The following is a 57,671-nucleotide window of genomic DNA, read 5'->3' on the forward strand; positions in this document are numbered from 1 at the left end:
AATTTTCCATTAGGTGATTTCAACTGTTGGGAATTCGCAGACTGCAAAACCAAAAAGCAGAACAGAGCTGTATAAAGTAAATGTTTCATTTTAAAAAAATAATTAGAGGTTGATTTTTCGAATGGCTTTTACGAAAACGATTTATCAAGGTGCTAAAGGGAGATATCGTTTTCGTGAAAGTAAAAGTAGATGCTTTGTAGTTTAAAAAAATTTGTCACTTTAAAAAAGTAGATTGTGATTTTTAAAAATAACTTAAAAACACTAAAAATCAATACTTTAAAATTATTTTGATTTAAAAAAAAGTGGTAATGAAGTAAAAATATATTTTAAATTAGGATAAATTTAAATCTAATAAATTCTTACATGAAGCGTTTTATTTATTGCTTGTTCCAATTCGCATTACTTTTTCTTCAAATTCTTCTCTTGGCCCAGCCGATTTGTTTTTGAGTTGTGATCGGTAATTGTAAATGGTAGAAATGGAATAACGGAGAAAAACAGCAATTTTGGCGCTATCTTTTATCCCCAAACGAATGAGTGCAAAAATTCTCAACTCGGTATTGAGTTGTTCACCTTCCTTTAGTTGAATGGTTTCTTCTGAAATTAATAAAGTATTAAAATCACGAATAAAATTAGGGAAGAGTTGCAAAAAGGTTCGGTCAAAGTTGGTATAAAAGTCTTTCAGTTCATTTTCAATGTATTCTTTTGATTTTACTGCACTTACCAAATCTTTAATTTTTCCGGTAGTTGCCAATACATTTAGTTTTCGTTGGTATTCATCCAGTTTTCCTAAATAATCGGAACATTGATCCATATAGCGACCAATGTATATTTCCTTCAAAAAATTAGCTTCCGTCAAGGTGTTGTTCGAAAGATTTAATTTTTCATTAAATGTGTTCAGTTCATCGTTCAATTCTGAAAGTTTAGCATTAGCGAAGCTTAAATCTTTTTTTGCTGTTGACAATTTTTTCATTTGTTTGGATAATAAAAGCAAAAGTGCAAGCAAAATAAGCACCAAAATACCAGCACTAATTAGAAATAGAACCAATTGAAATCTGTTGGTTTCGTTTTGTTTCTGATAGGATTCACTGATAATAGGCAACATCTTAGATATTTCGTAAGTTCTCAAGCGGGCATTACAAAGAACAGCATCGTCGAGAGAACGTTTTATATAGGTATAAGCTCGTTCAATGTCACCCTCTTCATAAAGCAGGAACGCTAATGAACGTAATGAAATGTATTCTTTTTTGGCCAATTGCAAATCCGATAATGCCGAAATGCTAAGCCATTTTTTTTCTAGTTTTCTATCTTTTTTCTGCTTGTAGGCTTGTGAAATGATATAAGATATAATAGCCCGATTGGGGTCGTTTTGATGAATTTTTGAAAAAAAAGGAAGTAATAAATCTAGCGTTTCGTTCTGTTTGGCATGGTCTAAATACCAATCAGCCTTGGCGATAATGTATTCTACAGAATTTGTAGGGTAAAAAGTCACACAGGAATCTCGGTATTGTTTGGAAAGTAAAAGATATTTTTCTTTTTCTTGTTGCGAAGACGCATTATCAGCCATTTGTCCATAAAGGACTCTAGTCATACCATAAAAAGAACCTTTTAAATTGGGAGTTGATGTAATGTTTATAGCATTTAATACATCAAGACCTTCTTTGTACATGCCTAAGGTGCCCATTATGGCTACGAGATTCAATTTGGCCTGATTCAATTTTTCAGGCTCATTAAGATTTTTTGCTAATTGAAAATTATTTCTGGCATAAACCAAAGCAGAATCAGATTGATACGACTGGTAATCATTGTATAATTTTCTCGTTATATCATATTTTTGCTCTAGACTAGTAGTATGTTTTAAAAATGCTTTGAGCTGAGTAATCTCGTGTTCTTTCTTTTGGGTATAATACGTGTTGTTTTCTATGGTTTTGTCTATTTCAATCAATAATACATTTGAATTGTTTTGAGCAATTAAATGGAATGACATTAATAAAAAAATACAAAAGAATATAAAACGATTCATTGAGGGAAGATTTATTTCTTGTAAAAATAATTAAAAATTTAAATGCAAAAACCGTCTTGAATTTTTAAAATCAAGACGGTTTTACAATTTTTATGTACCAAAAGTTATTCTATTTCTGAAACTCTTAAGGTGTTTACCATTCCTTTGTCAGTAATCGGCATAGCGGCCAAGTTGATCAAGAAATCGCCTTTTTTTACATATCCTTTATCTTTAACAATATTGTTAACATCGGTTACAGTATCGTCAGTGCTTACAGATTTTTCATAATAGAATGATTTTACTCCCCATAATAGGTTAAGTTGAGTTAAAATTCTTTTATTAGATGTAAATACAAGAATATGTGCTGATGGTCTCCAAGCTGAAATTTGAAATGCAGTATATCCACTATTTGTTAATGTACAGATTGCCTTAGCTTTAATTACATTAGCCATAATCGCTGCATGCTGACAAACAGTTTTTGTTATAAAACGATTTGTTCTTACTTGTGGAGAATTTTGAGGTACTTGAATAAGCGGAGAATCTTCAACTGCTTCAATGATTTGAGTCATTTTTTGAATTACTTGAACTGGATAATTACCTGCTGCTGTTTCTCCAGAAAGCATTACTGCATCAGCTCCATCCATTACAGAGTTAGCTACGTCATTTACTTCAGCACGAGTAGGAGTCAAACTAGTGATCATTGTTTCCATCATTTGTGTGGCAACAATAACTGGAATTCTTGCAGTTTTTGCTCTTCGAATTAATTCTTTTTGAACTAATGGTACTTCATGTGCAGGAAGTTCAACTCCTAGATCCCCTCTAGCTACCATCAAAGCATCACAATAGGCAACAATTCTATCAATGTTTTCTAATGCTTCTGGCATTTCGATTTTTGCAATAATAGGAATTTTATGTTCAGAGTGTACAGCAATTAGGTCTTGTAAATCTTGTAAATCTCTTGGAGTTTTTACAAAAGAAAGAGCAATCCAATCTAATTTTTGTTCAATAGCAAATTTTGCATCAGCTACATCTTTCTCTGTCATTGCAGGCAAAGAAATTTTTGTATTTGGTAAATTAACTCCTTTCTTAGATTTTAATTCTCCTCCTTGGATAACACGTGCTATTACCTCTGTTTTTTTATCTGTCTCAACGATTTCGAAAATTAATTTTCCATCATCAAGTAATATTCTTTCGCCAGGATTTACGTCATTAGGAAAGTTTTTATATTTCATAAAAACTTTCTTAGATGTACCAAGAATGTCTTCTGCAGTGGTGAAAGTGATAAGATCTCCATCATTTACAACTACTCCGTCTTCCATTACTCCAACTCGAAGTTTTGGCCCTTGTAAATCTCCAAGAATTCCTGTAGTGTATCCAAATTCTTCGTTTATTCCACGAATAATGTTTATTTTATTTTTTACATCTTCATAATCAGCATGTGAAAAATTTACTCTAAATACATTTACACCTGCCTCAATCATGTCTTTTATGATTTCTCGTGTACTACATGCAGGCCCAAGTGTGGCTACAATTTTGGTTTTTTTGTTTGTAAGCATTTGTATTAAAAAATTAAATTGTTTTTAGATTTTATTTTATTAGTATCGACTATATATATTGTCGATATGTTTTCTATTGAATTCAATGTATTTTGTATTTTCAAAAGATTCAAACTCTCATCGGTGTTTTCTATTTTTAAAAAGTAATCTACTTTTTTAAATTCTGGAAGCATAAATACTTTTGTAGCAACTTCTATATTAACATTCGAAAATAAACTTTGGTTTTCTTCATTTTGTTGTTGAATGACTTCGTTTTTATTTTGTATCAAATCCCATGTGATTTCTTTCTTTTTTTCATAATAATGAAATCTAGAAAAATGAGCTTCTCCTTCTTTAACAGCAATCTGAATATCTTTTATAGATTTATTCAGATTTACATGAAGTCCTTGATTAATAAAATAAGCCAATCTGTAATCCTCTAATGTGGTGTGAATAGCAATTAAACTATAATCTATTTCGTCAAATTCGCCAAAATCTAGTTTATGAATTGCCATTTCATTAAAAAATAAGATGTAAAGATACTATTTCTAATTTAGCAAAAGGATGCTTGATGGCTAGGATTTTGATATTTTATTAACGAAAACGATGTAGTATTGATAATAGAATAGTTATTTTCTGTCAATTTTCTCTTGAAATGCAAAGTAAGCTCGTTGGGATGCTTTTTCTTCTGCTTTCTTTTTTGAAGTAGCTCTAGCTTTAGCAATGACTTTATCATCAATACTTAGTTTTACTCCAAATAACCGTTGCCCATCTATAGCATTGTCTTCAAAAATATCATAGTGAAACAGTTTTTTTTCTTTTTGACACCATTCTATTACGAGGCTTTTATAGCTGATTACTTTTCCTTCAAGACGAGCAATATCTACATATGGAATGATAACTCTCTTCTGAATGAATTTTTCGCAATATTCATATCCCCTATCTAAATAGATAGCACCAATTAAAGATTCAAATATGTTACCATGGATGTTTTCGCCAAAATGTTGTACAGGGACTTTACTTTCAACAAATTTTATCAAGTTCAAATCTTTTCCCAATTCATTTAAATGTTCTCTGCTGACAATTTTAGAACGCATCTTAGTCAAATATCCTTCATCTCCTAAAGGTGCTTCATTGAATAAATAAGCCGCAATTACTGCACTTAACATGGCATCACCTAAAAACTCAAGTCTTTCATAATTAATTGGATTTCCTTTTAAATCAAGGCGATTTGAGGAACGATGAGTGAATGCTTTTTTATAACATTCTAAGTTAACGGGATTGAAACCTAGAATGGGTTGAATAGCATCAAAAAAAATCCCGTCTTCAAGAGAACGGGATTTTGAGAATATTTTTCTAATTATACGCATTTATGATTTGTAATCTAATTTTTTAACTAATACGCATGCATTATGTCCGCCAAAACCAAAGGTATTACTCATTACCACATTCATCTCTCTTTTTTGAGCTACATTAAATGTAAAGTTTAATTTAGTGTCAATGTTTTCATCATCTGTAAAATGATTAATAGTTGGAGGGACGATACCATGTTTTAATGATAATATGGATGAAATGGTTTCTATAGCTCCAGCAGCACCTAGTAAATGCCCTGTCATTGATTTTGTGGAATTCAAATTCATGGTATAAGCATGTTCTCCAAATACATGTTGAATCGCTTTTGATTCTGCTAAATCTCCTAATGGAGTTGAAGTTCCGTGCATGTTTACACCATCAACATCGGTTGGTTGCAAACCAGAATCTCTTAAGCAGTTTAGCATTACATTTTTGGCGCCCAATCCTTCTGGATGTGGAGCAGTTATATGGTATGCATCTGCAGACATACCGCCACCACCAATTTCGCAATAAATTTTTGCGCCACGGGCTACAGCGTGTTCGTATTCTTCCAAAATTAATGCTCCAGCACCTTCTCCAAGTACAAAACCATCTCTGTCTTTGTCCATTGGTCTAGAAGCAGTTTTTGGATCATCATTTCTTGTAGATAAGGCATGCATTGCATTAAAACCTCCCATACCAGCAATTGTTACTGCGGCTTCTGAACCTCCAGTTACCATAATATCGGCATGACCCAAACGAATATAGTTGAAGGCGTCAATAATAGCATTTGTTGATGAAGCGCAAGCTGAAACGGTTGCAAAGTTAGGGCCTCTAAATCCATATTTTATAGAAATATGCCCACAAGCAATATCCGAAATCATTTTAGGTATAAAGAAAGGATTGAATTTTGGAGTTCCATCACCTGCAGCAAAATTTAGGACTTCAATTTGAAAAGTTTCTAATCCGCCAATTCCAGATCCCCAAATTACTCCAGCACGATCTTTGTCTATAGTGTCTAGATTAAAATTTGCATCTTTCATAGCTTCTTCAGATGAAACCATCGCATATTGCGCATATCGGTCCATTTTACGAGCTTCTTTGCGTTCTATAAAATCTTCAACATTGAAGTTTTTTAATTCGCAAGCAAAGTGAGTTCTGAATTTTGAAGCATCAAAGTAAGTTATCGGTGCAGCTCCACTGATACCGTTAATAAGTCCATTCCAATATTCTTCTATAGTATTTCCAATGGGAGTAAGAGCACCAAGGCCTGTTACAACAACTCTTCTTAAAACCATAACGTTTTTATTTTTGTTATCTTTTAACAAATAAAGCCCATGCTTTCTATACTAAAAAGAGTAACTAAAAGAGTCATGGGTATTATTATGTATGTAATTTGATTGAAATTCAATCGAAAAATTTTTTATTAAAATAAGAACACCCGATTCTTAAAATTTTAAATTTTTAGAAATCGGGTGTGTCATTATTATTTTTTAGCTTCCTCGATGTAAGAGATAGCTTGACCTACAGTAGCGATGTTTTCTGCTTGATCATCTGGAATTTGAATATCAAATTCTTTTTCGAATTCCATAATAAGCTCAACAGTGTCTAATGAGTCAGCTCCCAAATCATTAGTGAAGCTTGCTTCTGTTACAACTTCGTTTTCGTCAACACCTAATTTGTCTACGATAATCGCTTTTACTCTTGATGCAATGTCTGACATAATCTTTTAATTTTAGAATTTAATTTGTTGGCAAAAATAAAACAACTTTATTTTAAAACAACTATTTAGTTAATAAATATGACTACTAATTTATAAAATTTATTTCAACAAAGATTTCGCAAACCTATTTATTTTCGTTTTTTATTCCTTTTTTTGCATAAATTTATAAAAAATAATTATGAAAAAAATACTGATATTTGCTTCTGGATCGGGTACTAACGCTGAAAATATTATTAATTTTTTTGCAAAAAAATCTACAGGAACTGTAGTGGCAGTTTTTACAAATAATTCTACTGCGTCCGTTATTCAGAAAGCAAATAAGCTACAAGTTTCAACAGTAATTTTTTCAAAAGACGAGTTAAATTCAGGAATAGTATTACAAAAAGTTAATAACTTTGAGCCTGATTTAATTGTTTTAGCTGGTTTTTTATTAAAATTTCCTCAAAATTTGATCTTTGCTTACCCAAATAAGATTATAAATATACATCCTGCATTATTACCAAAGTTTGGTGGTAAAGGAATGTACGGTATGAATATTCACAAATCTGTAGTTGAAAATAATGAAAAAGAAACTGGAATAACCATTCATTATGTAAATGAAAATTATGATGAAGGAAATATTATATTTCAACAAAGTGTTTTGCTTGCTGATAATGAGACACCAGAATCAGTAGCTATAAAAATTCATACCCTGGAGCAAGAATATTTTCCTGAGGTTATTGAAAAACTTCTTACCGCTACTTCAAACCTCTAACTTGAAATCTCTGACTTTGAATTACGATGTACATATATATACGGATGGAGCTGCAAAAGGGAATCCTGGAAATGGCGGTTATGGTGTAGTCATGGAATGGGTTGGTAAACCTTATAAAAAAGAATTCTATGAGGGTTTTCGCTATACTACTAACAATAGAATGGAACTGTTAGGTGTTATTGTGGGTTTAGAAAAACTAAAAAATGATAATACGAGCGTTTTAGTAATCTCTGATTCTAAATATGTGGTAGATTCTGTGCAAAAAAAATGGGTTTTGGGATGGGAGAAAAAAGGTTTTGCAGATAGAAAAAATGCGGATTTATGGAAAAGATTTCTCATTGTTTATAGAAAACATAAAGTCGATTTTAAATGGATTAAAGGACATAATAATCACCCCCAAAATGAAAGGTGTGATGAATTGGCTGTTATGGCTTCTATGCAAAAAAGCCTTTCTGTTGATGCTTTTTATGAAAATGTAGAGGGAAAATTGTTGTGATTTGTTTGTGTTTTAATATATGATTGGGAACCAATTTTTTTTCAACAAAATTGCATTTCTAAATGCAAATTACTTATTGTTGTATATTTCAATTCTAATATAATTGTTACTATGAAAGTATCTAATTTAAGTTCAATGTACATTTTAGAATAAAATAATATTTGACTTGTTCTCTTTCTTTAAATGTACTAAATATTGATTTTTGTAGTAATTTCAAAAAGTACTTTTTTGTAGTCTTAATGTTTGCTTAAAGGATTATCTAGCAAGTGTTTGTAATTTGTATTCTACTAAGTTCTAATCTAACTTTGAATAATAAAATTTATTAAAATGAAAAAGTTAGTTTTTATTATCCTAGGGTTAGTTTTTTTTGGTTGCAAAAAAGAAACTAAAGAAGATTTCTCAATAAAGCCAATAATTGAGAAATCAGAACTCGCAAAAAAAGCAAATAATTTTTTTAAATCCATTTCAACTATAGAGCCTGTGACGATTGCTCAAAATAAAATTGATTTAGGGAAAAAGTTGTATTTTGATAAAGCTTTGTCAAAAAACGGAACTGTTAGCTGTAATTCATGTCATAATTTGGTAACTTATGGGGTTGATAACAAATCGTTTTCTCTTGGAGACACCAAACAATTAGGAGGAAGAAACTCTCCCTCGGTAATTTATGCTTCATTACATGCAATGCAATTTTGGGATGGTCGTGCCAAAGATGTTGAGGAACAAGCTGGAGGGCCGTTATTAAACCCAGTTGAACATGGAATTCCAAACGAAGCTTTTTTAGAAAAAAAGGTAAGAGATCTGCCTGAATATCAAGCCGCTTTTAAGATCGTTTTTCCAAATGATAAAGAACCCATAACTTTTGCAAATTTAACTAACGCTATTGGGGCATTTGAGCGCCAATTAAATCCAAAAAGTAAATTTGACGATTACTTAGATGGCAATGAAAAAGCCTTAAATGATCAAGAGAAAAAAGGATTAACTGCCTTTATCGACAATGGCTGTATTACTTGTCATAGTGGAGTTGCGGTAGGAGGTCAATTGATGCAAAAATTTGGAGTGTATGGCGATTATGCTAAATTGACACACAGCAAAAAAATAGATATGGGACTTTATGATAGAACTAAAAAAGAAGGGGACCAATTTATGTTTAAAACTCCAAGTTTAAGAAATAGCGAAAAGACGTATCCTTACTTTCATGACGGTTCTGTTGCTTCACTCAAGGAAGCTATAAAAGTAATGGGAAAAATTCAGCTCAATAAAGATCTTTCAGTTGCCGATATCAACGATATTGAGAAATTTTTGAAAGCTTTAACGGCTGATGTAGATGCCAAATACAAAGAATAATAAGGGTTTAAAGTTTTGATTTAATAAACATTATATACTAAAAAGTCTGAGATTTATTTTTCAGACTTTTTTTTTTATTTTTTTATTTTTAGAACTATTATTAGATCTTTACAGTAGTTGTGATTTAGTTTTAAAGAGCATCTTTTTTTTGTGAAAACTTTGAGAGCTTCATCCTTTGCAACTCTAAAACTTATAAACTATCTTTGCGCCTTAATTCGAATCACCTATATTGAAACTATTTATGAATAAATTATTGATTGTTGGAACAGTAGCTTTCGACGCCATTGAAACTCCTTTTGGGAAAACAGATAAAATTCTTGGTGGAGCAGCCACTTATATTGGTATCTCCGCTTCTTTTTTTAATGTAAAATCTGCTATAGTTTCTGTAGTTGGCGATGATTTTCCTCAAGAATATTTGGATTTATTAGTAGATAGAAATATTGATATTTCAGGGATAGAAGTTGTAAAAGGAGGTAAAACATTCTTTTGGAGTGGGTTGTATCATAATGATTTAAATTCTAGAGATACTTTGGTTACAGAACTTAATGTTTTGGCTGATTTTCAACCAAAAGTTCCTCAAGATTATAAAAACGCCGAAATTGTGATGTTAGGTAACTTGCATCCCTTAGTTCAAAGCAGTGTTTTAGATCAAATGGAAACCAAACCAAAATTAGTGGTTTTAGATACTATGAATTTCTGGATGGATTGCGCTTTGCCTGAATTATTGGAAATTATCAAGAGAGTAGATGTTATAACGATAAATGACGAAGAAGCACGTCAGCTTTCTGGAGAATATTCATTGGTTAAAGCAGCTGCCAAAATCCATAAAATGGGACCTAAATATGTGGTAATCAAAAAAGGAGAACATGGTGCGCTATTGTTTCATGGTGAAGAGATTTTCTTTGCTCCTGCATTGCCTTTAGAAGAAGTATTCGATCCAACAGGAGCTGGAGATACTTTTGCTGGTGGTTTCTCTGGATTTATTACACAAAGTGAAAATGTTTCTTTCGATAATTTGAAAAAAGCAATAATTTATGGTTCAAATTTAGCTTCTTTTAGTGTAGAAAAATTTGGAACGGAACGAATGATCGGCTTAACTGAAAATGAAGTGTTAACAAGGTTGAAGCAATTCAAAGCTCTGACCCATTTTGATATAGAATTATAATATCAAAAAGCCTCTAAAATGAGGCTTTTTTTAATTAGTACAGTCAATATTTATAAAATAACGTGCGAATTTGCATCGTTATATTAAGAGTATAAATAGACACACCATTAAATACCAATAACTACAAACAAAAAAACAATGAGCGACGCTTTAAAACACGAATGTGGGATAGCTTTAGTTAGACTTTTAAAACCTCTTGAATTCTATAAAGAAAAGTACGGCACTGCATTTTATGGTATCCAAAAAATGTATTTAATGATGGAGAAACAGCACAACCGTGGTCAAGATGGTGCTGGTTTTGCAAGTATAAAAATGGATGTAGAACCTGGTGAAAGATACATTAGTCGTGTACGATCCAATCATGCTCAGCCCATTCAAGATGTTTTTAAACAAATCAATGATCGTATAAATGAAGAAATGCTGGCTCATCCTGAATATGCAGATGATGTGCCAAAATTGAAGGCAAATATTCCATATATTGGAGAACTGTTCTTAGGCCACGTCCGTTATGGTACTTTTGGTAAAAACAGTATCGAAAGTGTTCATCCTTTTTTGCGTCAAAGCAATTGGATGCATCGAAATCTAATTTTGGCTGGAAATTTTAACATGACTAATGTTAAAGAGCTTTTTCAAAACCTTGTAGAATTAGGACAGCATCCCAAGGAAATGGCGGATACCGTTACAGTTATGGAAAAAATTGGTCATTTTTTGGACAAAGAAGTGATGCAATTGTACCAGGATTGTAAAACGGAGGGGCTGTCAAAAAGAGAAGCTTCGCCTGTTATTGCTGAACGATTGGATGTTGCCAAAATTTTAACCCGTTCTTCAAAAAATTTAGACGGAGGATATGCTATGGCTGGTCTTTTAGGGCATGGCGATGCGTTTGTGTTTAGAGATCCTGCAGGTATTCGACCAGCATATTATTATCAAGATGATGAAATTGTAGTAGTAGCATCCGAACGCCCTGTGATTCAAACTGTTTTCAATGTTCCTTTTGATAAAGTTAAGGAAGTAGAACCAGGTAGCGCTTTGATTATCAAAAAAAACGGAGACGTTTCTATGAAAGAAATCCTTACTCCTACTGTAAAAAAAGCGTGTTCTTTTGAACGCATCTATTTTTCTAGAGGAAGTGATGCCGAAATTTATCAAGAAAGAAAAAAATTAGGAAAACTTATTTTGCCAGCCGTTTTAGAATCGATAGATAATGATACTGATAATACCGTTTTCTCTTATATTCCAAATACAGCTGAAACTTCTTTTTACGGTTTAGTTGAAGCTGCTCAAGATTTTTTGAACCAAAGAAAGAAAAATTATATTCTTGAAAACAAGGAGGTACTGAATGCGGATTCTTTAGAAAAATTATTGTCTGTAAAAATCAGAACGGAAAAAGTAGCCATAAAAGATGCGAAATTAAGAACTTTTATCACCGAGGATAGTAGTAGAGATGATTTAGTGGCGCACGTCTATGATGTGACTTATGGAGTTATAAAGCCATCAGATAACCTTGTTATAATTGATGATAGTATTGTAAGAGGAACTACTCTTAAAATGAGTATTATCAAAATGATGGATCGTTTGAATCCTAAACGAATTGTTATTGTTTCTTCTGCTCCTCAAATCCGTTTTCCAGATTGTTACGGAATTGATATGGCAAAACTAGAAGGACTGGTAGCTTTTAAAGCAGCTTTAGAATTATTAAGAGAGCGAAATTTGTATCACATTGTAGACGAAGTATATGCAAAATGCAAAGCACAAGAGAACTACAATGATTCTGATGTTGTAAATTATGTTACCGCTATATACGAACCTTTTTCAGCTCAAGAAGTTTCGGATAAAATAGCTGAAATGCTTAGTTCTCCAGAAATTAAAGCAGAAGTGAAAATTATATTCCAAACGGTAGAGGATTTACATATTGCATGTCCAAAAAATCTTGGCGATTGGTATTTTACTGGAAATTATCCAACACCAGGAGGGAATCGTGTAGTAAATAGAGCTTTCATGAATTTCTATGAAGGCAAAGACGCAAGAGCATATTAATTAATTTTCCCGATAATCGATTATATGGGTACTTAGTCGGATTTATTTTTTAAATTTTATTTATAAAAGTACATTTGTTCTACCATGATTTAGTAGGTTAAGTTTATGGTAGATTTGGGGCAAAAAGGGTGAAAGTAAAATTTCACCTTTTTTATTGGAATAAAGTCAGGGTTTAGTTTTTTTGTTTCAATTTTCAGAAACTAAATTTTTTTAATTGTGCTGAAAATCAATATTTTAGTAGGTTATCGACTATTTGAGGAATTTATCGACTATATTTTTATTCATAAACTTATCATAGTATATTTGACTACCATGATTTTAGTAGGTTAAGTTTATGGTAGATTTGGGGCAAAAAGGGTGAAAGTAACATTTCACCTTTTTTATTGGACAATAGTCAAGATTTTAATGTTCAATAAAATTTTTAACCATAAAATAATTGCTAAATACACTATTAAAAGTATTGAAAATCAATTAGATAGCAAATAAACGAGTATTTAGGATGTTCATCGAATATATTTCTATTAGCAGTAATACTATCGTATATTTGACCACCATGATTTTAGTAGGTTAAGTTTATGGTAGATTTGGGGCAAAAAGGGTGAAAGTAACATTTCACCTTTTTTATTGGAATATAGTCACCTTTTAAATTCTATATGTTTGGCATCAATACCTATTAATTACAATAATAAGTGCTATAATGAATCTGTAAATCAGTTAATTATCAATTAAACGAGTATTTAGGATGTTCATCGAAAATAATTTTATAACAGTATATTTCAAATTATATTTGACTATCATAATTTTTAGTAGGTTAAGTTTATGGTAGATTTGGGGCAAAAAGGGTGAAAGTAACATTTCACCTTTTTTATTGGAATATAATCAAGATTTTAGTTCTATAAAATATTTTTTGAATTCTATAATTAAGAATATAATAACAAGTCAAATACTCTGAAAATCAATTATTTAGCATATAAACGAGTATTTAGGATGTTCATCGAAAATATTTTAAAATAAAGAATTACCATCGTACATTTGAGTACCATAATTTTTAGTAGGTTAAGTTTATGGTAGATTTGGGGCAAAAAGGGTGAAAGTAACATTTCACCTTTTTTATTGGAATAAAGTCAAAGCCCCATAACCCTTAAAGGAGGAATAAAAAGCAATTATAAGAACAAATTTTCGAGGATATTAAAAAAAAAGAGGTAAGTAAAAGATTTTTAAAATCCTTTTCTTACCTCTTTTTTTTATTCTATAATTCCCCCTTGAGGGCTAAGAGTCTTATTTTTCTAAAGCAAAACGTCTAGCCACTTCAGTCCAGTTAATTACATTAAAAAATGCTTCAATATAATCCGGTCTTCTGTTTTGGTAATGCAAGTAATAAGCATGTTCCCAAACGTCCATAGCAAGAATTGGAGTCCCTCCACATCCATTTTCTGGCATCAAGGGATTGTCTTGATTTGGAGTTCCGCAAACTTCAAGTTTACCTCCTTTTTGTACACACAACCATGCCCATCCAGAACCAAATTGTGTTGCACCAGCCTTCGAAAATTTCGCTTTAAATTCTTCAAAAGTACCAAAAGAACTTTCAATAGCGTCTAACAATTCACCAGTAGGCAAACCTCCACCATTTGGCGACATTACTGTCCAAAACAAATTGTGATTGTAAAATCCACCACCATTGTTACGAACCGCTGCATTCGTTTTATCTAGGTTAATTAAAATGTTTTCAATCGTTTTTCCTTCCAAATCAGTTCCAGCAATAGCTGCATTCAAATTGGTGGTATACGCATTGTGATGTTTTGTATAGTGAATTTCCATTGTACGAGCATCAATATGAGGTTCTAATGCGTCATACGCATAAGGTAATTGTGGTAATTCAAAAGCCATAATATAGTTGTTTAATGATTTATAAATATTTTATTCAAAATTAAACATTTAACTTTGGAATATATAATTCTATTTTGTTATAATTTCATCAAATAAAATGATAGTGTAATTCTTACTATAAAATCTCTAGTAATTAGGAGCTATTTCCTGCTGTACACTATATCTTTTTATCTCGTCCAAAAAAAAGACGAGATAAAAAGGATGCCGTTCCCATCAGGGCTAGGGCATTAGGCATTTTAGGAATCATTAGTAAAATTCAAAAATATAAATCGTTAATCCTCATTCAAAAATAAAAATGGAAAGACCTTCTTTCGCCATATACGATGCTTCCGCAGGTTCGGGAAAAACATACGCTCTTGTCAAAGAATACCTCAAAATTATTCTTACGGCAAACAAGAACGACGCTTACCGAAATATCCTTGCCATTACGTTTACCAACAAAGCGGTGCACGAAATGAAAAGCCGAATTGTAGGTAGTTTGTCCGAATTTGCCAAAGACGAACCCAATGCCAAAGCGTTGGAATTAATGCAGGATTTGGCAATAGATACGGCACTTTCAATCCTTCAAATTAAAACCAAATCCCAGCAAATCATCAAGCATATTATTCATAATTATGCTGCTTTTGATATATCCACGATTGATAAATTTACGCACAAAGTTATCCGCGCATTCGCACACGATTTAGGATTGCCCATGACTTTTGAGGTGACTTTGGATACCGAAAACCTTTTAATTGAAGCCGTAGATGCGATCATTGCACAAGCAGGTGAAGACGAAACTCTAACCAAATTGCTCATCGATTTCACGATGGAAAAAACCGATGATGATAAATCTTGGGACATCTCTCGCGAAATTCTGGAAACGGGAAAATTAGTGCTGAATGAAAATAGCCGAAACGAGATTGTCCATTTTCACGACAAATCGATCAGTGATTTTATAGCTGTAAAAGAAAAATTAGTTAAGGTCTGTGCAACTTTAGAAAAAGAAAATGCAACCCTTGCCGTAACTTCGTTGTCATTAATTGATAAAAATGGAATTGATTTAAAATCTTTTTCCAGAGGAACTTTTCCCAATCATCTTCAAAGTATTGCTGATGAAAAGTTCAATCCGAAAAATAAAATGTTTAGGGAGTTCGAAGACATTGCTATCAATAAAACAGCCAAAGACCGCGCTTTAATAGAAAATATCATCCCTGAATTACTACAAACTCTTGCTGAAATTTACAAGAACTTCGAAAAGCGAAATTTCTATAAGGCGTTTTTAAAAAACATAACCCCCTTATCTTTATTAAATACGGTAAGTAATGAATTGGCAAAAATTCAAAATGAACAAAATGTGCTTTCGATAACGGAGTTCAATGCGATTATTCATCGCGAAATACAAAATCAGCCAGCTCCTTTTATATATGAACGATTGGGCGAGCGCTACCGTCACTTTTTTATTGACGAATTTCAAGACACTTCCGAAATGCAATGGCAAAATCTGATTCCGCTTATTGATAATGCACTTTCGGGTCAAGATGATTCGGGTCAAAAAGGAACTTTAATGATTGTGGGCGACCCAAAACAGTCCATTTACCGCTGGCGTGGCGGAAAAGCAGAACAGTTTATTGAGTTGAGCAAAGACCAAAATCCTTTTAACAATCCCGATAAAAAACTCGAACATTTAGACAAAAATTATAGAAGTTTTTCGCAGGTAATCGAATTCAACAATGATTTCTTTCAATTGTTGTCGAATGAGTTTAACAATGCAGATTATAAAGATTTATACGAAAATCACAGCCATCAAAAGATAAATAATAAGGTAGGTGGTTATGTGAATATTTCTTTTTTGCCAGAAATTGAAACTTCAGATGAAGATGAAGAATCTCTAGATAAAGCCGATTTGTATGTTTTGGCTACTTTAGAGACCATTAAAAAAGTAACTAATGAAGGATTTGAATATAAAGATATTGTAATTCTAACTCGCAAAAGAAGTCAGGGAATTGCGGTTGCCAATTATTTAACGGAGCAAAGCATTCCGCTTTTGTCCTCCGAAACATTAATGATTCAAAACGCCACCGAAGTCCGATTGATTATTCATATTTTAAAATATTTAAAAAACAGTTCCGATTTAGAATCAAAGGCTAACTTTTTGCAATATTTGGCACAACACAAACAAAAGGAATTGCCTATTCATGACTTTATAGCCAAAGGAATGGAATTGAAAGAGGAACTGGCTTTTGAACAATGGTTGGAGAACTGCAATATTGAGCTTTCTTTTCAAAATATTAGAAAAAAATCATTGTATGAAGCGGTTGAGATTATTGTTTCAAAATTCCTAGCCTCCCCCGCACCCGAAGGGGGAGCTACTAAGATTGAGGAAATGCTTACGTCTAGTTTGTCAGCTCCCCCTTCGGGGGCGGGGGGGGCTTGTGGTGGGGCTTATGTTCAGTATTTTCTAGACATTGTTCTAGAACGCGATGTTCGTAATCAAGCAGGAATTTCAGATTTTCTCAATTATTGGGATAAAAACTCGGAGAAATTTAGTATTCCTTCTCCCGAAGGAACAAATGCGGTTCGAATAATGACCATTCATAAATCAAAAGGATTAGAATTTCCGGTGGTTATCATGCCTTTTGCCGAAGAAGATTACAACAGAAAACCAAAAGATAAATTATGGTTGAACTCGGAAGAGCAAGATTTTGATATGCCGAAAGTGCTAGTGGATAACAGTAGCGCTATTGAGGAATTTGGTTCAGAAGCTTCAGCGGTTTATAATTTAAAGAAACAAGAGGAATTGTTGGATAATATTAATGTGTTGTATGTGGCTTTGACCCGAGCTGAAGAGCAATTGTATATAATCTCTCAAAATCTAAAGCCAAGAAAAGATGGTGAATATCCAAGCAATATGGCTTCTTTTTTTATAAAATATTTGATTCAACAAGGACCTTACGATGAAAATCAATTGGAATATCCTTTTGGAAATCCTGCAAAGTTGTCTGCTAAAGAAAAACATATTGATACGACCAAGAATATCCCAGTTGTTTTGGAGGTATTGAATCCTAAAAATATAAAAATAGCACAAAAGGAAGCATTAATGTGGGGAACGCATCAGCAGGAAGCAATCGAATTTGGTAATGTAATTCACGAAATTCTTTCTTTTGTAGCGACAAAAAAGGATGTAGAACAAGCTATAAATAGAGCGCTAGAAAGTGGATTAATTTCGGCACTTCAAAAAGAAATTGTTTACAATGCTATAATTGAAATAGTAAATCATCAAGATTTAGGAATGCATTTTGCTGAAGGGAACGAGGTTTTGAATGAAAAAACGATTATTCAAAAAGAAGGAGGAACAATAAAACCGGACCGAATAGTGTTTAATAAAGCCAAAGAGGTTTTTTTATTGGATTATAAAACTGGGCTTTCTAGTCCAAAGTATAAATTTCAATTGGATAATTATCAAATGGCTATTGAGAAGATGGGCTACAAAGTGGTAAAAAAAGCTTTGGTATATATAGGAACCGAAATCGATGTAGTACATTTGTAAAAAATAAATTAATTGTCAAATAATAGAAGTTTGCAGTACTTTTGGGCTCTAAACTTTTAGCTTTTAAATCAAAATAAAATGTACGGTAAAATTCAACAACATTTACAATCTGAACTTCGAACTATTGAAGAAAACGGAATTTTCAAAAAAGAAAGAATAATTACTTCACCACAAGGAGCTGAAATCACTATTTCAACGGGAGAAACAGTTTTAAATTTTTGTGCCAATAATTATTTGGGACTTTCTTCACATCCAGAAGTAGTTCAGGCGGCCAAAGACGCTATGGATACTCATGGTTTCGGAATGTCATCGGTACGTTTCATTTGCGGAACTCAGGATATTCATAAAACCTTAGAAAAAAAGATAGCCGATTTTTACGGAACAGAAGATACTATATTATATGCTGCAGCTTTTGACGCCAATGGAGGCGTTTTTGAGCCTTTATTTGGAGAAAATGACGCCATTATATCGGATAGTTTAAATCATGCTTCTATTATAGACGGTGTTCGTTTGTGTAAAGCAGCTCGTTATCGCTATGAAAATAGCAATATGCAAGATTTAGAGCAGCAACTAATTAAAGCAAATGAGGCAGGAGCTCGTTTTAAAATAATAGTAACTGACGGTGTTTTCTCTATGGATGGAGTTGTAGCGCCATTAGATAAAATATGTGATCTTGCAGATAAGTATGATGCTTTAGTTATGGTGGATGAATGCCATGCTGCGGGATTTATAGGTGCTACAGGCAAAGGAACACTTGAAGCCAAAGGAGTTATGGGGCGTGTCGATATCATTACGGGGACACTAGGAAAAGCATTAGGAGGAGCAATGGGAGGTTATACTACCGCTAAAAAAGAAATAATTGAATTGTTACGTCAGCGTTCTAGACCTTATTTATTTTCGAATTCGTTGGCTCCGGCTATTGTAGGTGCATCTATTAAGGTTTTTGAATTGCTAGAAAAGGATACATCACTTAGAGATCAATTGGAATGGAATACTAATTATTTTAAAGCAGGGATGAAAGAGGCTGGTTTTGATATCGTAGAAGGAGATTCCGCAATCGTACCAGTTATGTTATATGATGCGAAATTAGCTCAAAATATGGCTAATGAGTTGTTGAAAGAAGGAGTTTATGTTATTGGTTTCTTTTTCCCAGTGGTGCCAAAGGATAAGGCTAGAATAAGAGTACAGTTATCAGCAGCTCACACAAAACAACATTTAGATAAGGCAATTAGTGCATTTGTAACTGTAGGCAAGAGACTTGCTGTAATATAATTGTTAAATTTTACAATTCCAAGGTGTATTATTTAACATTTTATTTTGATGTTACAGAAAATCATCCTACTTTTGTTTGAAATTAACTAATTGTAATTAAAATATCAAAGTATGAAACATCTTAACAAACTTTTAGTTGCTGGTATGATGGTGATGGGATTAAGCTCTCAGGCACAAGACAGTAACAATAAATGGGCTATCGGTTTCGGAGTAAACGCGATTGACTACAGATCTAGTGCTGGAGGTGACTTTATGAGTCATTTTGATCAGCCATTTAAAGTAAGCGACAACTGGAATATTCTTCCTTCAGTTTCTTACATCAACGTTTCAAGATACGTAGGAAGTGGTTTTATCGTGGGAGTTACAGGTTCTATCAACCAAGTAGATAAATTTGTTGTTCCAGTTCCTGGGCGTACACCAAATGGACCTAGTGATTTTATAGCTGTAAATCCTGGAGACTTAATGTACTACGGAGTAGATGCTACACTTACTTATAGTTTCATGGAATTATTAAAATCTAAAGTAATTGAGCCTACATTAAGTGTTGGTGGAGGTTATACTTTCTTAGGTGACGAAAGTTACGGAACTGTAAACCCAGGAGTTGGATTAAACTTTTGGTTTACTGAAAATGTAGGTCTTTCTTTATTAGGAGTTTACAAAAAATCTTTTGGAGACAGACAATATGCTGGTACAAATACTCCTGATGCTCCATCTTACACTCAATATTCTGCAGGACTTGTTTTCAAGTTTGGTGCTAAAGATACTGATGGTGATGGAATCTATGATAGAGATGACGCTTGTCCAGAAGTGGCAGGTTTAAAACAATTCAATGGTTGTCCTGACACAGATTCTGATGGTATTACAGATGCTTCAGATAAATGTCCTACAATTGCTGGTCCAGCTGAATTTCAAGGATGTCCTGATACAGACGGTGACGGTGTAGCAGATCCTGATGATGCTTGTCCTACTGTTGCAGGTTTGAAACAATTCCAAGGTTGTCCTGATACTGACGGAGATGGTATTACTGACGCTTCTGACAAATGTCCTACAGTAGCTGGTCCTGCTAGCAATAATGGATGTCCTCTTCCATTAGATGCTGATAAAGATGGTGTACCTGATACAGAGGATGATTGTCCTATCCTAGCTGGTCCTGCAAGCAACAAAGGTTGTCCTGAAGTAACTGAAGAAGTAGTTAAAGAATTAAGAGTTCAAGCTAGATCAATTTTCTTTGTAACTGGTAAAGCTACTTTAGATGCTGCTAAACCTGCAACTGCAACTAGTTTGGATGCTATCAAAGAAATTTTGAAAAACTATCCTAATGCTAGATTTGAAGTTAATGGACATACTGACAATGTTGGTAAACCAGCAATGAACAAAAAACTTTCTGAAGCTAGAGCAAAAGCAGTTGTTGATGCTTTAGTATCAAGAGGAATTAATCCAGCTAACTTGACTGCACAAGGTTTCGGAGATACTAAACCAGTAGCTTCAAACAAAACAGCAAAAGGAAAAGCTGCAAATAGAAGAACTGAAATTGTATATGTTGGTGGACCTTCTGGAATGAAAGTAAACCCATAATACTATTTAAATATTATTTTTCTAAAAAGCCGTTCTTAATTGAACGGCTTTTTTTATATTTATAAAATGAATACTATTTCTTTTTTAGATAAAATTGCAACTGTACTACTTACAGATTATAGAAATATACTAGCCGAGACGGTTATAGTTTTACCCAATAAGCGAGCCAAAATATTTCTTATTGAAGCTTTAAAAAACCAAACTGAGACAAATATATTTTCGCCTGAAATTATAAGTATAGAAGATTTTGTTCAAAACATTTCAGGAATAAGAACTATTGATCCTATAGAATTGTTATTTGAATTCTATGAAGTTTATTTGTCTATTACGGAAAAAAAGAATCAACAATCTTTTGAACTTTTTGCCAATTGGGGCAAAACCTTACTTCAGGATTTTAATGAAATCGATCGTTATTTATTAGACTCCAAACATGTCTTATCCTACTTGAAAGATATTGAAGATATTAAAAAGTGGGGAATTGAAGTTGAAAATAAAACTCAGTTACTCGAAAACTATATTGATTTTTGGAAATTATTGCCCAATTATTACCAATCTCTTTACGAACATTTGTTGAAAAAAGGAATCGGATATCAAGGATTGATATATAGAGAGGCCGTAAATAATATGTTGAATTTTTCAAAATTAATTCAAGGGAAACAATTTGTTTTTGCTGGTTTTAATGCATTGAATGCCGCAGAAGAAAAAATAATTCAACATCTTATTGCTAATGAGCAAGCTAAGATTTATTGGGATTCGGATCAAACTTTTCTTAACGATCCATATCATGATGCGGGCTTGTTTGTACGTCGTTTCAAAGAAAGTTGGAAACATTATAAATCACACCCCTTTGAATGGATAGTAGATGATTTTTCGGCAACCAAAAACATTCACGTTATTGGTACACCAAAAACGATTGGTCAAGCCAAAATTGCTGGGAGTATTATTGAAAAAATCAATATTGAAAATCCCAATACTCCATTAGATAAAGTGGCTATTGTATTAGGAGAAGAGAATTTATTGATTCCACTCTTGTATTCTCTTCCAAATTCTGTTGGTGCTTTGAATATTACGATGGGATATTCTAGTAAAAACAATCCAGCGCAAATATTGATCGCTAAATTGTTTAAAATGCACACCAATGCATTGTCTAGAAGCAATAGTAGTTACGTTTTTTATTACAAAGACGTTTTGGATATTCTTACCCATCCATTAATTGAGCCATATGCCAACACTAGTGCTTTGGTTAGCATTATCAATAAGAACAATTACACATTTATCAGTCATCATAAATTATTGGAATTAAATGATAATGCCAGTGATTTATTCTCGCTTGTTTTTCAAAAATGGGAAAGTGGTTCTATTGCTGTTTTAAAAATAATTTCGAGTTTGTTACTAAAGGTGAAGAGCAATTTGAGTGATGAAAATGAAGAGGAAAAAATAACTAAATCTTTTGTTTACGCCATTTTTAAAGTAATTAATAAGTTGATTAATTATTATTCTCAACACAAAGAAATTGATACAATTGATACTTTACATACCATTTACAAACAACTAATTGATCTGGCTGAAGTTTCTTTTGAAGGAGAACCTTTGAATGGACTTCAAATTATGGGTGTTCTCGAAAGTAGAGTATTGGATTTTGAAACGGTTATAATCACTTCTATGAACGAAGGGAAATTCCCTGCTGGGAAATCACAGAATTCTTTTATTCCTTATGATGTGAAACGCGAATTGGGATTGCCGACTTTTAAAGAGAAAGATGCCATTTACACCTATCACTTTTACCATTTGTTGCAACGCGCCAAAAACATTTATTTATTGTATAATACCGAAAGTGAAGGTCTTGATGCAGGAGAGAAAAGTCGTTTCATAACTCAACTAGAAGTAGAGAAACAACCCAAACACAATTTAACCCACGAAATTTACAATGCTGTTTTGCCTGAAACTGCTTATCAGCCAATGGTTATTCCGAAATCAGAGAAGGTGGTGATGAGGCTGAGAGAAATTGCTGAAAAAGGTTTTTCACCTTCGGCATTAACAAGTTATATTAGGAATCCGATTCAGTTTTATTTTCAAAAGATTTTGCGGATTAGTGAAGTCGAAGAGGTTGAAGAGAATATTGCTTTGAATACGTTAGGTACAATTATACACGAGACTTTACGGGTTTTATACGAACCTTTTATTGGTAAGTTTATTTCAGATACTGATATTCAAAATTGTATTAAGAAAATTGATTCCGAAGTTTTGATTCAATTTAAATTGGTTTACAAAGAAGGGGAAATCAAAAAAGGAAGGAACTTATTGGCTTTTGAAGTAGCAAAACGAAATGTTTTCAATTTCTTGAAAGTAGAATTAGAAAGTATTAAAAACGGAGATGCTATAAAGATTCTGGAACTTGAAAAAACGTTTGAAAGAATGGTGCAACATCCGAGTTTGCCTTTTCCTGTTTTGATTAGAGGAAATGTGGATCGAATTGAAGAACGCAACGGCATCATCAGAATCATTGATTACAAAACGGGTAAAGTGGAGAAATCCAGTGTCACTCTTAAATCTTGGAAAGGATTAACGGATGATATAAAAAATGATAAAATCATTCAGGTTTTGGCATACGCCTATATGTATGAGGAAAATGCAAAAGGCAAACCTATTGAGGCAGGAATCATTTCGTTCAAAAATCTAAAATCAGGTTTTTTGCCCTTTAATTTTAAAGAAGAAAAAGAGAGTGTTTCCATTATTAACAATGATATCCAATCCAATTATTTGGAGCAAATTGTTTTGTTACTGAATGAAATTTTGGATGTCACAATTCCTTTTGAGGAGAAAATTTTATAAAGGAATGAGTAGAAAATGGAACAACCTGTTTGCGTTTTTCAAAAGCACGCTTGTGATTAATTTTGCAGCTAGTTTTTTTGTCTTTCTTTTTGGTGGACTTATAGCTTTTAATTATTCGGTTCTGACTTTTGGTTTTGGTTTAAGTTTACTCTTTAAAGAAGTTAACTCCAAAAATGAATACGTGTTTTATTTCAATAATAAAATTTCTAAAATGCAGCTTTGGATGTATTCTTGGTGTTTTACTTTTGCTTTTTTAATTATTTCGGTTTGTATTTTTAATGTAATAAAAAGATTGTTTTGAAAAATCATTTATTAGAAATAGATAGTGTTCAGAAATCTTTTGACAACAAAAACATTTTGTCGGATGTTTATTTAAAATGCGAGACAAATGATATTATTGGACTTCTTGGCAGGAATGGTTCAGGTAAGTCAACTTTGCTAAAAATTATTTTTGGTATTGAATCTGCCGATTTTAAATTTGTTAGAATTGATGGTAATGTCAAAACAAAGACTAAGGATTTATTCGATGAAATTAGTTATCTGCCTCAAGATAATTGTATTCCGAAGGCATTTTCAGTTAAAAAAGCGATTCAACTTTCAGTTTCAAAAGAAAAGATTTCGGCGTTTTTTGCAGATGAAATGATTGAATCGATTTTAGATAAAGAGATTGCTCATTTGTCTGGTGGTGAATTACGCTATTTAGAAATTAAAATCATCCTCAATAATTCTTCAAAATTTGTCTTGTTGGATGAACCTTACAATGGTTTATCTCCTTTGTTAGTTTCTAAAGTGAATGAATTAATAGTTGCCAATTCAAAAAAGAAAGGGATTATTATTTCTGATCACAATTATGAAAACGTAATCAAAGTATCAAACAAATTGGTTTTGCTCAAAGAAGGCAAGGCGCATCATCTGCTTTGCAAAGAAGAATTAATTGAGAAAGGCTATTTGAAAGAAGGAATGCTTTAAATTTTTTTCAAAAAGTTTCCTAAAACAGTTAGTAATTCGGCTTGATTTTCAATAGAACTCATGTGTCCATCTTCAAAAGTAACCAATTCAACATCAGTTCCTTTTATTTGTTCGAGGTTTTCTTCGTAATTGAGAACGGGGTCTTTTTTTCCCAGAATCAATAATTTTGGATAAGTAGTGGTGTGTAAAAGAAATTCTCGGTCTTTTCGAACTTTCATTCCTTCCAATGAGGCGACAATTCCTTGCAAAGGGGTTTGTAGAGCTTGAATTTTGACTGCTTCAATTTCTTTGATAAGAATTTCACGGTTCTCTTCACTGAACAAATTGGCTATCGATAAGCGGATGAAGGTTTCGTAATCTTTTTTGACCGCTTTGATGGCTCGGTCTCTGTTTTTCTTTCTTTCGGGACTGTCTTCTTTGGAAGTAGAGTTTAGCAATACCAATCCTTTCATGTTTTCTGGATACAATTCGGCGAAAGCCAATGCCACGTAACCGCCCATAGAATGTCCTACAAGAATGGCTTTTCGAATTCGTAATTTGGATAAAACTTCATGAACCACATCGGCGTTTTCTTCCATGGTTTGTATGTAACCCAAACTTTCGGTTTTGCCGTGCCCCAATAAATCGATGGTTATGATTCGGTTTCTTTTGCTCAATTCGGTAACATAAGCATCCCACATGGTTTTGTTTTCTAGAAAACCGTGCAGCAAAACTACAGTCGTTCCTTTTCCGGAATCCGAATACGAAATTTGCGTGTTTTTGTAGAGAAGTGTTTCCAAAAGAGTGAAGATTATGTTGATAGTTTACAATTGCAAAATTAATTTTTTAAATTCCTAAATGCTACATTTGATGAAAGCATTTTATAAAATATGAACAGACTAGTAATTATTGGAAACGGTTTTGATTTGGCTCATGGATTGCCAACTAGATATAAAGATTTTATTGATGACTACTGGGAAAGTATTAAAGATACTAATCATAATGAGTTGGTTACATTTAATTTGGGTTGTTATGGTCAATTCAACGGTCATAAAAATCTAAATAATTTAATTGATTTGATTGCTAATATTAATAGTGATTTTAGAAGAGAAGGGATAGAGATATATAAATTTAAGGAGCATTTACAACCATTAACTGATAATAGAATTCAAATTTTGCAATATAAAAACAAATTATTTAAATTAATAAATGAAATTCCAATTGAAAATTGGGTCGATGTAGAAAATGAATATTACAAAGAATTAAAAAAAATACTCAAATCAAGTTCATTAAGTATTGAGTACAAAAAACGTTATGTAAAGAATCTAAATATAGAATTTGAACAAATTAAAAATTTATTTGAAATCTATTTGCAAGAAAGGGTTGTTGATAAATATGAATTAAATTTTACTAAGAATCAAAATGTTGATTGGATAAAGATTTATAATTATCTAAAACCAATTTCATTAATGAGTAATGAACATAATATTTTTAAAGAATTTATTAAAGCTGAAGATGTCAATGAAATAAAAAAGCATTTTAAAAAAGAAGGAAATGAAGAAATAGTAAATAATTTGTATTTTTTAAATTTCAATTATACTCCAATAGCAAGTATTTATTCTGCAATATTTGAAAAAGAAGATCGGATTGAAAGTGTTGTAAATTTCATTCATGGAGAGCTACAAAATGTAAGCAATAACAAAATAAATTTTGGTTTTGGAGACGAAATGGATGATGATTATAAACTAATTGAAAATATAGATGACAATGAATATTTGAAGAATTTTAAATCATTTCAATACTTGCAAAATTCTAATTACAATGATTTACTGAGGTATATTGACAGTGAAAAATTTCAAGTTTTGATTATGGGTCATTCTTGTGGTTTGTCGGACAGGACTTTATTAAATACTATTTTTGAACATAATAATTGTCGTTCAATAAAAGTATTTTATCATGAGAGAAAAGATGAGAATGGTAAAGTAATTAATGATAACTATACTGAAATTATTCAAAATATATCTAGACATTTCAATAAGAAGAAATTGATGAGAGAAAAAATCGTTAACAAAACACTTTGTCAACCTTTGCCCCAAATTAAGCTTCCATTAAAATAAAAAAACGGCTTCCATCACTGAAAGCCGTTTGTAATAACTATTTAGAGAAAGTTTAAAATCGATTATCCCCATCCAAAAGATTGCCAAGTCCGCCTAGCAAACTTCCTTCTTCGCGACTGTTACCGCCAGATCTTGGTGCCGAAGCAATGATTCTATCGGCCAATCTAGAGAAAGGTAATGATTGTATGTACACAGTTCCTGGACCTTTCAAGGTAGCGTAAAATAAACCTTCCCCGCCAAAAATGGAGTTCTTGATTCCGCCGATGAATTCAATATCATAATCAACATCTTTGGTAAATCCGATGATGCAACCTGTATCTACTTTTAGGACTTCGCCTGGAGCCAATTCTTTTTTGGCCATTGTTCCGCCAGAATGAACGAAGGCCATTCCGTCTCCTTCTATTTTTTGCATGATGAAACCTTCGCCTCCAAATAAACCACGACCCAGTTTTTGGGAGAATTCTATTCCGACAGAAACACCTTTGGCAGCGCACAAAAAGGAACTCTTTTGGCAGATAAATTTTCCTTGAAATTGTGTTAAATCAATTGGGAGAATTTTTCCGGGATAGGGAGAAGCAAATGAAACCTTACTTTTGGTACTGCCTTGATTTAAAAAAGCGGTCATGAATAAGCTTTCGCCTGTAAGAACTCTTTTTCCAGCATTTAGAAGTTTGCCAAATAATCCTGAACCTGATTGTTGTGCGGAACCATCTCCAAAAATGGTTTCCATTTGGATGTTGTTTTCCATCATCATAAAACTGCCAGCTTCGGCAATTACGATTTCTTGTGGATCTAATTCTATTTCGACATATTGCATTTCTTCGCCAAAAATCTGGTAATCTATTTCGTGTGCTTGCATGATTTCTAGAGTTTTAATTTTTTTAATGAGTCGGTTAGAGATTTAGAATGTTACAAACGGTTACCAAAATATGTGGTTTTACGCGCGAGGGATAGCAACGGAAAGCCCACAGTCCCGACTTTTTTCGGGACGAGGACTTGCAGTGAATAGCCCGACCCAACTGGAGTTTACGGAGGTTGGGACGCGCCCAAATTATGTAGGAACAAAAAAACGGCTTCCATTACTGAAAGCCGTTTAAGATAGTATAAAATATAGATTTAAGAATGCATCAAACTTTCGATTTCTTCTACTTCAATCGGGATATTTCGCATTAAGTTGAAAGGCTCGCCAGTTTCTTGAATGACTAAATTATCTTCAAGTCGAATACCGAAACCTTCGGCCGGGATGTAAATTCCTGGTTCAACGGTAAAGACCATGTTGGCTTTCATGGGTTCGTGCAATAATCCGTAATCATGCGTGTCTAAGCCCATGTGGTGTGAGGTTCCGTGCATGAAATATTTTTTGTATGCTGGCCATTCTGGGTTTTCATTTTGTACGTCAGCTTTGTCAATCAATCCTAGACCCAGTAATTCGGAAGTCATGATTTTGCCCACTTCTATATGGTATTGTTTCCAAAGTGTTCCAGGAGTCAGCATTTTGGAAGCTTCGTTTTTTACTCTCAAAACAGCATTGTACACCTCTTTTTGTCTGTCTGAATATCTTCCGGATACTGGAATTGTTCGGGTCATGTCGCTGGAATAGTTGGCGTATTCTGCTGCTACATCCAATAAAATCAAATCACCAGCTTTGCATTGTTGGTTGTTTTCGATGTAATGCAACACATTGGCATTATTTCCAGAAGCAATAATTGGGGTATATGCAAAACCTTTGGAACGGTTGCGGATGAACTCGTGAATTAATTCGGCTTCGATTTCATATTCGGTTACGTTTGGTTTTACGAAAGAAAGCAATCTTCGGAAACCTTTTTCGGTAATGTTGCAGGCATTCTGAATCAAATCTATTTCTTCAGTTTCTTTAACCGAACGGATGCGTTGCAAAATAGGGTTGCTTTTGGCCACTTGATGCGCAGGGTATTTGGCTTTCCACCATTTTACAAAGCGTGCTTCGCGGGTTTCAGTTTCTATAGCAGCGCGGTAATGTTCGTTGGTGTTGATGTACATGATGTCTGAATATGTCATCATTTCGTTTAAGATTTTTTCAAAATCTTGTAACCAATACACGGTTTTGATTCCTGAAACTTCAAAAGCACGTTCTTTGGTTAGTTTTTCACCTTCCCAAATTGCGATATGTTCGCTGGTTTCTTTTAGGAACAATATTTCTCTTTGATTTGCATAAGGCGCATCCGGAAAAAGTAATAAGATACTTTCTTCTTGATCTACACCCGATAAATAAAAGATATCACGATGTTGTGCAAACGGTAAAGTACTATCTGCAGAAACCGGATAAATATCATTGGAGTTGAATATAGCTACACTATTTGGCTTCATTTGAGCCGTGAATTTTGCTCTGTTTTTTATAAAAAGAGCACGATCTATTTGATGATATTTCATACGAATTTATTATTTGCTTTTTAATGAATATGGAATTGCCACTTTTTTTGGGAATTTGTGTTTTTTAATTGTGGCAATTTCATTCTAAAACGAATTATGGTATTGAATTATCAAAAATACTAACTTTAAGGATGTAATTAGGTATTGTTTTAGTTTTTTTAAGATATAAATTAAGGTTAGTTTTATAAAATAATGAAAATCTTTATGTTGTCATTTTTAGTGTTTTTTTTAAATATAAAAAGCACGAAGAAATGAGCGTATCTTCGTGCTTTTGAGAAAAGTATTTAAAATTAAAACTGGGCTGTCTCTGTAGAATCTTTCATGGCTGTAGTAGACGATTTTCCTGTAGTAACCGTGTTTTGTACTGCATCAAAATAAGAGGTTCCTACGAAATTTTGGTGTTTTACAGCTCTAAATCCATGTTGTTGTAATGCAAATTCTCTTTCTTGTAATTCAGAATAGCCTGCCATTCCTCTTTCTTTATAGGCTTTAGACAATTCGAACATACTGGTGTTTAAGGCATGGAAACCTGCCAAAGTGATGAATTGGAATTTGTAACCCATTGCCGCCAAGTCTTCTCTGAATGTTTCCATTTCGGCTACTGATAATTTGGCAGCCCAGTTGAAAGAGGGTGAGCAATTGTAAGCCAGCATTTTACCTGGAAATTCTTTATGAATGGCATCTGCAAAGCGTTTAGCATAAGCCAAATCAGGGTTGCTGGTTTCCATCCAAATCAAATCGGCATAAGGTGCGTAGCTTAATCCACGGTCAATTCCTTGTTCTACGCCACAGTTTACATAGAAAAATCCTTCGGCTGTTTTTTCTCCAGTGATGAATTTGGCATCTCTAGGATCAATATCACTGGTTAGTAAATTGGCAGCATCGGCATCAGTTCTAGCTACTACCAAAGTTGGAGTTCCCATAACATCGGCAGCCAAACGTGCAGCAATTAGTTTATTGATTGCTTCTTGAGTAGGTACCAAAACTTTTCCTCCTAAGTGACCACATTTTTTGGCAGAACTCAATTGATCTTCAAAGTGAACACCTGCAGCACCAGATTCGATCATAGATTTCATTAATTCGAATGCGTTTAAATTCCCACCAAAACCTGCTTCGGCATCGGCTACAATCGGAACTAAATAATCTTTTTTATCAGCAGTTCCATTCACTACTTGTATTTGATCGGCACGTAAAAGTGCGTTGTTGATTCTTTTTACTACCAAAGGAACGCTGTTGGCTGGATATAAAGATTGGTCTGGATACATTTCGCCAGCCACATTGGCATCGGCCGCTACTTGCCACCCGCTTAAATAAATGGCTTCAAGACCTGCTTCAACTTCTTGAATAGCTTGGTTTCCTGTAAGTGCGCCCAATCCTGCTACGAAATCTTGAGAATTTAGTTTGTCCCACAATTTGTTGGCACCAATTTTGGCAACACTATGCTCAATTTGGTAGGAGCCTTGCAATTTGATAACTTCTTCGGCGGTGTAAGGACGTTCTATTCCTTTCCATCTTGGGTTTGTAATCCAGTCAGTAACTAATTCTTGAATTCTTGTCTCGGTTGTTTTCATAATTTTAAGTTTAATAGCGTTTGTTGGTTATTTTTTTTGGTTTATTTTTTATTTTAAAATTGACATTGACATTTTACAGGTATTTATAACCGATAAGAGTAAGAAACTCGATAAAATTTTCATTTACAACCAAAGTATCTAGCAATTGTTCCGCTAAGTGATAATTTTGGGTTTCATGATTTTCGTCTCCTACACTTTTTTTAATTTTTTCAAATTCTTCCATGGCAATACGATGGTAATAATCTTCGGTCAATGTTTTTCCATTGTCTAAAATCACTTCATTTTGAAGCCATTGCCACAATTGAGATCTTGAAATTTCGGCAGTTGCAGCATCTTCCATTAAGTGGTGTAAGGCCGCAGCACCTTGTCCGTTAAGCCAAGAAGCAATGTATAAGACAGAAATGCTGATGTTTTTTCGAACCCCTTCTTCTGTTATTGTTCCTTTTGGGATAGCCAACAAATCTTCAGCGACCACATTTACATCCTCCCTGGTTACAAAGATTTGGTTGGGAGTAGGCATGTATTTGTCGAAAACAGATTTCGCTAAAGGCACTAAATCAGGATGGGCTACCCATGTACCATCATGTCCGTTTTTTACTTCTCTTCTTTTGTCGGTTACTACTTTGTCAAAAGCGATGTTGTTAGCTTCTATGTTATTTTTAATCGGAATTTGTGCTGCCATTCCTCCAATAGCATGTATGTTGCGTTTGTGACATTTTTGAATAACCAATAGCGAATAAGCACTCATAAATGGCGTAGTCATGGTTACTTGATCACGATTTGGAACGATGTAGGTTTTGTTTCTTCTTAGTTTTTTAATGAAAGAAAAAATATAATCCCAACGGCCACAATTTAGTCCTACGATATGATCTCTTAATTCGAATATGATTTCGTCCAATTGAAAACTAGCGGTAATTGTTTCAATCAAAACGGTCGCTTTGAAAGTGCCATTTTGTTCCCCCAAATATTCTTGGGCAAATTCGAATACTTCATTCCACCATCTTGCTTCTAAATAGTGTTCTAATTTTGGCAAGTAGAAATACGGAGCAGTTCCGTTTTTGGACAATTGTTCATGATTATGAAAAGCATAAAGACCGAAATCAAGTAAAGAGCCTGAAGTTTCCTCACCGTCAATTGTAATATTTTTTTCGTTCAAGTGTAATCCTCTGGGCCTTACAATTAAGATTGCCGTATTGTCATTTAGTTCATATTTTTTGTTTTTGGCTGTATCTTCAAGTGTAATAGTTTTGTTTACGGCATCTATGAGGTTTTGCTGTCCTTCCATCAAATTTTTCCAAGTAGGAGAAGTACTGTCTTCAAAATCAGCCATAAATGTATTGGCGCCAGAATTGAGTGCATTGATGACCATTTTGCGATCCACTGGTCCTGTAATTTCGACTCTTCTGTCTAATAAATCTCTAGGAGTTTTGGCGGCAATCCAATTGCTTTCTCTAATCATTCTTGTTTCGGTAGGGAATGAAGGCAAAGCACCTGCATCAAAGAGGACTTGTTGTTTTTTGCGGTCTTCTAATAACGAAAGTCTTTTGCTATTGAATTTTTCATGCAATTCTGTCAAGAATTCGATCGCTTCTTCCGTTAAAATTTCTGGATACTGTTGTGTGATTCCATTTGTGATTTGGAATTTTTTTTCTGTGGTTTCAGTTTGGTTTTTCATAACAAATTCATTTTGATACTGCAATACTACAAAAAGTTTTTTACAAAACAAGCGAACGTTCGCTAAAATTGAAAAATATTTTTTTTGAGGATTTTATTTTTTTAGTTTATCTTTGATTTTATGAATGTAGAAAAAGAGTATATCAAGTTGATTTTTGGCCTTAAACTCAAGCAGGCTCGAACAAATAAAGATTTATCATTATTTGGCTTGGCCAAAATAACGGAGCTGTCTAAGTCGTATTTGAATGAAATAGAAAAAGGAAAAAAATATCCAAAAACGGAAAAGATTATTCTTTTGGCAGAGAAATTAGATGTTTCTTACGATCATATGGTGTCCTTAAAACTCGATAATAATCTCGCTCCAATTGGAGAAATATTAAAATCGGGAATTTTAAAAGAGATTCCATTAGATTTATTTGGTATTCAAGAAGCCGATTTAATTGACATTATTGCCAATGCTCCTGCGAAAGTCAATGCCTTTATCAGTACCATTATTGAAATTGCACAACATTATAACTTAACCCGAGAAAGTTTTTTCTTGGCTTCCTTGCGCTCCTATCAAGAAGCGTATAATAATTACTTTGAAGATCTGGAAGAGAAAGTTTTGTTGTTTTGCAAAGCATTTCATATTACAAACACAACCAATATTTCAATTGATGAATTGTCTGCCATCTTAATTGAAGAATATGGATACTCTATAAAAGAAATTGTTTTTTCGGAACAAGAAGAATTGGGGGATTTGAGATCTATTTTTGTACCCAAAAGCAGGACTTTATTGCTTTCATTAGGAATTGACGATTCTCAAAAAGCGTTTATTTTGGCCAAAGAAATTGCATATAATTTTCTTGAAATAACAGAACGTTTGTATACTTTCAGTTGGATCAAATTTGATAATTTCGATCAGGTTCTCAATAATTTTTATGCTTCCTATTTTGCGGGAGCGTTGTTGTTACCAAGACAACATTTGATAGATGAGTTAAATGTGTTTTTATCCAACAGCAATCCAAAGCCTCAAGAAATGGTTCAATTGATGGGAAAATTCAATGTTTCTCCAGAATCTTTCTACCAACGATTGACCAATATACTGCCGAAAGATTTTCAAATAAAGAATCTCTTTTTTCTTCGCTTATCACATGATATTGGAACAGATACCTATCAAATTAAAAAAGAATTACACATTACCAATCAGCAAGAACCTCATGCCAATGAAATGAATGAGCATTATTGCAGAAGATGGGTTTCTATTAAAACAATAGTAGAATCTTTGAAGCAAAAGAAGGCACATTTTTTTGATGCTCAAATTTCTCGTTATGAAAATAGTAATAATGAGTACCTCGTTTTTTCGTCGGCAACACCGGATCCTTTTAAGAAAAATTGTTTGCGCAGTATTTCGGTTGGAATCTTAATTACACCTTCGGTTAAGAAGAAATTCAAATTCATCGAAGGCGATTCGGTAAAAAAACAATTAGTAGGGGTTACTTGCGAAACCTGTTCGGTTAAGGATTGTTTGGAAAGGGCTTCACCTCCAATTCATCTAGATCGCAAAATTAGAAACGAAAAGACGGATGTTACTGTTCAGGACTATATGGCTAAATATAGTTAAAGTAATTAGTATTTGCATGGATGCAATTCAATTTTAGATTTTTTTAAACCATCAAGAAATTAAGAATCATTTAGACCGAATGCTTAATGATTCTTAATTTTTTAATGGTTAAATTTTTGGACTAAAGCTTTTATTAGTAATGCTAAAGTTACTCAACCCATTTGTAATAGCGGGCTCCAATTAAATTTGGTATTTCGCTTTCAATTCGATCCAGAATCCATTCGTTTTTGGGTTCTTGAATGCTTTGTTTTTGTTCCTTTTTGTGTAATTTTTCATAAGTTTCAAAATCAATTTCAAAGCTATTTTCCAGTGTTTCAAAAAGAGAAACAGTAGCTAGAGCTGATTTCCATTCGGATTGAATAGTGCCTTCGAAAACTTTTGATTTAGAGCCACTTCCATAAGCAAGAAAGCCAAATTTTTCGGCTGCAATTTCTTTTTTGGAATCATAAAAATGCGCCAAAGTAGAAAGTAATCCCATAAAAATTGAACCAGTATATAAGTTTCCAATCAAAGAAGACGCGATTTCTGCAGGTTGTAATTTTTCGGAAACGAATGTTTTGTACTCCTCGGATTTGCTGATTTCTTTTAATTTGTTCTGGTATTCAGAAGCGGTTTCTTCTCCTGAAATAATCGGAGTTGAAGCGTCCAAAGCGTATATTTCAGACAACATTCTTCGGCCTTGAAAAGCGTAAGGCAAATGCATTACAATACTTTTCCAGGAATGGTAAATAGTATCTTGGGTGTTTTTTAATTTCTTGAATGAAAAATAAGCATCTCTAGTTCGATCCATATAGCACTGATTGGAGTATTGACCATCAAAAACGGGTTGGTCTTTGTGGATTTCAATTTCGCTTTCTAAATTGTCAAACCAAGATTCATTATTTGTATTTCCTGTGATCTGTTGTTTTGAAACTGTTCTGTATGGTTTGAAAAAATCAAAAACACCTTTTGTACTTACGCCCCAGTGATTTTCAAAAGTAATAATTCTTGGGTTTGAAGCAATCAGCATCGCCACTGCACCTGCGCCTTGTGTGTATTCGCCTGTAGAATTTAAGTCGTATTTGGCAAAATCAGTCGTAACAACTATCGCTTTTTTGGTTGGATTAAGTTGAACAAAATCAAGGCAGTTTTGCATCGCATCAACACCTCCAATGCAGGCAAAAGTAAAATCAACCACATCACATTCTGACAAAGTACCTTCTCCAAATTTTTGTTCCATCAGGGAAATCAAGAAAGAACTTATGGGTTTTGAACTGTCAATAGCACTTTCGGTACCAACGTATATTCGGGCAATATCTTCTAATTTTATGTTATTGTCTTGGACTAATTTTGTCAAGGCATTGGCTCCAAACACTACGGTATCTTGGTGCGCATCTGGCAAAGTCATTTTTAATAGGCCCAATCCTTTTTCGAGTTTCTCAGGTTCTATGTTTCTAGCAAGTGCTAATGTTTTTATGGGTAAGTGTAATTTGGCAACATCAAAAGCTATTGCATCAATTCCGATTTTCATCTTTAATTTTTTTGGCAAAATTATAACTCCACTTTTGAATATCTATTGTTTTGACATATAAAAAATGATGATTTGGTTGTTTTTATTTATTTGAACTCTAAAAGCTCATTTTTTAAGATTTTTGATAATTTTTATTCCCTTCCTAAAGTTTTTTTTGAGTTATTTATAAAGGATAAATTAGTGTTTTTTTAAGCTTTGTTTAATTAACATACGGATTTGCAAAGTGTTAAGCTTTGTTTTTTTTGCACTTGAAAATAGGCAGGTTAAACACTTTAAAATGATTATAAATAGAGCAGTAAAAAGGGTTAAAAGGTTGTGATTCTTTATTAATTAACCTAAATTTGTTCGACTTTTTAAAAAATAAAACATTTATATTATTATGGCAAAATCTGCAATATTGAAGTCGTCTATAGCTAAAAAAGTAGCTATGGCGCTTTCAGGACTTTTTTTGATTATGTTTCTATCGCTACACGTTTTTATTAATTTCGTTTCGGTTTTTAGTGCCGATGCTTTTAATGCGATGTCACATTTTATGGGTTACAATCCGTTAATCCAATTTGTAATGCAACCCATCTTGGTTGCTGGAGTAATTTTTCACTTTGTTATGGGATTCGTTCTTGAATTGAAAAACAGAAGTGCTAGACCTGTTGCTTATGCAAAATATGATGGTGCTGCAAACGCATCATGGGCTTCTAGAAATATGATTATTTCCGGTTTAGTTGTGTTGGCTTTTTTAGGTTTGCATTTCTATGACTTTTGGGTTCAAGAAATAGCATACAAATATTGTTTAGGGAATCCTATAGATGAAACTCGTTATTATGGCGAATTGGTTCATAAATTTGAAAGCCCAGTTCGTACAGGTTTATACAGTATTGCTTTCTTGTTATTATCCGTTCACCTTTGGCATGGATTTACTTCTTCTTTGCAATCAATAGGATTCGATAATAAAATCGGAAAATCACTGCATAAAATCTGCTATGCTTTTGCAATTATAGTTCCTTTTGGATTTATTTTCATTGCACTATTTCATCATTTTAATAATTAATATCACTCTATAATGAAATGAGTTTAATTTAATTTGGTTTCTTAAAATCAAATTAGTTAAGCAAATTACATAAGACCGATAAAAAAAATAAAGATCAACTTATGAAACTAGATTCTAAAATACCTGAAGGTCACATTTCACAAAAATGGACTGATTATAAAGATCACTTAAAGTTGGTTGCTCCAAACAACCGACCAAAAATAGATATTATCGTAGTAGGAACGGGATTGGCGGGTGCTTCAGCAGCAGCGTCTTTTGCCGAAATGGGTTATAATGTAAAAGCATTTTGTTATCAAGATTCTCCACGTCGTGCGCACTCAATCGCTGCGCAAGGAGGAATCAATGCTGCAAAAAATTATCAAAATGACGGTGATAGTACGTTCCGTTTATTTTATGATACAATCAAAGGAGGAGATTACAGAGCACGTGAAGCAAACGTTCACCGTTTAGCCGAAGTTTCTGGAAATATTATTGACCAATGTGTGGCTCAAGGTGTTCCTTTTGCTCGTGATTACGGTGGATATTTAGATAACCGTTCTTTTGGAGGAACTCAAGTACAACGTACTTTTTATGCAGCAGGTCAAACAGGTCAACAATTGTTATTGGGAGCGTATTCCTCTTTGTCTAGACAAATTGGTTTAGGTAAAGTTGATATGTACAACCGTCACGAAATGTTAGAATTGGTAAAAGTAAACGGTAAAGCTAGAGGTATCATTGCTCGTAACTTAATTACCGGTGAATTAGAAAGACATTCTGCTCATGCTGTAATTATTGCAACTGGAGGATATGGAAACGTTTACTTTCTTTCTACCAATGCAATGGGATCAAATGTAACTGCTGGTTGGAAAGTGCACAAACAAGGCGCTTTGTTTGCAAATCCTTGTTACGTTCAAATTCACCCAACTTGTATTCCTGTTCACGGTACCAATCAATCTAAATTAACTTTAATGTCTGAGTCCTTAAGAAACTCTGGACGTATTTGGGTACCAAAGAAAAAAGAAGATGCTGAAGCTATTCGTGCTGGTAAAATGAAACCAACTCAAATCGCAGAAGCAGATAGAGATTATTATTTAGAAAGAAAATATCCAGCATTTGGTAACTTAGTACCTCGTGATGTGGCTTCAAGAGCAGCAAAAGAAGTTTGCGACGCAGGTCATGGTATCGAAGCTAATGATACCAATGAAGGAGTTTATTTGGATTTCTCTACAGAAATTCAATCTAAAGGAAAACAAACGGCTTACGCCAAAGGAAATCATAATCCTTCTCAAGAAGAAATTCTTTCATTAGGAAAAAAATGGTTAGAGGAGAAATACGGTAACTTGTTTACAATGTACCAAAAAATCACGGATGAGAATCCTTATGAAACTCCAATGAAAATTTATCCTGCTGTTCACTATACCATGGGAGGTGTTTGGGTAGATTATAATTTACAATCAACTATTCCAGGTTGTTTCGTTGCAGGAGAAGCGAATTTCTCTGATCACGGAGCGAATCGTTTAGGAGCTTCTGCTTTGATGCAAGGATTAGCCGATGGGTATTTTGTATTGCCATACACTGTTTCAGATTATTTGGCAGATGATATTCGTACTGGAAAAATCTCTACAGATTTACCAGAATTCGTTGAAGCTGAAAAAAATGTAAAAGATTCAATTGATAAATTCTTATCTAATAATGGAACAAAAACGGTGGATCATTTCCACAAACGTTTAGGTTTAATTATGTGGAATAAAGTAGGAATGGGTCGTAATGAAAAAGGTTTGCAAGAAGCTATTACTGAAATTGCTGCTTTAAAAGAAGAATTCTACAAAGAGGTGTACGTTCCAGGAAGTGCAGATGAATTAAATCCAGAATTGGAAAAAGCACTTCGTGTTGCCGATTTCATTGAATTAGGACAATTAATGGCTATCGACGGATTACAACGTAAAGAGTCTTGTGGAGGTCACTTCCGTGAAGAATACCAAGATGCCGAAGGAGAAACACTTCGTGATGATGAAAACTTTAAATTTGTTGGTGCTTGGGAGTACAAAGGAGATGACATCAGCAAAGAAGAGCTTCACAAAGAAGAATTGAAATATGAATTTATCAAAATAGCCGCAAGAAATTACAAATAAAAAAATTATGAGTGCAGCAAAAAATATCAATATAACCCTTAAAATTTGGCGTCAAAAAAACTCCAAAGAAAAAGGGAGCATGGAAAGTTATAAATTAGATAATGTTTCTACTGCTAGTTCATTTTTGGAAATGTTAGACCAATTGAACGAACAATTAGTAAACGAAAGAAAAGAACCAATTGCCTTTGACCACGATTGTCGTGAAGGTATTTGCGGAATGTGTTCTTTATACATCAATGGGCGTGCTCACGGACCAGACACTGGGATCACAACTTGTCAATTGCACATGAGAATGTTCAATGACGGTGATACTATTGTAGTGGAACCATGGAGAAGTGTTGCTTTTCCGGTGATCAAAGATTTAGTGGTAGATAGAACTGCTTTTGAAAGAATTCAACAAGCTGGTGGATTCGTTTCAGTGAATACTTCTGGAAACACAATCGATGCCAATACTATTTTAGTACCCAAAGATGATGCAGACAAAGCTTTTGAAGCGGCAGCTTGTATCGGTTGTGGTGCTTGTGTAGCTACTTGTAAAAACGGATCAGCAATGTTATTTGTTGGAGCAAAAGTTTCGCAATATGCATTATTGCCACAAGGAAAAGTAGAAGCTACAAACCGTGTATTAAACATGGTACGTCAAATGGACGAAGAAGGTTTTGGTAACTGTACCAATACCGGAGCTTGTGAAATTGAATGTCCTAAGGGAATTTCATTGGAGAATATTGCTCGTATGAATAGAGAATATTTATCAGCAAGTTTGAAATAGTATTTCAATATAGTTTATATCAAAAACGTCCCAATTATTGGGACGTTTTTTTGTTTAATAAAACCTTTGTGAATCTCTTTTTATCTTTGTGTATCTTTGTGTAACAGCAAAGTATTCAAAATGAAAATCGCACTCGTACAATCGGCATTGTCCTGGGAAAACCCAGAAAAGAATCGAAAAAAACTTGGTGAGAAAATCAATGCTATTACCGAAAGTATTGATTTAATTATACTACCCGAAATGTTTACTTCGGGCTTCACCATGCAACCCAATATTGTTGCCGAAACGATGCAAGGAGAAACGATTATTTGGTTAAAACAGTTGGCAAAAGACAAAAATTGTGCCATTACAGGAAGTTTGGTTATTTCTGAAAATGGTAATTTCTATAACCGATTGGTCTTTGTTTTTCCAACAGGTGAAATTCAATTTTACAACAAAAAACACTTATTTACACTGGCAGGAGAAGATGAAGTTTATACTGCTGGTGACAAAAAATTAATTGTAGAATATAACGGATGGAAAATTTGTCCGTTAATTTGTTATGATTTACGTTTTCCTGTTTTTGCTAGAAACGTCGAAGAATATGATGTGTTGCTTTATGTTGCCAATTGGCCAAAAGTACGAATCAATGCTTGGGATGCTTTGCTAAAAGCACGTGCTATAGAAAACATGAGTTATGTCGTTGGAGTCAATAGAATTGGTGAAGATGCCAACAAATTTGAATATAATGGTCATTCCCAAGTAGTCAATTTCTTGGGAGAATATACGTTGGAACCGATAGAAACTAAAGGTGTTTTTATTGTCGAATTAAATAAAGCAGAGTTGTTATTAGCTAGAAAAAAATTTAGTTTTTTAAACGATCAAGATGCTTTTGTGTTAAAATGAACTAGATTTCTTTTTTTCTTTTTCTTTTTTCTTTTTCGGTTCTGGAGTATATGGAATACTCAAATCAAATGTTTGCGTGACATCCCAATTTGTTCTTACATCTACCTCCTTCGAAAGATAGATCACTTCTTCGGCCTGTTTTTTTTCAAGATAACTTCCAGTATCCCATTGTTTATTTTTATTGTCATCATAAATCGCTCGAAGGGTATATAAAAAAGGCTCAAGAAGATTGAATTCTATTTCTGTTTTACTGTCTGTATACTCAGTTGCTTTGACTATGGTGCCTTTTTCATCCGTCAATTGAATGATAACTGGGAAACGTTTTACGTTTTTCAAACTCAAAATAAGATTCCCGTAATCAGCACGATTTCTTGTACTGGTGCTAAATGATATGGTGTCATTTGTTTTTTCAAAAAAATCAGTAACAGCACCTGGCATCATTTTCAAATTGTATTTCTGTGCTTCTTCAATTTTAAAATCAATATATAATTCTTGAGTGTATTCATCATATGCTGTTGTAAAGTTGACTGCTGCCGAATCTTTATCAATAAGTTTTATTTTGGATTTATCAAATTTCACCAATGGTGTATTGGATTCCAATGTAAATCGGTCTCTAAAATTCAATACGCCACTTTGTACTGCTTTGAGTGTCAAAGTATCGTTTTTTTGTTTTTTGATTTTAAAAGTAAAATCCTTTTTGTAATTATCTTTTACAACATTTAAGGAAAGAGAATCGACTTTCAACGGTTTAAACCAGATTTGTAAAGAGTCTTTTTTGGCTATTTTTGTTACAATTGTTGGTAATATGTCGCCTTTGCTTTTTAATGTTATTTTAGGTTTCGTTTCTTGGGTATAATTCTTGCCTTCGTAGCCCATAATTAGTCTGTTTCCAGACGCTTGGGCGGGTTTTATAGCTTTAAATGGCAAATCTTCCTTGAATAATTCCAGTTCAAAAACAGTATCATTGGGGATGGTCACAATTTGTTTGTTAAACCCAATTCGATCTGATTTAGGATTGAATTTGTTATTTTTATTGTTGTCTTTCAAAGCAATCAGGAAATATTTACCCGCTTTTAGATTCTCCAGTCGAAACGTTTTTAAACTGTCTAAAGTATTGGTAACATATCTAGGGTTTTCTTTGTAAATAGTAGAATCATTAAATTTTTCATTAGCTTCATAAAGCATAATCGACACAAAAGAAGCAACTTCTTTATCGTAGGCATCTTTTACTTTTCCGCCCAGTGCCAATGAATCAATATAATCGCCTGTAGAAAACACATATTTGAATTGGTTGTACGGATTTCCCTCGTTATTATCAGCAATACTCTGTCCAAAATTCAAGCTATAAGTTGTATTAGGAAGTAAGGTGTCTTTTAATGTAATAGTAAGATTCTTTGTTGGAGTTGTCGGAATGATTAAGGGTTCATTCTTCATCGGAGGCGAAATAATCAACTGCTTGTTTAGATCTTTAAGTTTGATATTTTCATCAAAAACAAGTTTAATTTTATTGCCTTGAAATTTAATCGAATAATTTTCAGGAAAACTAGATTTCAAAGTTGGTGCAATAGTATCTTTTGCACCGCCAGTTATAGAACCCCTTTTTGCACAACTCATAAAAAAAAGCAAGAGTAAAAAAGGAATATATTTAAAAATGTTTTTGAACATAATACGTCGAAATTTGATTCTACAAAATAACAATTATATTTACTGTAATCGAAATATTTTGCCAATTATTAGGAGCTATTTCCTGCTGTACACTATATCTTTTTATGAGGTGAAGAAAAATCACCTCATAAAAAGGATGCCGTTTCCATCAGGGCTAGGGCTTTACGGTAAAACACCTATTTTGAAAACCAATCAGCCACAGACGAAATACTCACACTTTTTTCTTGTAAATTCGCTACAGCTACATTAGGAGTTTTGATACAATTACTAAACGATCCTAAAAATCTTTAAGGGTCTTTCTGAATACTTCGAGAATCTTTGTGAAATTATTAAACAAAAACGTTTGTCCAACATTTACGGGTCATTTCTCATGCTAATTCATTAAATTTGCAACCAAAATCGATCTTCAATGAGCAATATTAGAATCACCAAACAATTTAATTTTGAAACCGGTCACGCTTTATACGGTTATGACGGGAAATGTAAAAATGTTCACGGTCATAGTTACAAATTATCGGTTACAGTTATCGGTAAACCAATTACGGATCGGAATAATGTAAAGTATGGAATGGTCATTGATTTTTCGGATCTAAAAAAAATTGTCAAAGAAGAAATAGTCGATCAATTTGATCACGCTACCGTTTTCAATGAGACAACTCCTCATATCGAATTGGCAAACGAATTAAAAAATCGCGGACATCATGTAATATTGGTAGACTATCAACCCACAAGCGAAAACATGGTAGTCGATTTTTCTCAAAGAATTATTCGAAGATTACCTAAAAATATTCAATTATTTTCTTTGAAATTACAAGAAACCGAATCGTCATTTGCCGAGTGGTTTGCCAGCGACAATCAATAATATACACTTCATTTTCATGCAATTATCAAACCATAAAAAAATCTATTTCGCTTCCGATCAACATTTTGGAGCGCCAACTCCTGAACTTAGTTTTCCTAGAGAACAAAAGTTTGTAGCTTGGCTCGATGAAGTCAAACAGGATGCCGAAGCTATTTTTCTTTTAGGTGATTTATTTGATTTTTGGTTCGAGTATAAAACCGTTGTTCCCAAAGGCTTTGTTCGAATTTTAGGAAAATTGGCCGAAATTCGTGACAGCGGTATTCCTATTTATTTCTTTGTAGGCAACCACGATTTATGGATGTCCGATTATTTTGAAACAGAATTGAATATTCCTGTTTACCACGACAATCAAGAATATATTTTTGGAAATAAAACTTTTCTAATAGGGCATGGCGATGGAAAAGGACCAGGTGATATGGGATACAAACGCATGAAAAAAGTATTTACCAATCCCTTTTCAAAATGGCTTTTTAGATGGCTACACCCCGATATTGGAGTAAAATTGGCACAATACCTTTCAGTAAAAAACAAACTTATTTCTGGAGCTGAAGATGTTAAATTTTTAGGTGAAGAAAACGAATGGCTGATGCTTTATGCCAAACGAAAATTGGAAACAAAGCATTATAACTATTTTGTTTTTGGCCACCGTCACTTACCAATGATTAAATCAGTAGGCGAAAATTCTGAATACGTTAATCTTGGGGATTGGATCAGTTATTTTACCTACGGAGTTTTTGATGGAGAAACATTTGAGGTCAAAAAGTATTAATTACTCTTGTTTTTCATGGTCTTCCAGATCTTTTGTTAAATCTAAGTTTCTAAATTCGGGAGAAATAAATCCAGTAAATAATACAATAATTAATGTCATAGTTCCGCCAAAAACGACTGCTGTTACTGTTCCCATTAATTTGGCTGTCAATCCACTCTCAAAAGCACCCAATTCATTCGATGACCCTACGAAAATCGAGTTTACTGACGCTACACGCCCTCGCATGTGATCTGGAGTTTTGAGTTGCAAAATGGTTTGACGAATCACCATTGATATTCCATCTACAATCCCACTAAAGAATAATGCCAAAAGCGAAATCCAAAAGATTGTTGAAAGTCCGAAAATAATAATACAAACACCAAAAAGGAAAATAGCCGTTAGTAATTTCATTCCTGCATTTTTGTTCACAGGAACATAGGCTGTAAAAAACATAGTCAAAATGGCGCCAACCGCTGGTGCTGCTCTCAAGAAACCAAATCCTTCTGGTCCTACTTTTAAAATATCTAAAGCAAAAATAGGGAGTAGAGCAACTGCACCTCCAAACAAAACAGCAGCCATATCGAGTGTCAAAGCACTCAAAATGGTTTTGTTGTTATACACAAATTTAACTCCCTCAATCAAACTGTCCATTACAGGTTCTCCAATTTTTGGATTTAAAATAGGTTTTTTTTCAATTTGTGTTAGAAGAAGCGAAGCAAATACAGAGCATCCAAGAACGGTGCTCAAAGACCAATGAACCCCAATTAAATGAATAGAAAAGCCCGCAACGGCAGGTCCTACGACAGAACCAACTTGCCAAACCGAACTACTCCAAGTTGCAGCATTCGAGTATGCTTTTTTAGGAACGATCAATGCCAATAGCGAAAAAACGGTTGGTCCCAAAAAGGAACGAACAATTCCTCCTAAGAATACCAAGAAGTAAATGGTGTATAATACAATTGGGGTAGATAATCCTGTATTTACTATTGGCCAAGTGATTAAAAATAATCCTAAACTGATAACAGAGAAACCCAAAATGCACTTGAGTAAAAGTCCTTTTTTTTCATTTTGATCGACAAAGTGACCAGCAAATAATGAAACTGCGATAGCAGGAATAATCTCCATTAATCCAATAATTCCAAGGGATAAAGCACTTTTCGTCATTCTATATACTTCCCATTCAATAATGATAAACTGCATGGACCAAGCAAATACCATGGCGAAACGAATTAATAAAAAAGTATTAAATTCTTTATATCTCAAGGCTGCGTAAGGGTCGTTTTTTTTCATTTTAAATTATTTAATATCTTTTAATCGTAATTGAATGCTCACTTTGTCTTTCCATTCATTTTCATCGATGCAATATACGGCTTCAAATTCTTTTTGGTTGTCAGTAATTTCTTTTTTATTTCCTAGTCCAAAACCTATAGCTGTTAAGCCTTCGGAGTTGTTTTGTTTGACGAATAGTTTTAAATGCTCCTCATCAGAACCCAAAGTTTTAGCATAGCCAGTATCTTTTATTTTTTTGGTTAAAAAAACAGGAGTCATATTCAATGGACCAAATGGTTCGAATTGTTTTAAAATCCGAATTAATTTAGGAGAGATATCACCAAAACTAATTTCGGCATCAATAGCTATTTCCGGCGTTAATTGATCGGGCTGAATGGTTTTTTGTACTATTTTCTCAAATGCATTTTTAAAATTTTGGTAATTCTCTGCTTTCAAAGTCATTCCTGCAGCGTACATGTGTCCTCCAAATTGCTCTAAATGTTCGGAACAGGCTTCGAGAGCATTATACACATCAAAGCCTTTTACGGATCGTGCTGAAGCGGCATATTTGTCACCACTTTTTGTAAAAACTAGAGTGGGACGGTAGTAGGTTTCTATCAATCGCGAAGCTACAATCCCGATTACTCCTTTGTGCCAATCTTCTTGAAAAACGACTGATGTAAAGTTTTTTTCTTCTTGATTTTCGGTTATTTGCAATAGTGCTTCTTTGGTGATTTGCTTGTCTAAATCTTTTCGATCCGAATTGTATTGCTCAATTTCGGAGGCAAATTGTTGTGCTTGTTCAAAATTGAATTCAGTCAATAATTCAACTGCATGGTTGCCGTGTTTTATTCGCCCTGCGGCATTGATTCTTGGAGCAATTATAAATACAACATCTGTTATATCGAGTGTTTTCTTTTTTACTTGATGTACTAATGCCTTGATTCCAGGTCTTGGTTCTGCATTAATAACTTGAAGTCCAAAATAGGCCAAAACCCGATTCTCTCCGGTCATTGGGACAATATCTGCGGCAATTGCTGTAGCCACCAAGTCAAGGTACAATACGAGGTCTTCAATAGTTTGATCCCGGTTTGTTCCTAAGGCTTGAATGAGTTTGAATCCTACTCCGCATCCGCATAGCTCATCATAAGGATAATGACAATCTTCTCTTTTTGGATCCAAAACTGCAACTGCTTCTGGCAGTGTTTCTCCTGGTCTGTGGTGATCACAAATTATGAAATCGATGTTTCGTTCTTTTGCGTAAGCGACATGATCGATTGATTTTATACCACAATCCAGCGCTATAATTAGTGAAAAACCATTATCGTCTGCAAAGTCAATTCCTTTATACGAGATGCCATATCCTTCGGCATAGCGATCTGGAATATAGGTAGCAACGTTTGGGTAAAAGGTTCTTAAATAGGAAGAAACAAGTGACACCGCAGTGGTTCCATCGACATCATAATCGCCAAAAACGAGTATGTTTTCTTGATTTGCAATCGCTTTTTCAATGCGTTCGACGGCTTTATCCATGTCTTTCATCAAGAAAGGATCATGCAAATCATCTAAACTTGGTCTAAAAAAAAGACGAGCTTGCTCAAATGTTTCAATACCTCTTTGTATTAATAAAGCAGCAACAAATTTTTCAACATTCAACGCTTGGGCTAGATGCTCTATTTTTTCTTCAGTAGGTTTTGGCTTTAAAGTCCAACGCATTTTTTATGAAAATTTGATAGGTTAGGTGTAATAAAGAGATGTACTCCAGTAAGAATCTTTGGAATACGAATTTAAAATTTTTAAATTAAAACAGGGGCAAAATAGTTTTTTAATTTGTGGATAATAATGTTTAAAAATAAAAAGAAAATTGTATTTTTGATACAAATAAGCGTCGTTATAGTTTAATTTATGATATAATGGAACAAAAAAGTTACTATAAAAACTGGTATGCATTGACAGATAATGCAATTGTGGAGACCCTTTGCAAAAGCATAAAACAAATGCGTTTGAATAAAAACATTTCGCAGGAAGAACTTTCGGAAAAATCGGGTGTTAATAGAATTACCATAAGCAGAATGGAAACAGGAAAAGCAATCAATTTAATGACTTTGATACAGTTGCTGCGTGCTTTAGAAAAATTAGAATTATTAAATTACTTGAATGAAGAACCCGAAATAAGCCCGATAATGGTTATGGAAGCTCAAAGAAAGCTTCGTAAAAAAGCTTCGCCTACTTCAAGAAATTCGGATCCTAACTCCTATTAATTATGATTGCAATTGCCGATGTAAAAATTTGGAATCATAAAGTTGGGGTTGTTCTTTGGGATCAACAAAAGAATTATGGTGTTTTTGAATACGACAAACAGTTTTTTAAATTGGGATTGGATCTTTCTCCTTTAATGATGCCTATTGCAGACGCTCAAAGAGGTAGAAAAGTTTTTTCGTTTCCGTTATTAAATCCGGATACTTTTAAAGGATTGCCAGGATTATTGGCAGATAGTTTGCCGGATAAATTTGGTAATCAAATCATTGATGCTTGGCTGGCACAACAAGGTAAAAGCAGTGACGATTTTAATCCTGTGGATCGTCTTTGTTATATTGGCAAAAGAGGGATGGGCGCTTTGGAATTTGAACCTGCAAGTAATGCTACTGTTGAAAAATCGAATCCTATCGAAATTCAGGAATTGGTAAAATTTGCCAAGGAAGTTTTGGATACGCGCAGTGATTTCCATTCCAATATGGATTCCGAAAAGGGGTTTTCGGATATTTTGCAAGTGGGTAGTTCTGCGGGAGGAGCAAGAGCCAAAGCCATTATTGCGTACAATAAAACTTCGGGGGAAGTACGTTCGGGACAAGTTGATGGACTGGCAGGTTTTGATTATTGGCTGATTAAGTTTGATGGTGTTACCAATCATCAATTGGGAGATCCCAAAGGGTACGGAAATATTGAATATGCTTATTATTTGATGGCTATCGATGCCAGAATTGCTATGTCTGAGAGTAAATTGATGACCGAAAATAATCGTTCGCATTTTATGACTAAGCGGTTTGATAGGCAAAACAACCAAAAAATTCACATGCAAACGTTGTGCGGGATTGCTCATTTTGACTACAATCAACCACGGGCTTATTCTTATGAGCAGGCTTTTCAGGTAATGCGTCAAATGCGTTTGCCGTATTCGGATATGGAAGAATTGTACAGGCGTATGGTTTTTAATGTAATGTCCAGAAATCAAGACGATCATACCAAGAATATTTCTTTTTTGATGTTTCCAAATGGGGATTGGCAATTGTCTCCAGCCTATGATGTGACTTATGCTTACAACCCAGACAATTTTTGGTTAAAAGCGCATCAAATGAGTGTGAATGGAAAAAGAGAAAATATTTTATTGGAAGATCTTTTGGCAGTTGCCCAAAACATAAACCTTAAAAAGCCAAAACCAATAATTGAGTTGTGTAACGAAGTGCTTTCGAATTGGAAAGATTATGCATTTAAAGCAGGAATAGACCAAACACAGATAGAGCAAATTGGCAAACAAATTATGAATTATAAAATGTAGCATTTATGTTTCATTATAATCATAAATAAAACATAACGAAACACAAAAGCTACAAAAAGAATGTTTTATTTTTGCACTAATGCTACTCCTTCAAATTGAATTCCGTCCCAACCTGTTTTTATAAAGTTGCGAATGTTTTGATGATTGGTTCCGTTTGGATCTCCTAAAACTTCTTCAAAATAATAGTCTCCAAAACAAGCTAATGTTTCTGCAGCAGATAGTTTTTGCAATTGTGCAAAAGCAAATAATTTACAAGAACCTGAATTTTCTCCAGCATTATTAAGTTGTTCTCCGTTTTGAAAAGCGGTTGGTGTAAATGTGTAGTTTTCTTCTATTGTTGCAATAGTTTCTGCAAAGGTTATAGATTTTGGAATTTCTTTTAGTTTTTCTAAAAATATAGATATAGACATGTTGATGAATTTATATTAAAATTGAGAGGCAATAGTTTGAGCAGCGTTTATTGCGCCATCCATATAGCCTGGATTCTGTGTGGCCGTTTCAGAGCCTGAAATGTATAATTTATCTTCAAAAAATTTATTTTTATACATTGCATGCCCATTGTTTTGATGCGCCATTATTAATTGTTCATAGGGAAGAAAGGCAAGGGGCTCCTCTCTCCAAACTTTCTCATAGTAGGCAGTATAATTTTTCGCTTCCACACCAAAAAAGGCAATGAGTTGTTGAATTACTTTTTCTTTTCTTTCTTCTTTCGAAAGGGTGTTTGTCCCGCCATTCAAGAATCCTTTTAATGCAAATTTTGTGTGATCTGCACTACTGTGATCGTACATTTCTTGAATGATGCTAGCTTGACTGAATAAGGTTCCCGAAAAATTATTTTCTTTCCAAAAGGCAGTTGGATATTCTACTGCAAATTTAATGGATTCTCCCATCCAAGTGTGCGTTTTCTTGGCCAATTGTAATAAAGAATCAGGTAAATTGGGTTCAAATACTATTGTTTTTACTAGCAAATGAGGGGGTAAGGTAGATATCACTTTATCGGCCAAATAGGTTTCGCCTTTTTCAGTTGTAATTTCGATTTGGTTATTTAGCAATTTTAAAGCAATCACTTTTGAGTTGTTTTTAAGGTTGTCCAAACCAATTTTTGCAATCAAAGTGTTTATTAGTTTCGCAGTCCCACCCTCTATTCGATAGGAAGCCGCCTCTGCATCTGGAATTTCAAATTTTTGAGGAGGCACAAAAGACATCGTTTCAAAAAGTGAAATTCCACTAGTATGTTGTTTAAAATAAGATAGCTGGAGTTCGTCTAATAAAGCCAAAAGGGAAGGATGTTGTTGACTGAACCACGTAGCGCCCATTTCTATAGTTACACCAGATTCTCCTGAAATAGTTTCAATTCGTCCACCAATTCTAGAATTAGCTTCTAATAATTGACATTGAATTCCTTTCTTTTGAAGTAAATAGGCAATGGTCAAGCCAGTTAGTCCAGCACCAAGAATATAAATTTTAGGTTGAGGCATGATTTATTCGTCTTTCGAAAATTTACTTTTCTTGGCTTCTTTTACAATTGGTTTACCAGCTACCACGACTACAATTTCACCACGAGGGGCTATTTTTTCAAAATGAGTTAAAACTTCACGAGTTGTACCTCTTACGTTTTCTTCGTGTAGTTTTGATAATTCTCTACTCACACAAATGCTGCGTTCTTCGCCAAAATAGGTAATAAATTCGGCTAAAGTTTTAACTAACTTATGCGGGGAAACATACAAAATCATGGTGCGAGTTTCTTCGGCAAGTTCGAGATAACGGGTTTGTCTTCCTTTTTTTTCGGGAAGAAAACCCTCGAAAACAAACTTGTCATTGGGCAATCCGCTATTGACAAGAGCAGGGACAAAAGCCGTTGCACCAGGCAAACATTCTACGGTTATTCCATTTTCGATGCAAGCACGAGTCAGTAAAAAACCAGGGTCTGAAATGGCTGGTGTTCCTGCATCCGAAATCAAAGCAATGGTTTCTCCCGCTTTCATTCTAGAAATTAAATTCTCGATAGTTTTGTGCTCGTTGTGCATGTGATGGCTGTACATGTGTGTGCCAATCTCGAAATGCTTGAGCAATTTTCCGCTGGTTCTAGTGTCTTCAGCTAGTATTAAATCTACTTCTTTTAGAATCCGAATGGCACGAAAAGTCATGTCTTCGAGATTGCCAATAGGTGTAGGGACGATATATAATTTTGACATTTTAATGGCTTAAAGAGAGAATTTATTATATAGAAAGTGATTTAGTTTTCTTAAAAGGATAAGAATTTTTTCTCAATGATTTCCACAAAGCGAAGTTCATATTCTTCTTTACCTTCCCAATTATTGTAATCTGGTTTTACCATTTCGTCAATAAAAGTTTTGGTTTCTAAAAAAGTGTCAAATGTGATGAGTTGATTGAGAACTCGGTTGTAATCTTCGTTATTTCCTCCAAACAAATGTTTGACAAAAGCAATTCGGTCATTTAGTCCAATGGTGATTTCCTTTGCTAATTTGTCATTCAGAGGAACTGGTTTGGGCTCTTCTTTTTCAAATGGTGTTGGTTCAGCAGTTGTAGTCGTTTCTTTTTTAAAATTAAATGAAGGGGCGGAATTACTGGAATCAGATTGTTGCTTTTTTTCCGATGGAGAAACTTTTACAAAATCGGGGTCTATATATTTTCCACCAAGAAGATCATCAAAGGAAATTTGAACCGCTTCTTTTTTCTTTTGAGTTTCTGGTTTTTCAGATTCTATTGGCTTAGTAATAGGTTCAATTTCTGTTTTTTCTAAAACGAACAGTGGTGCTTCAAGGGAGGCAATTTCTTCTTTTTTTTCAGCTATAACTTCTTTTGATTCTTCAATTTCAGCTATAGGTTCTACAGGTATTGATACTGGAATATCATCTATAGTTGCAATGACTTCTTCTAGTTGCTCTTTGGTTTGTTCGTTTTTGGTTTCTTCAATTTCTGCTGTAGGAATAGGTTCTTCCTCTATGATTTTATCTTCAGGAGATTCTTCTACGGCGGATTTGATAATTGCAGGGGGTCTTTGAAATTCTGGTACAGCAATGTTTTCGAAAAATTCTTTCATTTTCGCTACAACTTCTGCTTGACCAATGGTTGGTTTAGGCTCCCCAAAATGTTCTTCGACAAAACGTAGGACAGCTAATTTTTCATATAGTTTCTGGGTTTCTAAAAACAATTGATTGACATCAGATTTGTTTTTAAGTTGCAAAATTCTATGTGCTATGCTGATTAAGTCGGCTTCCAATTTTTTTTTCATGGCTTCTGAAATTATAATGAATATGGCTTTTTGTACTATTGTTCTTTGTTTGTAATTGTTGGCAACGGATTAACTTTTTTTTATTATCGAAATAAGACCTCTCAAATTTCTGAATTGATAAAAATTATCTACTTTTGAAACGAGGTAAAATTGAAGTTTACCCAATTGATTTATTACCGTTACAAAGTAATAAAAACTATTCATTTTTTAAGGTAGAAAAATACAAAATGTTTCTCGAAAACACAGTAAATCATAAAGAGCAGTTTGGTTGGATTGAAGTCATTTGCGGCTCCATGTTTTCGGGAAAAACCGAAGAGCTTATTCGTAGATTAAAGCGAGCACAATTTGCCAAACAAAAAGTGGAGATTTTCAAACCCGCTATTGATACCCGCTATCATGATGAAATGGTAGTGTCTCATGACAGTAATGAAATTCGTTCTACACCCGTTCCTGCTGCAGCCAATATTGCGATTTTGGCACAAGGCTGTGATGTGGTTGGAATTGATGAAGCACAGTTTTTTGATGATGAGATTGTAACCGTTTGCAATGACCTTGCTAACCAGGGAATTCGTGTGATTGTTGCAGGTTTGGATATGGATTTTAAGGGAAATCCTTTTGGTCCAATGCCAGCGCTTATGGCCACTGCAGAGTATGTAACCAAAGTGCATGCCGTGTGTACCCGAACGGGGAATTTAGCCAATTATAGTTTTCGAAAAACCGACAATGATAAACTCGTAATGCTTGGTGAAACCGAAGAGTATGAACCATTAAGCCGCGCGGCCTATTATCATGCAATGCGGAAAGATGATAAAAATGAGGAGAGTCAAAAAACTAAAAATAAAGACCAAAATTGAATTTAAATACTGCAAATATTGAAAGTATCCTAAAATCGAAATGGAATGGAAATCTAATAGGAGAAACTATAGATACCATTTCAATAGACAGTCGTTCTTTGCAAAATAATCAAAAAACTCTCTTTTTTGCTTTAACAGGAATCAATAACGACGCGCATATTTACATCAAGGATTTAATTAGCAAGGGAGTTCACAATTTTGTTGTAACCCATATTCCTGAAGGACTTGAAGGGAAGGCTAATTTTTTAATTGTCCAAAATACTTTAGAGGCTTTACAACAAATTGCGGCCTATTACCGAAGTCTTTTTTCATTTCCAATTATTGGTGTGACAGGAAGTAACGGTAAAACGATTGTGAAGGAATGGCTTAACTTTCTTTTGAGCCCTGATTATAACGTTATTCGAAGTCCTAAAAGTTATAATTCACAAGTTGGAGTACCTTTATCAGTGCTTGCTATCAATGAGCAACACAATCTTGGAATTTTTGAAGCTGGAATTTCGACCGTTTCAGAAATGGAGAAACTGCAAAAAATCATTCAACCCACAATTGGAATTTTAACCAATATAGGTTCTGCGCACGATGAAGGTTTTACTAATTTGGAAGAAAAAATAAAAGAAAAAATACTGCTTTTCCAACAATCGGAGGTTTTGGTTTATCAAAAAAGTAAATTAGTTGATAACTGTTTATCTTATTGTAGTGGACATATTCCCCCTTCGAAGGCTAGAGGGCTTTTTTCTTGGTCTTTCACAGATACAACAGCTACAGTTTTTATATCCAAAAAAGGACATACCCACGACAGTACGATTGTCGAATGCCATTATAAAGGGAATGTTTCGACTTTGCAAATTCCTTTTATAGACGATGCTTCGGTCGAAAATGTAATGAGTTGTCTTTTGGTTTTACTGTATTTAGAATACGATACCAAAACCATTCAGAATAGAATTGAGTTGTTGTATCCGATTGAAATGCGCTTGAAAGTAAAAAAAGCAATCAATAATTGCAGTATTATCGATGACAGTTATAGTTCCGATTTTCAATCTTTAAAAATAGCATTGGATTTTCTGGAAAGTCAAAAACAACATCAGAAAAAAACCGTCGTGCTTTCAGATATCTTTCAGAGCGGATTGTCAAATGAAGTATTGTATTCTAAAGTCGCCGAATTGATAGTCTCTAATAATATCAGTCGCGTTATTGGAATTGGCGAAACGATTTCAACTTTAAAAACCAAGCTTCCCAATGCAGTTTTTTATAAAGATACCGAAGCGTTTTTATTGCAATTGGGGCAATTGAATTTTGAAAACGAAACTATTCTAATCAAAGGAGCACGATCATTTCAGTTTGAAGAAATCGTGGCTGCAATGGCTGAGAAAACACATGAAACGGTTCTGGAGATTAATCTGAATGCGATAAGTCACAATTTTAATTTCTTTAAATCAAAACTAAAACCCAATACCAAAATGATGGCGATGGTAAAAGCATTTGGTTATGGAAGTGGTGGTTTTGAAATCGCAAAATTACTAGAACATCACAAAGTTGATTATTTAGGTGTGGCTTTCGCCGATGAAGGAATCTCTTTGAAAACGGCGGGAATCAAATTGCCTATTATGGTTTTGAATCCTGAAAACACAAGCTTTCCTGCAATTATTCAGCATCAATTGGAGCCAGAGATTTACAGTATAAAAGGACTGAATGCCTTCTTGAAAATCGCAGAGCAAAAGAAACTAAAAGATTTCCCGATACATATAAAGTTAGATACCGGAATGCATCGTTTGGGTTTTGAAGCCAATACAATCGATGGTTTGATAACTACTTTGAAAGGAAATCATTCGGTAAAAGTGAAAAGTATTTTATCTCATTTGGCAACAAGTGATGATTTGCAACATATAGATTTTGTAACATATCAAATTAATTTATTCGAAAAATTATCGTCTCAGTTGATGAATGAATTGCAAATTACACCCATTCGCCATATTTTGAACACTTCCGGAATTAGTAATTTTCCACAAGCACAATATGATATGGTTCGTTTGGGAATTGGACTTTATGGTGTTTCTAATGATCCAAAAGAACAAAAATACCTCGAAAATGTAGGGACTTTAAAATCTATTATTTCTCAAATTAGAACCATTCAATCAGGAGAAAGTGTAGGCTATGGCAGACGATTTATAGCAAACAGAGAATCTCGGATTGCCACCATTCCTATTGGTTATGCCGATGGTATTGCTAGGAGTTGGGGAAATGGAGTGGGATTTGTAACCATAAAAAATAAAAAAGCACCCATTCTAGGAAGTGTGTGTATGGATATGCTCATGGCAGATGTCACTGAGATTGATTGCAAAGAAGGGGATTCGGTAGTGATTTTTGGCGAAAGCCCAACAGTAACTTATATGGCGGAGCAATTAAAGACGATTCCGTATGAAATCATGACGAGTATTTCACAACGGGTAAAACGTGTTTTTTATAGAGAATAATAATATTTTGTTTTCAAAAAATAAGTATATTCGTTATTCGATATCTTTGTAAAACTAATTAAAACCAATATGTTATGGGATTCATAAGTGATTTTAAGGCCTTTTTAATGAAAGGTGAAATAGTAAATTTGGCAACAGCAGTAATCGTTGGAGGTGCTTTTGGAAAAATTGTAACCTCTTTTACCAATGACGTTTTAATGCCGCCAATTGGGTTGTTACTAGGGAAAGTAGATTTTAAAAATCTAAAAGTGGTACTTCAAGATGGCGTTCCTGCAGTTATGGAAAAAGGAACCGAGAAAGTTCCTGCAATTGCTGAAGTCGCAATTAATTATGGTGCTTTTGTTCAAACCATTTTTGACTTTGTCATTATTGGATTCTGTATTTTTATGGTATTAAAAGCATATGAAAGGACCAAAAAACAAGAAGTTGTGGTTGAAGCTCCACCTGCTGGACCAACACAAGAAGAATTGCTTACACAAATTAGGGATTTACTGAAGAAATAGACTCTAAGCGACTAAGTTGCTAAGATTCTAACTTAAATTAAAAATTACATTATTTCAAATCTCAGGAACTATTTCAAACCCGCTTTACACTATATATTCTAACCAAACCACTCTGTAATGGAGTGGTTTTTCTATTTTGTTTGATTTATAACAATTTGTTAATTTTTGTGAATCCCCTTGTTATCTTTTGAATATTACTTACTTTTGTACTTCAAAAATAAATATACAAATATAAAAGATATACGATGAGAATAGCAGTTGTTGGTGCTACCGGAATGGTTGGCGAAATAATGTTGAAAGTATTGGCAGAAAGAAATTTTCCTGTAACCGAATTAATTCCTGTTGCTTCTGAGAAATCAGTAGGAAAAGAAATTGAATTTCAAGGAAAAAAATACAAAGTGGTAGGAATGCAAACAGCCGTTGATATGAAAGCGGATATTGCATTGTTCTCTGCAGGTGGAGGAACATCATTAGAGTGGGCTCCAAAATTTGCTGCAGCAGGAACAACTGTTATTGATAATTCTTCAGCTTGGAGAATGGATCCAACTAAGAAATTAGTAGTTCCAGAAATCAACGCTGGTGAATTAACAGCAGCAGATAAAATCATTGCCAATCCAAACTGTTCTACAATTCAAATGGTATTGGCGTTGGCTCCATTACATAAAAAATACAACATCAAACGTGTGATTGTTTCTACTTACCAATCCATTACGGGTACTGGTGTAAAAGCAGTTCAACAATTTGAAAACGAAGTTGCTGGTATCGAAGGGGACATGGTTTACAAATACAAAATCAACAGAAACTGTATACCACAATGTGATAGTTTTGAAGACAATGGTTATACTAAAGAAGAAATGAAATTGGTAAACGAAACCAAAAAAATCTTAAGTGATGATTCTATCAAAGTTACAGCAACTGCTGTTCGTGTGCCAGTTGTTGGTGGACATAGCGAAGCTGTAAATGTTGAATTCACCAATGACTTTGATGTAAACGAAGTAAGAAACATTTTGCACCATACAGATGGTATCGTGGTTCAAGATAATTTAGACACTTTTACTTACCCAATGCCTCGCTATGCTGAAGGGAAAAATGAAGTTTTTGTAGGTAGAATTCGTCGTGACGAAAGCCAAGACAATACATTAAATATGTGGATTGTAGCTGATAACTTGAGAAAAGGAGCAGCAACCAATACGATTCAAATTGCAGAATACTTAATTGCAGCAAAATTGGTTTAATTCATTTTTAGATATTTTAAATCAGAAAACTACAACTTTAAGCGGTTGTAGTTTTTTTGTTTTATTACCTTTGCGGTGATGAAAAGAAAACAGCTCCTACTTATTCTTTCTTTGATTGTTGCAGTATTGTTCTCAATAGTGTTTCAGTCGGTGGACAGTATTGGGCATTTACGAGATAAATTTTCTCAAAAACAATGTCATCATACCTATAATTCTAGCTCTGAATTTACCCATCAGCATCACAGTTTTGAGCATTGTTATGTATGTGAATTTGGCTTCAGTAGTTTTATTACACCAACAAATTATTCCCCAGCATTCTACACTGATAATTGGAATATCCCTTATTTCTTTGCTAATCCTAAAACAATTATTTCGTTTTCGGGTAGTTTGTATTCCCTTCGCGGACCTCCAAATCGAATCTAAACAATCCTTTATTTTATTTAAAGAAAGTACAGTCAAAAGTTATTTGAAGCTAAAGAATTGGCTTTGTCAGCAGACATCGTTCCTGTCCCGATAGATATTGGGGTTACAATCTTTTTGCCCGCTGAAAAAGCGTTCAAAAAGGATTTTCCCTTCCATCAGGGTTAAAAAGCCAGCATAGTACATTTTTACAAACATTGCCTAACATAACGATTTGGGTTGTTGTTACATTATTACTGTATTTAAGGATAACTTTCTTTTCTAAAAGATTTTTTCGACTGTGTTATTATTCACAAAACCATTTCCAATCACTTGTTACTTTTTTATAGTACACTTTGATTAGGAGCAATAAATTATTCAAATGAAACAATATATTTTGGCTCTATTTCTGGGGCTTACCTCTTTTGTACAAGCCCAAAATTCGATAACAGGAAAAGTTACGGATTCAAAAAACAATCCTTTGATTGGAGTTACCGTCGATGCCTCCGATTTGCACAAATCAACCAAGACAGACGAAAATGGAGTGTACACTTTGTCGGCACTTCCAAATGGAAATTTAACTTTAGTTTTTACTTATTTGGGTTTTTTAACTTTAAACAAGAAGATTGAAAAAGCTCAAAACACAAAAACACTAGATGTAATTTTGGATGAATTGGCTTTTCAAATGGATGAGGTAATTGTCTCTACACCATTTTCTAAATTACAGTCCC

47 protein-coding genes (2 of these 47 cut by a window edge) are annotated in these 57,671 nt (G+C 33.8%); 26 read left to right on the forward strand and 21 right to left on the reverse strand.

Annotated features, from left to right (window positions below):
* From OYT91_RS14515 to OYT91_RS14545, 7 genes are all read right to left on the reverse strand, one after another.
* Positions 1 to 89: the 5' end (the start) of a glycoside hydrolase family 97 protein gene (locus OYT91_RS14515; RefSeq protein ID WP_281238537.1), read on the reverse strand. 2,029 nt of this gene lie to the left of the window's left edge; only the first 89 of its 2,118 coding nucleotides appear in the window; it begins with the start codon at positions 87 to 89; its stop codon lies beyond the left edge, outside the window.
* Between the two features lie 284 nt (positions 90 to 373).
* Complete coding sequence (gene susR, locus OYT91_RS14520; protein WP_281238538.1) at positions 374 to 1,984, reverse strand: SusR family glycan utilization regulator; 1,611 nt, start codon at positions 1,982 to 1,984, stop codon at positions 374 to 376.
* 140 nt (positions 1,985 to 2,124) lie between these two features.
* Entirely contained in the window at positions 2,125 to 3,555 is a 1,431-nt protein-coding gene (gene pyk / locus OYT91_RS14525) for a pyruvate kinase (RefSeq protein ID WP_269224211.1), read from the reverse strand.
* 5 nt (positions 3,556 to 3,560) lie between these two features.
* Complete coding sequence (locus OYT91_RS14530; protein WP_281238539.1) at positions 3,561 to 4,049, reverse strand: IPExxxVDY family protein; 489 nt, start codon at positions 4,047 to 4,049, stop codon at positions 3,561 to 3,563.
* A gap of 114 nt (positions 4,050 to 4,163) precedes the next feature.
* Entirely contained in the window at positions 4,164 to 4,904 is a 741-nt protein-coding gene (rnc, locus tag OYT91_RS14535; RefSeq protein ID WP_281238540.1) for a ribonuclease III, read from the reverse strand.
* Complete coding sequence (fabF, locus tag OYT91_RS14540; RefSeq protein ID WP_281238541.1) at positions 4,905 to 6,164, reverse strand: beta-ketoacyl-ACP synthase II; 1,260 nt, start codon at positions 6,162 to 6,164, stop codon at positions 4,905 to 4,907. It abuts the gene before it with no gap.
* Between the two features lie 188 nt (positions 6,165 to 6,352).
* The gene (locus tag OYT91_RS14545) at positions 6,353 to 6,589 is read right to left on the reverse strand and encodes an acyl carrier protein (protein WP_007137004.1); all 237 of its coding nucleotides are present in this window, start codon (positions 6,587 to 6,589) and stop codon (positions 6,353 to 6,355) included.
* Between the two features lie 178 nt (positions 6,590 to 6,767).
* Here OYT91_RS14545 and purN point away from each other — a divergent pair, with 178 nt between their 5' ends.
* The 5 genes from purN (at position 6,768) to OYT91_RS14570 (ending at position 12,385) form a co-directional block, all read left to right on the forward strand.
* Positions 6,768 to 7,343, forward strand: a complete 576-nt coding sequence (gene purN, locus OYT91_RS14550; RefSeq protein WP_281238542.1) for a phosphoribosylglycinamide formyltransferase — start codon at positions 6,768 to 6,770, stop codon at positions 7,341 to 7,343.
* 16 nt (positions 7,344 to 7,359) lie between these two features.
* Complete coding sequence (rnhA, locus tag OYT91_RS14555) at positions 7,360 to 7,839, forward strand: ribonuclease HI (protein WP_269224208.1); 480 nt, start codon at positions 7,360 to 7,362, stop codon at positions 7,837 to 7,839.
* Between the two features lie 327 nt (positions 7,840 to 8,166).
* The gene (locus tag OYT91_RS14560; RefSeq protein WP_281238543.1) at positions 8,167 to 9,183 is read left to right on the forward strand and encodes a cytochrome-c peroxidase; all 1,017 of its coding nucleotides are present in this window, start codon (positions 8,167 to 8,169) and stop codon (positions 9,181 to 9,183) included.
* Positions 9,184 to 9,424: 241 nt separating this feature from the next.
* Positions 9,425 to 10,348 carry a PfkB family carbohydrate kinase gene (locus OYT91_RS14565; protein ID WP_269224206.1) on the forward strand — a complete coding sequence of 308 codons (924 nt, stop codon included), beginning with the start codon at positions 9,425 to 9,427 and terminating at the stop codon, positions 10,346 to 10,348.
* A 138-nt stretch (positions 10,349 to 10,486) separates the two neighbouring features.
* The gene (locus OYT91_RS14570) at positions 10,487 to 12,385 is read left to right on the forward strand and encodes an amidophosphoribosyltransferase (protein ID WP_281238544.1); all 1,899 of its coding nucleotides are present in this window, start codon (positions 10,487 to 10,489) and stop codon (positions 12,383 to 12,385) included.
* Between the two features lie 1,278 nt (positions 12,386 to 13,663).
* Here OYT91_RS14570 and OYT91_RS14575 read toward each other — a convergent pair.
* Positions 13,664 to 14,272: a superoxide dismutase gene (locus OYT91_RS14575; RefSeq protein ID WP_269224205.1), complete on the reverse strand. Its 609-nt coding sequence runs from the start codon at positions 14,270 to 14,272 to the stop codon at positions 13,664 to 13,666.
* 295 nt (positions 14,273 to 14,567) lie between these two features.
* On the opposite strand from OYT91_RS14575, the gene OYT91_RS14580 reads away from it, so the two are divergent.
* The 5 genes from OYT91_RS14580 to OYT91_RS14600 all read left to right on the forward strand — a co-directional run bounded on the left by OYT91_RS14580 (position 14,568) and on the right by OYT91_RS14600 (position 24,449).
* On the forward strand, positions 14,568 to 17,801 hold the full coding sequence (locus OYT91_RS14580; protein WP_281238545.1) for a UvrD-helicase domain-containing protein: 3,234 nt from the start codon (positions 14,568 to 14,570) through the stop codon (positions 17,799 to 17,801).
* Positions 17,802 to 17,879: 78 nt separating this feature from the next.
* Positions 17,880 to 19,073, forward strand: coding sequence for a glycine C-acetyltransferase (gene kbl / locus OYT91_RS14585; RefSeq protein ID WP_269224203.1), 1,194 nt, complete (start codon positions 17,880 to 17,882; stop codon positions 19,071 to 19,073).
* Between the two features lie 111 nt (positions 19,074 to 19,184).
* Positions 19,185 to 20,648, forward strand: coding sequence for an OmpA family protein (locus tag OYT91_RS14590; protein WP_281238546.1), 1,464 nt, complete (start codon positions 19,185 to 19,187; stop codon positions 20,646 to 20,648).
* A gap of 66 nt (positions 20,649 to 20,714) precedes the next feature.
* A complete protein-coding gene (locus OYT91_RS14595) occupies positions 20,715 to 23,480 on the forward strand; it encodes a PD-(D/E)XK nuclease family protein (RefSeq protein ID WP_281238547.1) in 2,766 nt (921 codons plus the stop codon).
* A gap of 297 nt (positions 23,481 to 23,777) precedes the next feature.
* Entirely contained in the window at positions 23,778 to 24,449 is a 672-nt protein-coding gene (locus tag OYT91_RS14600) for an ATP-binding cassette domain-containing protein (protein WP_281238548.1), read from the forward strand.
* On the opposite strand, the gene OYT91_RS14605 is transcribed toward OYT91_RS14600, so the two are convergent.
* The gene (locus OYT91_RS14605) at positions 24,446 to 25,228 is read right to left on the reverse strand and encodes an alpha/beta fold hydrolase (protein ID WP_281238549.1); all 783 of its coding nucleotides are present in this window, start codon (positions 25,226 to 25,228) and stop codon (positions 24,446 to 24,448) included. The genes OYT91_RS14600 and OYT91_RS14605 overlap by 4 nt on opposite strands.
* A 90-nt stretch (positions 25,229 to 25,318) precedes the next feature.
* Between OYT91_RS14605 and OYT91_RS14610 the strand changes: the two genes are divergently transcribed.
* A complete protein-coding gene (locus OYT91_RS14610) occupies positions 25,319 to 26,545 on the forward strand; it encodes an AbiH family protein (RefSeq protein ID WP_281238550.1) in 1,227 nt (408 codons plus the stop codon).
* Between the two features lie 52 nt (positions 26,546 to 26,597).
* On the opposite strand, the gene OYT91_RS14615 is transcribed toward OYT91_RS14610, so the two are convergent.
* From OYT91_RS14615 to aceB, 4 genes are all read right to left on the reverse strand, one after another.
* Positions 26,598 to 27,404: a TIGR00266 family protein gene (locus tag OYT91_RS14615; RefSeq protein WP_281238551.1), complete on the reverse strand. Its 807-nt coding sequence runs from the start codon at positions 27,402 to 27,404 to the stop codon at positions 26,598 to 26,600.
* 257 nt (positions 27,405 to 27,661) lie between these two features.
* Positions 27,662 to 28,954: an aminopeptidase P family protein gene (locus OYT91_RS14620; protein ID WP_281238552.1), complete on the reverse strand. Its 1,293-nt coding sequence runs from the start codon at positions 28,952 to 28,954 to the stop codon at positions 27,662 to 27,664.
* Positions 28,955 to 29,244: 290 nt separating this feature from the next.
* Positions 29,245 to 30,525 carry an isocitrate lyase gene (gene aceA / locus OYT91_RS14625; RefSeq protein ID WP_281238553.1) on the reverse strand — a complete coding sequence of 427 codons (1,281 nt, stop codon included), beginning with the start codon at positions 30,523 to 30,525 and terminating at the stop codon, positions 29,245 to 29,247.
* A 73-nt stretch (positions 30,526 to 30,598) separates the two neighbouring features.
* On the reverse strand, positions 30,599 to 32,200 hold the full coding sequence (gene aceB / locus OYT91_RS14630; protein WP_281238554.1) for a malate synthase A: 1,602 nt from the start codon (positions 32,198 to 32,200) through the stop codon (positions 30,599 to 30,601).
* Positions 32,201 to 32,320: 120 nt separating this feature from the next.
* Between aceB and OYT91_RS14635 the strand changes: the two genes are divergently transcribed.
* Complete coding sequence (locus OYT91_RS14635) at positions 32,321 to 33,802, forward strand: helix-turn-helix domain-containing protein (protein WP_281238555.1); 1,482 nt, start codon at positions 32,321 to 32,323, stop codon at positions 33,800 to 33,802.
* Between the two features lie 148 nt (positions 33,803 to 33,950).
* Here the strand turns inward: OYT91_RS14635 and OYT91_RS14640 are convergent, their stop codons facing one another.
* Entirely contained in the window at positions 33,951 to 35,312 is a 1,362-nt protein-coding gene (locus OYT91_RS14640) for a hydroxymethylglutaryl-CoA synthase family protein (RefSeq protein WP_281238556.1), read from the reverse strand.
* A gap of 379 nt (positions 35,313 to 35,691) precedes the next feature.
* Between OYT91_RS14640 and OYT91_RS14645 the strand changes: the two genes are divergently transcribed.
* From OYT91_RS14645 to OYT91_RS14660, 4 genes are all read left to right on the forward strand, one after another.
* Positions 35,692 to 36,357, forward strand: a complete 666-nt coding sequence (locus tag OYT91_RS14645; protein ID WP_281238557.1) for a succinate dehydrogenase cytochrome b subunit — start codon at positions 35,692 to 35,694, stop codon at positions 36,355 to 36,357.
* A gap of 101 nt (positions 36,358 to 36,458) precedes the next feature.
* The gene (locus OYT91_RS14650; RefSeq protein ID WP_269224191.1) at positions 36,459 to 38,468 is read left to right on the forward strand and encodes a fumarate reductase/succinate dehydrogenase flavoprotein subunit; all 2,010 of its coding nucleotides are present in this window, start codon (positions 36,459 to 36,461) and stop codon (positions 38,466 to 38,468) included.
* A 7-nt stretch (positions 38,469 to 38,475) separates the two neighbouring features.
* Positions 38,476 to 39,237: a succinate dehydrogenase/fumarate reductase iron-sulfur subunit gene (locus OYT91_RS14655; RefSeq protein ID WP_269224190.1), complete on the forward strand. Its 762-nt coding sequence runs from the start codon at positions 38,476 to 38,478 to the stop codon at positions 39,235 to 39,237.
* A gap of 120 nt (positions 39,238 to 39,357) precedes the next feature.
* Positions 39,358 to 40,122 (forward strand): nitrilase family protein, encoded by a 765-nt coding sequence (locus OYT91_RS14660; RefSeq protein WP_281238558.1) that lies wholly within the window; start codon positions 39,358 to 39,360, stop codon positions 40,120 to 40,122.
* On the opposite strand, the gene OYT91_RS14665 is transcribed toward OYT91_RS14660, so the two are convergent.
* Positions 40,114 to 41,787 carry an Ig-like domain-containing domain gene (locus tag OYT91_RS14665; RefSeq protein WP_281238559.1) on the reverse strand — a complete coding sequence of 558 codons (1,674 nt, stop codon included), beginning with the start codon at positions 41,785 to 41,787 and terminating at the stop codon, positions 40,114 to 40,116. The genes OYT91_RS14660 and OYT91_RS14665 overlap by 9 nt on opposite strands.
* A 409-nt stretch (positions 41,788 to 42,196) precedes the next feature.
* Here OYT91_RS14665 and OYT91_RS14670 point away from each other — a divergent pair, with 409 nt between their 5' ends.
* Both OYT91_RS14670 and OYT91_RS14675 read left to right on the forward strand, forming a co-directional pair.
* On the forward strand, positions 42,197 to 42,649 hold the full coding sequence (locus OYT91_RS14670; protein WP_281238560.1) for a 6-pyruvoyl trahydropterin synthase family protein: 453 nt from the start codon (positions 42,197 to 42,199) through the stop codon (positions 42,647 to 42,649).
* 16 nt (positions 42,650 to 42,665) lie between these two features.
* Positions 42,666 to 43,418 (forward strand): UDP-2,3-diacylglucosamine diphosphatase, encoded by a 753-nt coding sequence (locus tag OYT91_RS14675; protein ID WP_281238561.1) that lies wholly within the window; start codon positions 42,666 to 42,668, stop codon positions 43,416 to 43,418.
* On the opposite strand, the gene OYT91_RS14680 is transcribed toward OYT91_RS14675, so the two are convergent.
* Together OYT91_RS14680 and recJ are read right to left on the reverse strand one after the other, a co-directional pair.
* Positions 43,419 to 44,687, reverse strand: a complete 1,269-nt coding sequence (locus OYT91_RS14680) for an MFS transporter (protein WP_281238562.1) — start codon at positions 44,685 to 44,687, stop codon at positions 43,419 to 43,421.
* 6 nt (positions 44,688 to 44,693) lie between these two features.
* Positions 44,694 to 46,382, reverse strand: a complete 1,689-nt coding sequence (recJ, locus tag OYT91_RS14685; RefSeq protein ID WP_281238563.1) for a single-stranded-DNA-specific exonuclease RecJ — start codon at positions 46,380 to 46,382, stop codon at positions 44,694 to 44,696.
* A 197-nt stretch (positions 46,383 to 46,579) separates the two neighbouring features.
* Here recJ and OYT91_RS14690 point away from each other — a divergent pair, with 197 nt between their 5' ends.
* Together OYT91_RS14690 and OYT91_RS14695 are read left to right on the forward strand one after the other, a co-directional pair.
* Positions 46,580 to 46,927 carry a type II toxin-antitoxin system RelB family anti-toxin gene (locus OYT91_RS14690; RefSeq protein WP_281238564.1) on the forward strand — a complete coding sequence of 116 codons (348 nt, stop codon included), beginning with the start codon at positions 46,580 to 46,582 and terminating at the stop codon, positions 46,925 to 46,927.
* Between the two features lie 2 nt (positions 46,928 to 46,929).
* Entirely contained in the window at positions 46,930 to 48,222 is a 1,293-nt protein-coding gene (locus OYT91_RS14695) for a type II toxin-antitoxin system HipA family toxin (protein ID WP_281238565.1), read from the forward strand.
* A 65-nt stretch (positions 48,223 to 48,287) separates the two neighbouring features.
* Here the strand turns inward: OYT91_RS14695 and OYT91_RS14700 are convergent, their stop codons facing one another.
* From OYT91_RS14700 to OYT91_RS14715, 4 genes are read right to left on the reverse strand one after another with little or no spacing between them, the layout of a single operon-like run.
* Positions 48,288 to 48,632 (reverse strand): HopJ type III effector protein, encoded by a 345-nt coding sequence (locus OYT91_RS14700; protein ID WP_281238566.1) that lies wholly within the window; start codon positions 48,630 to 48,632, stop codon positions 48,288 to 48,290.
* 15 nt (positions 48,633 to 48,647) lie between these two features.
* Positions 48,648 to 49,700, reverse strand: coding sequence for a flavin monoamine oxidase family protein (locus tag OYT91_RS14705; protein ID WP_281238567.1), 1,053 nt, complete (start codon positions 49,698 to 49,700; stop codon positions 48,648 to 48,650).
* Positions 49,701 to 49,703: 3 nt separating this feature from the next.
* A complete protein-coding gene (rsmI, locus tag OYT91_RS14710) occupies positions 49,704 to 50,417 on the reverse strand; it encodes a 16S rRNA (cytidine(1402)-2'-O)-methyltransferase (RefSeq protein WP_281238568.1) in 714 nt (237 codons plus the stop codon).
* Positions 50,418 to 50,467: 50 nt separating this feature from the next.
* Entirely contained in the window at positions 50,468 to 51,478 is a 1,011-nt protein-coding gene (locus OYT91_RS14715; protein ID WP_281238569.1) for a DUF8457 domain-containing protein, read from the reverse strand.
* A gap of 227 nt (positions 51,479 to 51,705) precedes the next feature.
* Here OYT91_RS14715 and OYT91_RS14720 point away from each other — a divergent pair, with 227 nt between their 5' ends.
* The 6 genes from OYT91_RS14720 to OYT91_RS14745 all read left to right on the forward strand — a co-directional run.
* The gene (locus OYT91_RS14720; RefSeq protein ID WP_281240386.1) at positions 51,706 to 52,332 is read left to right on the forward strand and encodes a thymidine kinase; all 627 of its coding nucleotides are present in this window, start codon (positions 51,706 to 51,708) and stop codon (positions 52,330 to 52,332) included.
* Positions 52,329 to 54,803: a bifunctional UDP-N-acetylmuramoyl-tripeptide:D-alanyl-D-alanine ligase/alanine racemase gene (locus tag OYT91_RS14725; RefSeq protein WP_281238570.1), complete on the forward strand. Its 2,475-nt coding sequence runs from the start codon at positions 52,329 to 52,331 to the stop codon at positions 54,801 to 54,803. The genes OYT91_RS14720 and OYT91_RS14725 overlap by 4 nt, the downstream gene beginning before the upstream one ends.
* 74 nt (positions 54,804 to 54,877) lie before the next feature.
* The gene (gene mscL / locus OYT91_RS14730; protein ID WP_269224178.1) at positions 54,878 to 55,306 is read left to right on the forward strand and encodes a large-conductance mechanosensitive channel protein MscL; all 429 of its coding nucleotides are present in this window, start codon (positions 54,878 to 54,880) and stop codon (positions 55,304 to 55,306) included.
* Between the two features lie 245 nt (positions 55,307 to 55,551).
* The gene (locus OYT91_RS14735) at positions 55,552 to 56,541 is read left to right on the forward strand and encodes an aspartate-semialdehyde dehydrogenase (protein ID WP_269224177.1); all 990 of its coding nucleotides are present in this window, start codon (positions 55,552 to 55,554) and stop codon (positions 56,539 to 56,541) included.
* A 78-nt stretch (positions 56,542 to 56,619) separates the two neighbouring features.
* Positions 56,620 to 56,964: a hypothetical protein gene (locus OYT91_RS14740; RefSeq protein ID WP_281238571.1), complete on the forward strand. Its 345-nt coding sequence runs from the start codon at positions 56,620 to 56,622 to the stop codon at positions 56,962 to 56,964.
* A 358-nt stretch (positions 56,965 to 57,322) separates the two neighbouring features.
* Positions 57,323 to 57,671, forward strand: the 5' end (the start) of a protein-coding gene (locus OYT91_RS14745) for a TonB-dependent receptor (protein WP_281238572.1). Its footprint extends 1,859 nt past the window's final position; 349 of the gene's 2,208 nt are visible here — the first part of the coding sequence; the start codon lies at positions 57,323 to 57,325; its stop codon lies beyond the right edge, outside the window.

Source organism: Flavobacterium praedii, from assembly GCF_026810365.1.
Lineage (GTDB): Bacteria > Bacteroidota > Bacteroidia > Flavobacteriales > Flavobacteriaceae > Flavobacterium > Flavobacterium praedii.

Excerpts from the sequence above, each read along its gene's own strand:
- OYT91_RS14590 (WP_281238546.1), top strand. The coding sequence starts at position 19,185 with ATGAAACATCTTAACAAACTTTTAGTTGCTGGTATGATGGTGATGGGA.
- OYT91_RS14715 (WP_281238569.1), bottom strand. The coding sequence starts at position 51,478 with ATGAAAAAAAAATTGGAAGCCGACTTAATCAGCATAGCACATAGAATT.
- OYT91_RS14695 (WP_281238565.1), top strand. The coding sequence starts at position 46,930 with ATGATTGCAATTGCCGATGTAAAAATTTGGAATCATAAAGTTGGGGTT.
- OYT91_RS14565 (WP_269224206.1), top strand. The coding sequence starts at position 9,425 with ATGAATAAATTATTGATTGTTGGAACAGTAGCTTTCGACGCCATTGAA.
- purN (WP_281238542.1), top strand. The coding sequence starts at position 6,768 with ATGAAAAAAATACTGATATTTGCTTCTGGATCGGGTACTAACGCTGAA.
- aceA (WP_281238553.1), bottom strand. The coding sequence starts at position 30,525 with ATGAAAACAACCGAGACAAGAATTCAAGAATTAGTTACTGACTGGATT.
- OYT91_RS14675 (WP_281238561.1), top strand. The coding sequence starts at position 42,666 with ATGCAATTATCAAACCATAAAAAAATCTATTTCGCTTCCGATCAACAT.
- OYT91_RS14735 (WP_269224177.1), top strand. The coding sequence starts at position 55,552 with ATGAGAATAGCAGTTGTTGGTGCTACCGGAATGGTTGGCGAAATAATG.
- OYT91_RS14650 (WP_269224191.1), top strand. The coding sequence starts at position 36,459 with ATGAAACTAGATTCTAAAATACCTGAAGGTCACATTTCACAAAAATGG.
- OYT91_RS14640 (WP_281238556.1), bottom strand. The coding sequence starts at position 35,312 with ATGAAAATCGGAATTGATGCAATAGCTTTTGATGTTGCCAAATTACAC.
- kbl (WP_269224203.1), top strand. The coding sequence starts at position 17,880 with ATGTACGGTAAAATTCAACAACATTTACAATCTGAACTTCGAACTATT.
- rsmI (WP_281238568.1), bottom strand. The coding sequence starts at position 50,417 with ATGTCAAAATTATATATCGTCCCTACACCTATTGGCAATCTCGAAGAC.
- OYT91_RS14635 (WP_281238555.1), top strand. The coding sequence starts at position 32,321 with ATGAATGTAGAAAAAGAGTATATCAAGTTGATTTTTGGCCTTAAACTC.
- OYT91_RS14575 (WP_269224205.1), bottom strand. The coding sequence starts at position 14,272 with ATGGCTTTTGAATTACCACAATTACCTTATGCGTATGACGCATTAGAA.
- pyk (WP_269224211.1), bottom strand. The coding sequence starts at position 3,555 with ATGCTTACAAACAAAAAAACCAAAATTGTAGCCACACTTGGGCCTGCA.
- recJ (WP_281238563.1), bottom strand. The coding sequence starts at position 46,382 with ATGCGTTGGACTTTAAAGCCAAAACCTACTGAAGAAAAAATAGAGCAT.
- OYT91_RS14705 (WP_281238567.1), bottom strand. The coding sequence starts at position 49,700 with ATGCCTCAACCTAAAATTTATATTCTTGGTGCTGGACTAACTGGCTTG.
- OYT91_RS14670 (WP_281238560.1), top strand. The coding sequence starts at position 42,197 with ATGAGCAATATTAGAATCACCAAACAATTTAATTTTGAAACCGGTCAC.
- OYT91_RS14620 (WP_281238552.1), bottom strand. The coding sequence starts at position 28,954 with ATGAAATATCATCAAATAGATCGTGCTCTTTTTATAAAAAACAGAGCA.
- OYT91_RS14530 (WP_281238539.1), bottom strand. The coding sequence starts at position 4,049 with ATGGCAATTCATAAACTAGATTTTGGCGAATTTGACGAAATAGATTAT.
- aceB (WP_281238554.1), bottom strand. The coding sequence starts at position 32,200 with ATGAAAAACCAAACTGAAACCACAGAAAAAAAATTCCAAATCACAAAT.
- OYT91_RS14580 (WP_281238545.1), top strand. The coding sequence starts at position 14,568 with ATGGAAAGACCTTCTTTCGCCATATACGATGCTTCCGCAGGTTCGGGA.
- rnc (WP_281238540.1), bottom strand. The coding sequence starts at position 4,904 with ATGCGTATAATTAGAAAAATATTCTCAAAATCCCGTTCTCTTGAAGAC.
- OYT91_RS14660 (WP_281238558.1), top strand. The coding sequence starts at position 39,358 with ATGAAAATCGCACTCGTACAATCGGCATTGTCCTGGGAAAACCCAGAA.
- OYT91_RS14610 (WP_281238550.1), top strand. The coding sequence starts at position 25,319 with ATGAACAGACTAGTAATTATTGGAAACGGTTTTGATTTGGCTCATGGA.
- susR (WP_281238538.1), bottom strand. The coding sequence starts at position 1,984 with ATGTCATTCCATTTAATTGCTCAAAACAATTCAAATGTATTATTGATT.
- OYT91_RS14740 (WP_281238571.1), top strand. The coding sequence starts at position 56,620 with ATGAAAAGAAAACAGCTCCTACTTATTCTTTCTTTGATTGTTGCAGTA.
- mscL (WP_269224178.1), top strand. The coding sequence starts at position 54,878 with ATGGGATTCATAAGTGATTTTAAGGCCTTTTTAATGAAAGGTGAAATA.
- OYT91_RS14700 (WP_281238566.1), bottom strand. The coding sequence starts at position 48,632 with ATGTCTATATCTATATTTTTAGAAAAACTAAAAGAAATTCCAAAATCT.
- OYT91_RS14595 (WP_281238547.1), top strand. The coding sequence starts at position 20,715 with ATGAATACTATTTCTTTTTTAGATAAAATTGCAACTGTACTACTTACA.
- OYT91_RS14720 (WP_281240386.1), top strand. The coding sequence starts at position 51,706 with ATGTTTCTCGAAAACACAGTAAATCATAAAGAGCAGTTTGGTTGGATT.
- OYT91_RS14560 (WP_281238543.1), top strand. The coding sequence starts at position 8,167 with ATGAAAAAGTTAGTTTTTATTATCCTAGGGTTAGTTTTTTTTGGTTGC.
- OYT91_RS14665 (WP_281238559.1), bottom strand. The coding sequence starts at position 41,787 with ATGTTCAAAAACATTTTTAAATATATTCCTTTTTTACTCTTGCTTTTT.
- OYT91_RS14680 (WP_281238562.1), bottom strand. The coding sequence starts at position 44,687 with ATGAAAAAAAACGACCCTTACGCAGCCTTGAGATATAAAGAATTTAAT.
- OYT91_RS14545 (WP_007137004.1), bottom strand. The coding sequence starts at position 6,589 with ATGTCAGACATTGCATCAAGAGTAAAAGCGATTATCGTAGACAAATTA.
- fabF (WP_281238541.1), bottom strand. The coding sequence starts at position 6,164 with ATGGTTTTAAGAAGAGTTGTTGTAACAGGCCTTGGTGCTCTTACTCCC.
- OYT91_RS14655 (WP_269224190.1), top strand. The coding sequence starts at position 38,476 with ATGAGTGCAGCAAAAAATATCAATATAACCCTTAAAATTTGGCGTCAA.
- OYT91_RS14615 (WP_281238551.1), bottom strand. The coding sequence starts at position 27,404 with ATGCAAGCACACGAAATAGATTACCAGATTTTTGGCGAAGAAATGCAA.
- OYT91_RS14645 (WP_281238557.1), top strand. The coding sequence starts at position 35,692 with ATGGCAAAATCTGCAATATTGAAGTCGTCTATAGCTAAAAAAGTAGCT.
- OYT91_RS14570 (WP_281238544.1), top strand. The coding sequence starts at position 10,487 with ATGAGCGACGCTTTAAAACACGAATGTGGGATAGCTTTAGTTAGACTT.
- OYT91_RS14690 (WP_281238564.1), top strand. The coding sequence starts at position 46,580 with ATGGAACAAAAAAGTTACTATAAAAACTGGTATGCATTGACAGATAAT.